The 57086-nt window shown below is 70.5% G+C and carries 52 protein-coding genes (2 of these 52 running past the window's edge); 29 read left to right on the top strand and 23 right to left on the bottom strand.

Annotated elements, in window-relative coordinates; translation table 11 throughout:
* Positions 1-158, bottom strand: the start of a protein-coding gene (locus tag ACZ7J0_RS20105; RefSeq protein WP_470889298.1) for a hypothetical protein. It extends 385 nt beyond the left edge of the window; 158 of the gene's 543 nt are visible here — the first part of the coding sequence; it begins with the start codon at positions 156-158; its stop codon lies beyond the left edge, outside the window.
* 237 nt (positions 159-395) lie between these two features.
* On the opposite strand from ACZ7J0_RS20105, the gene ACZ7J0_RS20100 reads away from it, so the two are divergent.
* Positions 396-932, top strand: coding sequence for a CbrC family protein (locus ACZ7J0_RS20100; RefSeq protein ID WP_470889098.1), 537 nt, complete (start codon positions 396-398; stop codon positions 930-932).
* Between the two features lie 20 nt (positions 933-952).
* Here the strand turns inward: ACZ7J0_RS20100 and ACZ7J0_RS20095 are convergent, their stop codons facing one another.
* From ACZ7J0_RS20095 to ACZ7J0_RS20075, 5 genes are all read right to left on the bottom strand, one after another.
* Positions 953-1585 (bottom strand): DUF6000 family protein, encoded by a 633-nt coding sequence (locus ACZ7J0_RS20095; protein ID WP_470889096.1) that lies wholly within the window; start codon positions 1583-1585, stop codon positions 953-955.
* 3 nt (positions 1586-1588) lie between these two features.
* Positions 1589-2383, bottom strand: coding sequence for a HEAT repeat domain-containing protein (locus ACZ7J0_RS20090; RefSeq protein ID WP_470889094.1), 795 nt, complete (start codon positions 2381-2383; stop codon positions 1589-1591).
* A 601-nt stretch (positions 2384-2984) separates the two neighbouring features.
* Positions 2985-3248, bottom strand: a complete 264-nt coding sequence (locus tag ACZ7J0_RS20085) for a type II toxin-antitoxin system RelE family toxin (RefSeq protein WP_470889092.1) — start codon at positions 3246-3248, stop codon at positions 2985-2987.
* Positions 3241-3510, bottom strand: coding sequence for a type II toxin-antitoxin system Phd/YefM family antitoxin (locus tag ACZ7J0_RS20080; RefSeq protein ID WP_060180502.1), 270 nt, complete (start codon positions 3508-3510; stop codon positions 3241-3243). Before ACZ7J0_RS20080 ends, ACZ7J0_RS20085 begins: the two co-directional genes overlap by 8 nt.
* 524 nt (positions 3511-4034) lie before the next feature.
* On the bottom strand, positions 4035-4649 hold the full coding sequence (locus ACZ7J0_RS20075) for an antibiotic biosynthesis monooxygenase (RefSeq protein WP_470889090.1): 615 nt from the start codon (positions 4647-4649) through the stop codon (positions 4035-4037).
* Between the two features lie 494 nt (positions 4650-5143).
* Between ACZ7J0_RS20075 and ACZ7J0_RS20070 the strand changes: the two genes are divergently transcribed.
* Entirely contained in the window at positions 5144-7789 is a 2646-nt protein-coding gene (locus ACZ7J0_RS20070) for an AfsR/SARP family transcriptional regulator (RefSeq protein ID WP_470889088.1), read from the top strand.
* Positions 7790-7879: 90 nt separating this feature from the next.
* Positions 7880-8575: a DUF4232 domain-containing protein gene (locus ACZ7J0_RS20065; protein ID WP_470889086.1), complete on the top strand. Its 696-nt coding sequence runs from the start codon at positions 7880-7882 to the stop codon at positions 8573-8575.
* A 128-nt stretch (positions 8576-8703) separates the two neighbouring features.
* On the opposite strand, the gene ACZ7J0_RS20060 is transcribed toward ACZ7J0_RS20065, so the two are convergent.
* Positions 8704-9066, bottom strand: coding sequence for a hypothetical protein (locus ACZ7J0_RS20060; protein ID WP_470889084.1), 363 nt, complete (start codon positions 9064-9066; stop codon positions 8704-8706).
* A gap of 87 nt (positions 9067-9153) precedes the next feature.
* Positions 9154-10251, bottom strand: coding sequence for a threonine synthase (locus tag ACZ7J0_RS20055; RefSeq protein ID WP_470889082.1), 1098 nt, complete (start codon positions 10249-10251; stop codon positions 9154-9156).
* A 190-nt stretch (positions 10252-10441) separates the two neighbouring features.
* Between ACZ7J0_RS20055 and ACZ7J0_RS20050 the strand changes: the two genes are divergently transcribed.
* Positions 10442-12010 (top strand): S8 family peptidase, encoded by a 1569-nt coding sequence (locus ACZ7J0_RS20050; RefSeq protein WP_470889080.1) that lies wholly within the window; start codon positions 10442-10444, stop codon positions 12008-12010.
* A gap of 133 nt (positions 12011-12143) precedes the next feature.
* Here ACZ7J0_RS20050 and ACZ7J0_RS20045 read toward each other — a convergent pair whose 3' ends face one another.
* Positions 12144-13499: a glycoside hydrolase family 18 protein gene (locus ACZ7J0_RS20045; RefSeq protein WP_470889078.1), complete on the bottom strand. Its 1356-nt coding sequence runs from the start codon at positions 13497-13499 to the stop codon at positions 12144-12146.
* A gap of 238 nt (positions 13500-13737) precedes the next feature.
* On the opposite strand from ACZ7J0_RS20045, the gene ACZ7J0_RS20040 reads away from it, so the two are divergent.
* The 5 genes from ACZ7J0_RS20040 (at position 13738) to ACZ7J0_RS20020 (ending at position 18935) form a co-directional block, all read left to right on the top strand.
* Positions 13738-14490 carry a GntR family transcriptional regulator gene (locus ACZ7J0_RS20040; protein ID WP_470889076.1) on the top strand — a complete coding sequence of 251 codons (753 nt, stop codon included), beginning with the start codon at positions 13738-13740 and terminating at the stop codon, positions 14488-14490.
* Between the two features lie 482 nt (positions 14491-14972).
* On the top strand, positions 14973-15152 hold the full coding sequence (locus ACZ7J0_RS20035; protein WP_470889284.1) for an SPOR domain-containing protein: 180 nt from the start codon (positions 14973-14975) through the stop codon (positions 15150-15152).
* 61 nt (positions 15153-15213) lie between these two features.
* On the top strand, positions 15214-15633 hold the full coding sequence (locus tag ACZ7J0_RS20030) for a (deoxy)nucleoside triphosphate pyrophosphohydrolase (protein ID WP_470889074.1): 420 nt from the start codon (positions 15214-15216) through the stop codon (positions 15631-15633).
* 168 nt (positions 15634-15801) lie between these two features.
* Positions 15802-16230: an ATP-binding protein gene (locus ACZ7J0_RS20025; protein ID WP_470889072.1), complete on the top strand. Its 429-nt coding sequence runs from the start codon at positions 15802-15804 to the stop codon at positions 16228-16230.
* 149 nt (positions 16231-16379) lie between these two features.
* Complete coding sequence (locus tag ACZ7J0_RS20020; protein WP_470889070.1) at positions 16380-18935, top strand: SpoIIE family protein phosphatase; 2556 nt, start codon at positions 16380-16382, stop codon at positions 18933-18935.
* Positions 18936-19086: 151 nt separating this feature from the next.
* Here the strand turns inward: ACZ7J0_RS20020 and ACZ7J0_RS20015 are convergent, their stop codons facing one another.
* Both ACZ7J0_RS20015 and ACZ7J0_RS20010 read right to left on the bottom strand, forming a co-directional pair.
* Positions 19087-19797: a PspA/IM30 family protein gene (locus tag ACZ7J0_RS20015; RefSeq protein ID WP_470889068.1), complete on the bottom strand. Its 711-nt coding sequence runs from the start codon at positions 19795-19797 to the stop codon at positions 19087-19089.
* Between the two features lie 38 nt (positions 19798-19835).
* A complete protein-coding gene (locus ACZ7J0_RS20010) occupies positions 19836-21938 on the bottom strand; it encodes a TPM domain-containing protein (RefSeq protein WP_470889066.1) in 2103 nt (700 codons plus the stop codon).
* A gap of 127 nt (positions 21939-22065) precedes the next feature.
* Between ACZ7J0_RS20010 and ACZ7J0_RS20005 the strand changes: the two genes are divergently transcribed.
* A complete protein-coding gene (locus tag ACZ7J0_RS20005) occupies positions 22066-23121 on the top strand; it encodes a glycoside hydrolase family 18 protein (RefSeq protein WP_470889064.1) in 1056 nt (351 codons plus the stop codon).
* A gap of 90 nt (positions 23122-23211) precedes the next feature.
* Here the strand turns inward: ACZ7J0_RS20005 and ACZ7J0_RS20000 are convergent, their stop codons facing one another.
* From ACZ7J0_RS20000 to ACZ7J0_RS19985, 4 genes are all read right to left on the bottom strand, one after another.
* Positions 23212-23988, bottom strand: coding sequence for a succinate dehydrogenase/fumarate reductase iron-sulfur subunit (locus ACZ7J0_RS20000; protein WP_470889062.1), 777 nt, complete (start codon positions 23986-23988; stop codon positions 23212-23214).
* Positions 23985-25997 carry a fumarate reductase/succinate dehydrogenase flavoprotein subunit gene (locus tag ACZ7J0_RS19995; protein WP_470889060.1) on the bottom strand — a complete coding sequence of 671 codons (2013 nt, stop codon included), beginning with the start codon at positions 25995-25997 and terminating at the stop codon, positions 23985-23987. Before ACZ7J0_RS19995 ends, ACZ7J0_RS20000 begins: the two co-directional genes overlap by 4 nt.
* Before the next feature lies 1 nt (position 25998).
* Positions 25999-26829, bottom strand: a complete 831-nt coding sequence (locus ACZ7J0_RS19990) for a hypothetical protein (protein WP_470889058.1) — start codon at positions 26827-26829, stop codon at positions 25999-26001.
* 118 nt (positions 26830-26947) lie between these two features.
* Entirely contained in the window at positions 26948-27199 is a 252-nt protein-coding gene (locus tag ACZ7J0_RS19985; RefSeq protein ID WP_470889056.1) for a hypothetical protein, read from the bottom strand.
* 305 nt (positions 27200-27504) lie between these two features.
* On the opposite strand from ACZ7J0_RS19985, the gene ACZ7J0_RS19980 reads away from it, so the two are divergent.
* The 12 genes from ACZ7J0_RS19980 (at position 27505) to ACZ7J0_RS19925 (ending at position 44303) form a co-directional block, all read left to right on the top strand.
* Complete coding sequence (locus ACZ7J0_RS19980) at positions 27505-29871, top strand: ABC transporter family substrate-binding protein (protein WP_470889054.1); 2367 nt, start codon at positions 27505-27507, stop codon at positions 29869-29871.
* 313 nt (positions 29872-30184) lie between these two features.
* Positions 30185-32059, top strand: coding sequence for a translational GTPase TypA (gene typA, locus ACZ7J0_RS19975; RefSeq protein WP_470889052.1), 1875 nt, complete (start codon positions 30185-30187; stop codon positions 32057-32059).
* 446 nt (positions 32060-32505) lie between these two features.
* Positions 32506-34143: a peptide ABC transporter substrate-binding protein gene (locus ACZ7J0_RS19970; protein ID WP_470889050.1), complete on the top strand. Its 1638-nt coding sequence runs from the start codon at positions 32506-32508 to the stop codon at positions 34141-34143.
* Positions 34144-34316: 173 nt separating this feature from the next.
* Complete coding sequence (locus ACZ7J0_RS19965) at positions 34317-35231, top strand: ABC transporter permease (protein ID WP_470889282.1); 915 nt, start codon at positions 34317-34319, stop codon at positions 35229-35231.
* Positions 35224-36177, top strand: a complete 954-nt coding sequence (locus ACZ7J0_RS19960; RefSeq protein WP_470889048.1) for an ABC transporter permease — start codon at positions 35224-35226, stop codon at positions 36175-36177. Before ACZ7J0_RS19965 ends, ACZ7J0_RS19960 begins: the two co-directional genes overlap by 8 nt.
* A gap of 23 nt (positions 36178-36200) precedes the next feature.
* Positions 36201-37259, top strand: a complete 1059-nt coding sequence (locus ACZ7J0_RS19955) for an ABC transporter ATP-binding protein (protein WP_470889280.1) — start codon at positions 36201-36203, stop codon at positions 37257-37259.
* Positions 37252-38400 (top strand): ABC transporter ATP-binding protein, encoded by a 1149-nt coding sequence (locus ACZ7J0_RS19950; protein WP_468711848.1) that lies wholly within the window; start codon positions 37252-37254, stop codon positions 38398-38400. Before ACZ7J0_RS19955 ends, ACZ7J0_RS19950 begins: the two co-directional genes overlap by 8 nt.
* Positions 38401-38562: 162 nt before the next feature.
* Positions 38563-40191, top strand: coding sequence for a peptide ABC transporter substrate-binding protein (locus ACZ7J0_RS19945; protein WP_470889045.1), 1629 nt, complete (start codon positions 38563-38565; stop codon positions 40189-40191).
* 78 nt (positions 40192-40269) lie between these two features.
* On the top strand, positions 40270-41193 hold the full coding sequence (locus ACZ7J0_RS19940; RefSeq protein ID WP_470889043.1) for an ABC transporter permease: 924 nt from the start codon (positions 40270-40272) through the stop codon (positions 41191-41193).
* On the top strand, positions 41186-42166 hold the full coding sequence (locus ACZ7J0_RS19935; RefSeq protein WP_470889041.1) for an ABC transporter permease: 981 nt from the start codon (positions 41186-41188) through the stop codon (positions 42164-42166). The genes ACZ7J0_RS19940 and ACZ7J0_RS19935 overlap by 8 nt, the downstream gene beginning before the upstream one ends.
* A 6-nt stretch (positions 42167-42172) precedes the next feature.
* Positions 42173-43147, top strand: coding sequence for an ABC transporter ATP-binding protein (locus tag ACZ7J0_RS19930; protein ID WP_470889039.1), 975 nt, complete (start codon positions 42173-42175; stop codon positions 43145-43147).
* Positions 43140-44303 (top strand): ABC transporter ATP-binding protein, encoded by a 1164-nt coding sequence (locus ACZ7J0_RS19925; RefSeq protein WP_470889037.1) that lies wholly within the window; start codon positions 43140-43142, stop codon positions 44301-44303. The genes ACZ7J0_RS19930 and ACZ7J0_RS19925 overlap by 8 nt, the downstream gene beginning before the upstream one ends.
* A gap of 161 nt (positions 44304-44464) precedes the next feature.
* Here the strand turns inward: ACZ7J0_RS19925 and ACZ7J0_RS19920 are convergent, their stop codons facing one another.
* On the bottom strand, positions 44465-46627 hold the full coding sequence (locus ACZ7J0_RS19920) for a S9 family peptidase (RefSeq protein ID WP_470889035.1): 2163 nt from the start codon (positions 46625-46627) through the stop codon (positions 44465-44467).
* 180 nt (positions 46628-46807) lie between these two features.
* On the opposite strand from ACZ7J0_RS19920, the gene ACZ7J0_RS19915 reads away from it, so the two are divergent.
* From ACZ7J0_RS19915 to ACZ7J0_RS19900, 4 genes are all read left to right on the top strand, one after another.
* Positions 46808-47002, top strand: coding sequence for a hypothetical protein (locus ACZ7J0_RS19915; protein WP_266382581.1), 195 nt, complete (start codon positions 46808-46810; stop codon positions 47000-47002).
* 51 nt (positions 47003-47053) lie between these two features.
* Positions 47054-47941 carry an N-acetyl-1-D-myo-inositol-2-amino-2-deoxy-alpha-D-glucopyranoside deacetylase gene (mshB, locus tag ACZ7J0_RS19910; protein WP_470889032.1) on the top strand — a complete coding sequence of 296 codons (888 nt, stop codon included), beginning with the start codon at positions 47054-47056 and terminating at the stop codon, positions 47939-47941.
* Positions 47938-48345: a DUF6113 family protein gene (locus ACZ7J0_RS19905; RefSeq protein ID WP_470889030.1), complete on the top strand. Its 408-nt coding sequence runs from the start codon at positions 47938-47940 to the stop codon at positions 48343-48345. The genes mshB and ACZ7J0_RS19905 overlap by 4 nt, the downstream gene beginning before the upstream one ends.
* 154 nt (positions 48346-48499) lie before the next feature.
* Positions 48500-50632 carry a peptidoglycan binding domain-containing protein gene (locus tag ACZ7J0_RS19900; RefSeq protein WP_470889028.1) on the top strand — a complete coding sequence of 711 codons (2133 nt, stop codon included), beginning with the start codon at positions 48500-48502 and terminating at the stop codon, positions 50630-50632.
* A 153-nt stretch (positions 50633-50785) separates the two neighbouring features.
* Here ACZ7J0_RS19900 and ACZ7J0_RS19895 read toward each other — a convergent pair whose 3' ends face one another.
* The 3 genes from ACZ7J0_RS19895 to ACZ7J0_RS19885 all read right to left on the bottom strand — a co-directional run bounded on the left by ACZ7J0_RS19895 (position 50786) and on the right by ACZ7J0_RS19885 (position 52279).
* Positions 50786-51235, bottom strand: coding sequence for a hypothetical protein (locus ACZ7J0_RS19895; RefSeq protein WP_470889026.1), 450 nt, complete (start codon positions 51233-51235; stop codon positions 50786-50788).
* Positions 51232-51549: a type II toxin -antitoxin system TacA 1-like antitoxin gene (locus ACZ7J0_RS19890; protein WP_470889024.1), complete on the bottom strand. Its 318-nt coding sequence runs from the start codon at positions 51547-51549 to the stop codon at positions 51232-51234. Before ACZ7J0_RS19890 ends, ACZ7J0_RS19895 begins: the two co-directional genes overlap by 4 nt.
* 91 nt (positions 51550-51640) lie before the next feature.
* A complete protein-coding gene (locus ACZ7J0_RS19885) occupies positions 51641-52279 on the bottom strand; it encodes a TetR/AcrR family transcriptional regulator (RefSeq protein ID WP_470889022.1) in 639 nt (212 codons plus the stop codon).
* Between the two features lie 37 nt (positions 52280-52316).
* On the opposite strand from ACZ7J0_RS19885, the gene ACZ7J0_RS19880 reads away from it, so the two are divergent.
* Positions 52317-52643, top strand: a complete 327-nt coding sequence (locus ACZ7J0_RS19880; RefSeq protein ID WP_470889020.1) for a rhodanese-like domain-containing protein — start codon at positions 52317-52319, stop codon at positions 52641-52643.
* A 28-nt stretch (positions 52644-52671) separates the two neighbouring features.
* On the opposite strand, the gene ACZ7J0_RS19875 is transcribed toward ACZ7J0_RS19880, so the two are convergent.
* Both ACZ7J0_RS19875 and ACZ7J0_RS19870 read right to left on the bottom strand, forming a co-directional pair.
* The gene (locus ACZ7J0_RS19875) at positions 52672-53547 is read right to left on the bottom strand and encodes a transglutaminase family protein (RefSeq protein WP_470889018.1); all 876 of its coding nucleotides are present in this window, start codon (positions 53545-53547) and stop codon (positions 52672-52674) included.
* Entirely contained in the window at positions 53544-54536 is a 993-nt protein-coding gene (locus ACZ7J0_RS19870) for a GNAT family N-acetyltransferase (RefSeq protein WP_470889016.1), read from the bottom strand. The genes ACZ7J0_RS19875 and ACZ7J0_RS19870 overlap by 4 nt, the downstream gene beginning before the upstream one ends.
* Positions 54537-54650: 114 nt before the next feature.
* Here ACZ7J0_RS19870 and fdxA point away from each other — a divergent pair, with 114 nt between their 5' ends.
* Together fdxA and ACZ7J0_RS19860 are read left to right on the top strand one after the other, a co-directional pair.
* Positions 54651-54971, top strand: coding sequence for a ferredoxin (gene fdxA / locus ACZ7J0_RS19865; RefSeq protein WP_019889199.1), 321 nt, complete (start codon positions 54651-54653; stop codon positions 54969-54971).
* Between the two features lie 81 nt (positions 54972-55052).
* The gene (locus ACZ7J0_RS19860; RefSeq protein WP_470889014.1) at positions 55053-56147 is read left to right on the top strand and encodes a bifunctional succinyldiaminopimelate transaminase/glutamate-prephenate aminotransferase; all 1095 of its coding nucleotides are present in this window, start codon (positions 55053-55055) and stop codon (positions 56145-56147) included.
* Positions 56148-56244: 97 nt separating this feature from the next.
* Here ACZ7J0_RS19860 and ACZ7J0_RS19855 read toward each other — a convergent pair whose 3' ends face one another.
* Together ACZ7J0_RS19855 and ACZ7J0_RS19850 are read right to left on the bottom strand one after the other, a co-directional pair.
* Positions 56245-56682 (bottom strand): ATP-binding protein, encoded by a 438-nt coding sequence (locus ACZ7J0_RS19855; protein WP_470889012.1) that lies wholly within the window; start codon positions 56680-56682, stop codon positions 56245-56247.
* A 308-nt stretch (positions 56683-56990) separates the two neighbouring features.
* A protein-coding gene (locus ACZ7J0_RS19850) for a VldE C-terminal domain-containing protein (protein ID WP_470889278.1) crosses the window boundary here: on the bottom strand, positions 56991-57086 show its 3' end. Its footprint extends 852 nt past the window's final position; 96 of the gene's 948 nt are visible here — the last part of the coding sequence; the start codon falls outside the window, past its right edge — the gene reads right to left on this strand; it ends in the stop codon at positions 56991-56993.

Raw genomic sequence — 57086 nt, 5'->3', positions numbered from 1 at the left:
CCGCAGCCGGCTATCGGGTGTAGTGGGATCCCGGTGGGAAGGGCGAAATCCTCAATGGGGTCCCGGCGCTCGACGTCGAAATCGCCAGGCCAGGCGAGCGCGGCAGCAAGGGAAGGCTCCTGCTCGATCCGAAGGAGTAGATCGTCTGGTGCGGTCATGGGCGGAACGTAACAGCGCCCTCGGACATCTGCTGCGACTGGCATGCTGATCGACGCTGAAGGGGCGCTGTCAGTGGGGCATGGCACAGTTCGGCCATGAGCTACGACCTGGCGGTGTGGGAAGGCAGAAGGCCCGCTGACGATGTGATCGCGGGCGAGGTCCTCACTCAGCTCTACGACCGCTACGAGGGCGCTTTCAGTCCGGCACGATAACTGTGCGTGGGTAGCGTGACCGGCATGTCCGAGGAGTTGCCCGGCTTTCCGTACCACCCCGATCCCTTGGCGACCGGGGCGGTCATTGCGTCCAGCACGACGTGCGTCTGCTGCGGGCGGGTGCGGGGGTACGTCTACACGGGTCCGGTGTACGCGGTCGAGGAGCTTTCCCATCTGCTGTGCCCATGGTGCATTGCGGACGGCAGCGCGGCTGCGAAGTACGATGCGCACTTCATCGGTGACCCGGTCGGGGACGATGCCCCGCTCGAGGTCGTGATGTATGTCGACGCGCGTACGCCGGGTTTCTCGTCCTGGCAGGACCCGCGGTGGTTCTTCCACTGCGGTGATGGGGCGGCGTTCCTGGGGGTCGTCGGGGCCGCCGAGCTGGCCTCGTTCCCCGATGCCCTGGAGGCGCTGCGCAGTGAGGCCGTCGCGTGGGGGTGGTCTGCCGAGGCGGTGGAGAGCCATCTCGGGGCCCTGGACAAGGACGGCCAGCCCACCGGTTACCTCTTCATGTGCCGCACCTGTGGGCGGTACATGGCGTACTCGGACTTCACGTAGCCGCAGTTGGGTGGTTGTGGCTACGGCTGGGTCCAGCCGTTGGCGAAGTCGCACTGGTGGTCCGTCCAGCGGCGCTGCTCGTCGGGCACGTAGCCCGGGTGGCCGCGGAGGTGGGCCAGGGCGTTGACCCACTGGTCCCAGAGGCCGTCGGGCTCCGTGAAGCGGTCGGCGTGGTGGGTGCCGAGGTGGGCATCGAGGTGGAGGAGGGCGCCGAGGGCTGCGGGCTGGTCGTAGCGAAGGTCGGTGCGGGGGAGATAGCGGTCCAGGTAGGCAGTGAGGATCTCGGAGTCCGCGTGCGTGCCGAAACGGGCCAGGGCGAAGCAGTAGGCCCCGCCGGAGAAGCAGACATCGCTGGCCAGAAGCAGGTCGCCGACGCGTTCGCGGAACGTGGCGCGTCGGCCTACGCCGATCAGCCAGGCGGCGGTGAGGCGTGAGCGCCACTCGTAGCCGAGGAGGGCCTCCAGCTCGGCGTCGGTGATCGTGGCTGCGTCGTCGATGAGGTGACGGGTGAAGCGTTCGGCGTGTGGCCACCCGGGCCGCAGGGCCCGACCGCTTTTCAGTACAAGGTAGCGCGGGCGCTCCGAGTCCTTCCTCGTCACGTAGCGCTCGATCACGTGGCCGTAGCCCATTTCCTCGGGGTGCTGGAACAGCATCGGTCACTTCTCCGGGTGCAGGTCGGTGCGGTCGATCCAGGCGGGGGCGACGAAGACGTTGTCGCCGATGGGGGCTTCGGCGGCTTCCAGTAAAGACCAGGCGCGGGCCTCTTCGACCAGGTGCTCCCAGGGCGCATTCCAGTCGAGCTGCCAGTCGAGGACCGGGCCGGAGTCGCCGTACGTGCGGCCGGCGTCCACTCGCCAGAACTGGGAGTAGAGGATCACCTGGGCGTGGTCGGCCAGGTCGTTGATGATCTCGGTGAAGTGGGCTGAAGGCCAGCCGGGGGCGTCCTCCGCAGCGGTGGCTCGTAGGCGCGCGGTGAGCGGTGGGATGACAGGGGAGCGGGCGCCGAGTTCGGTCAGGGCCCAGCGCATGCCTTCCGGCTCGCTCCAGTCGGGTGGCGTCGCCCGTTCTAGGCAGGCGCGATAGGCGCGGCGCACGGGCTTGACCGCGCCGTCGATCTTCAGGCTCGCCAGGGCCATTGCCGCCCATTCCCGGACGGTGGAGTCGTCGCTGCGCAGGAGGGCGATCAGAGCGGGGCCGCAGCGTGGGTCCGCCACCTCTTCGAAGACCTCGATGGCGGTCAACTGCCCGAAGCCGCCGTGGGAGGGCAGTCCCTCGATGATGGCGGGGATGGCGTCGGAGCCGATGCCGATCAGTTCCGCGCGGGCGTCGTACGACGGGCCGGTCGAGTCGTCGAGCTGCTGGATCAGTCTCTCGATGTGGGTGGTCATGGGTGGTCTCGGCGCCAGAAGGAGGGCAGCCACCAGCAGAGCACCGAGTGGTCGTCGGGCCACGGGGCGCGGTCCTCGGCTTCCCAGTCCTCGAAAGAGTCGCGCGCCAGGTCGATGGGGCGCCAGGCCGGGTCGAGCGGCTCGTCCTCGGCCGGAGGGCGGACGTACTGCCGGCCGTGTTGGTCGCAGGCACGAAGTCCTGGTAGTTGCGCTGGGCCTCGATCAGGGAGACCTTGTTCGCGCCGCCGCCCATGGCCGGCCAGCGGAACTGGACCCCGTCGTCCTCCCACAGAAGCAGACGGGGCAGATCTCGTACGAGCCGGGCATGTCGTCGAGCACGCGGTGCCCGCAGCAGGGACAGGGGTAGCGGTCGCTCACCTGCGCAGTCTCGTTGCAGGTCCGGCCGGTGCGCCACGGATTTCTCGGCCTCCGCACGCCCGGCCAGTCCGCAGCGAGTCCGCAGGACACCCGTACGCGGCCAACAGGAGCCAACACAAGCCAACGAGGAAAGGTCAGAGCCCTGGATGGGGCTCCGCCGCAGGTCAGGATCGGGCCGCAGACGTTTCGCTTCAACGTCTGATCGGACGTGGACAAACGGCCTGACCTGCGAGAAAGCAGGTCAGGCCCTTGTGCTGTCCGCAGCAGTCCGCAGAACCTGGAGCGGCTACGTGTCGTAGACCGTGGAGCGGTGTCCGATGTGTACGACCCACACCACCAGTTCCCCGTTGTCGATCGTGTAGACGACGCGGTAGTCGCCAACCCGTAGGCGGCGGCGCTCAGGCTGGGACACGAGTGCAGTGGTGTTGAAGCCGAAGGGGTCGCTCTCCAGCTCTGTCAGTTTGGCCAGGACACGAAGCGCCATGTCGCGAGGGATCTTGCGAAGCTCGGCCTGGGCCTCAGGCCGGAACACCGTGCGGTAGTCACTCACTGCGTGCCAGCGTCTCCCTCATCACGTCCTCGATCGGGACGCCGGCGGCCGGGCTTGCCATGCGCTCATCGATGATGCGGTTGATCTCGCGCTCTTCCCACTCCTGGTACTTGCGCAGCACCTCGATCGAGACGACGGCGGCGACCTGCTTGCCGCGCCGGGTGATGACAGTGGGCACGTCGTCGCGGTCGGCCCGTTCGACGACTTCGGCCAAGTGCGCGCGTACGTCGCGGATGGACTCTATGGGCAGCGGCTGAGTCATGCTTCAAGAGTACCGAGTGTGCCATGTGTACACAATCGGGGTTGCCCGCACTCGTTGGGGATAGGTCACCGGCCCGTTTCCGGGACGGAGATCCGGGAGAAGTTCCTTCTGTTACCTCGCTACCGGCGGTCGTAACCCTTCGGGTGTGAACGGTCGCGGCTGTGCAGACTGCGCAGATCGGCGCCTGGCCCCCTTCCTGCAGGACGCCCGCCCGGTCCGTAGGCAGTCCGCAGGACACCCGTAAGCGCCCGTCGGGATTCAACGCATGCCGACCAGGAAATACCAGGTCAGGGCCCTGGACGGGGCTCCGGCGCAGGTCAGGATCGGGCCGCAGATATTCCGCTTCAACGTGTGATCAGTTAGTTGCCGCATGTGAGGTGATCCTCAGCGCGCAGGTCAGAAGGGGTCAGGCTCTACCGAGCCCGACCCCTTCCGCGTTCCCCGCGCCGACGTGTCGCCGACGCCTGCGATCCGGTCGGCTCGCCGAGCTGAACGCGCTCGACCTGCTCGAGGAGTTGTCCGGCTCAGGCGTGGGGGACCGCCGTGGCGAGGACCGCGTCGAATTCCTCGAGGCTGGTGGTGGTCATGTGGGCCTTCGTCGTGGCCTCTCCGCGGACCGCCGCGACGGCGCTGCGGGATGCCACAAGTGACTCGCGGTCGGTGTAGAGCGCGCCGACAGCGGCTCTGCCCCGGTCGCGGTCGATGAGCAGGGAGATGCCGGCCAGGCCGGGGATCTTCTCGATCTTGGGCAGTGAGGTGTTGCGGAACGTGTCCACCAGAAGGTCGATGTCGGCCGGCTCGATGTCCATGCGGACCAGCCGGAACCCCGCGCCTGGCCCTAGGGTCTCCGCGCGCCGGGCGACCGCCGCTTGCCAGTTGTCGACCGTCATGGTCTGTGCGAAGGGTGCCATCATCTCGGCCCGTCGCTTGCTCAGCGCCTCGTAGCTGGCCTGCCGGGAGGCTTCGTCGTCCCACCACGATCCCACCAGGAGCTTGCCGAGCTCTCGGTCGGCGAACAGCCCCATCCCGCGAAAGCCCGGCTGCGCCGACAGCAGCTCGTGCCCCTCGGTCCGGAGCGCCTCGGCGACCCCGTCGAGCGCGGCCGGATCACCTGTCGCATAGATGCTGCGAACGTACATAGCGCACTTTCCTGCCTTCCGGTGGCCCCGTGCGGGCTCGCTTCCCCACTCCATGCGATGGCCGGGGCGGACGGGGGGCAACGTGGCAGGGGCATTCAGGTGAAGCGACCGCGGCCGACTTCTCCGGGAGTCGGCGGCTCCAGGCACGCCCATGCCGTGCTCGTCCCGGCCGTGCTGGGACGGTGCCGGTAGGGGCCCCGCGGAGCGCGTGTTCCCGAAGGGGGCGTCCCGACCACGCTGGGACGGTGTCAGGAAGGCCCCGGCGGAACGCGTGGTTCCGAAAAGCGCGGCCCTGCGGAACGCGTGATTCCGAAGGCCGCGGCTCCGCGTTCGACCCTCCGCCTCGACGTCCGACCGGGCCGGCAAAGATGGCCTGATCTGCGCGAAAGCCGGTCAGGCCGTTGTGCTGTCCGCAACAGGAGGCGGACGACCTCCCGCGTATCCTCGGGTCTCGGCGGGGGTACGGCTCCGGAGGCGGATCGGGAAGGTGTGAGGTGGAGTTCCGGCTGCTCGGTTCCGTGGCCCTCGTGACGGAGAACGGAGACGTGGCGCTCGGGCCGGCCAAGCGCTCCAGCCTGCTGGCCATGCTGCTGCTGCGGCCCAACACCGCCGTGAGCGTCGCCCAGTTGACCGCCGCCCTCTGGGAGGACGAGCCGCCCACCCATTCCAAGACGGTCCTGCAGGGCCATGTCTCGCGGATGCGCGCCCTGCTCGCCGAGCACGGAGCGCAGGCGTACGGGATCGAACTCGCCACTCAGGGATCGGCGTACGTCCTTCAGATGCCGGAATCCCTGGTGGACGCCCACCGCTTCGAGGAGCTCGTCGCGCTCGCCGGGGTGCAGCGGAGTCCCGCCGACACCGTGCGGATGCTGCGCGAGGCGCTGTCCTACTGGCAGGGGCCCGCGCTCACCGGGACCGTGCAGAGCCGGCCTCTGGAGGCGGCGGCCGGCGGTCTCGAGGAGCTGAGGCTCGCCTCGGTGGAGGCGCTGGCCGACGCGTACGGGCGGCTGGGCGAGCACGACCGGGCCGCCGCCGTGCTCCGCACCGAGGCCGTCGCCCATCCGCTGCGCGAATCCCTGGCGGCCTCGCTGATGCTGGCCCTGGGCCGCTCGGGGCGGCAGTCGGACGCGATCAATTGGTACCACCGCACCCGGCGGCTGCTCGCCGACGAGCTCGGCGTGGACCCCGGCGAGACGCTCGGCGAGGCGTACGCGACGCTCCTGCGCGCCGCCGAACCCGCCCCGGCGCGGTTCCCCGCGCTCCCCGTCGAGGTGCCGGTCCCCGAGCTGCTGCCCCGGCCGCCGCGGGGATTCACCGGACGGGACGCCGAACTGGCCGCTCTCTCCGGGGTCGTCGGCGGCGCGGAGGCGCCCGTCTGCCTGATCACGGGCCCCGCCGGGGTCGGCAAGACCGCGTTCGCCCTGCACTGGGCCCACCGCCGGCGCGCTGACTTCCCCGACGGACGGCTCTTCGCCGACCTGCGCGGCTTCAGCGACACGCCCGCACCCGAAGCCGGCTCCGTGCTGAGGGAGTTCCTGCTCGCGCTCGGTACGCCGCCGCAGCGGATCCCCGAGACCGCCGCCGCGAGGGGAGCGCTGTTCCGTTCGCTCACCGCGGGGTGCCGGCTCCTCGTCGTCCTCGACAACGCACGCTCCTCCGAGCAGGTCCGACCCCTGCTGCCCGGCGGCGACCACTGCGCGACGCTGGTCACCAGCCGAGACCGGCTCGGCGGACTCATCGCCTCCGACGCCGCCCGGCCCGTACCGCTCGGGCACCTTCCGCCCGCCGACGCGGCGGCGCTGCTCGCCAGCGTCCTGGGCGACGAGCGGGTCGCCGCCGAGCCCGACGCCGTCGCGCAACTGGCCGGGCTCTGCGACGGGCTGCCGCTCGCGCTGCGCGTGACAGCGGCGCGCCTTGCCGAGCGACCCCAGTGGACGCTGGACGCGATGGTCGGTGAACTCGCCGACGAACAGGGCCGGCTGGCCCTGCTCAACGTCGAGGACACCGGGGTGTCGGCCGCGTTGCGCCTGACCGTGCAGCAACTGCCCGAGCCCGCCGCCCGGATGTTCCGCGCGCTCGGCCTGCACACCGGATCGGACCTGGACCGTTTCGCGGCGGGGGCGCTCGCCGGGACGTCCCCCGCGCAGGCCTCGGCCGACCTGGACCGTCTCGCCGCCGCCCATCTGCTCACCGAGTCCGTCCCCGGTCGCTGGACGCCGCACGATCTGGTACGCCTCTACGCCCGCCACCTCGCCCCGCATGCGGACCCCGAGGGCCTGCGCCGCCTCCTCGACCACTACCTCTACACCGGGCTCGCGGCCGACGCCGCCGCCGAACCGGGTTCCCAGCCCTGTTACTCCCTGCCCGGCGACGCCCGGCGGCCGGCGGCGACCAGGGAGTTCGAGGACCGTGCGGCGGCGATGGCCTGGTACGAGGCGGAGCGTCCGGCGCTGGAGGGAGCGGTCGCGGCCGCCGCCCGCCTCGGTCTGCACGACCGGGCCTGGCGGCTCGCCCTGGTGCAGTGGCCGCTGATGCTGTGGCGGATCAGGGACGGCTGGACTCCGCTGCTCCGGGCTGGGCTCGACGCGGCCGAACGCGAGGGCGACCTCGATGCCCAGTCGCGGACGCGGGCGCTGCTCGGCTGGATCCTGCACGAGGAGGGCCGTGACGCGGAGGCCCTCGTCCACCTGGAGAAGGCGCCCGGACTGGCCGCGCTGGCCGGCGACCGGATCAGCGAGGCGATCGCCTACGTCAATCTCGGGGCGGTCGTCGACGCCACGGGCGATTCCGGGCGGGCGGGGGAGCTGATGTCCCGGGCGGTCGCGCTCGCCACGCGGACCGGTCACCCCTCCACGCAGGTGCTGACCCTCCAGCATCTGGCCAGGCACTGCCTGAAGACCGGGGCGTACGAGGAGGCACTCGCGCACACCCTTTGCGCGGCGGAACTCGTCTCGCCCGACGCCGCGGTCGGCAGGGCGCAGCTGCGGATACTCCGCGGTGAGGCGCTGACCGGGCTCGGCCGCGTCGAAGAGGCCGCCGAACAGCTGAAACAGGCCACGGTGGAAGCCGACGCGGCTGGTTTCACGGAGGGGTCGGCGAGGGCCGCGGAGCTGCTGTCGCGGCTGCCAGCGGATCGTTAGCGGGACGCAAGCGGGACGGCAGCGCGGGCCCGGAAGCTGTAGTCGGCACCGAATGTGTGCGCCGACCAACCGCTACGGGGGAGAACCACCATGCGTCACCACCACAAGAGCACCGTCCTGGCCGCTGCCGCCATCGCCGCCCTCTCGCTCGGGCTGACCGCCTGCGGCGGCGGCGGCACCGGCGCCAAGGACGCGGGGAGCGCGGCGCCCTCGCAGACCACCGCGACGCCGGCGCCCGGCGCTGCCGAGACCGGCACGGCGGACCAGGTCGCGTCCAAGGGCAAGGCGAGCTCCACCTCCGGCGGCGGCACGGCCGGGACCGGCTCGAAGAACACCGCGAAGACCACCGGCCGGACCGCGGCCTGTACCTACGCCGACGTGAAGATCACGATGGCGAAGGCGGACGAGACGCCCACCGAGCACATCGTCCTGACCGCCACCAACACCTCCGGCAGCGCCTGCCGTCTGTACGAGTACCCGCTGGTCGCCTTCGGCGACATCCAGACGGCCAAGGACATCCCCGCCGTCGCGAAGAGCAAGCCGGTCGCCCCGGTCGTCCTGAAGCCCGGCATGCCGGCGCACGCGAACGTACGCGTCGCCGCCGGCGGCGCCCACGAGGACAACAAGGTCGTCACCCGCTTCAACGTGAACCTCTTCGCGGCCGACGGCCCGGCCGAGGGAAGCGTCGTCGTCACCACGCCGTCGGGCGGCCTGGCGGTCAACGAGGTAGCCGCGAAGACCGGCTACTGGACGTACGAGCTGCGCAACGGCGCCGACGAGTTCTGAGCGGCCTGAAGGCGGTTCGGGAAGGGGCCCGGTCTCGGATGAGACCGGCCCCTTTCGCGTGTGCGCGGGACGAGGGCGTCCAGGTCGAGGTTGTTCCGGCACCGGCGCCGCAGCAGGCCCCGCGGCCCTCACGCCCCCAGCGCGACCAGTGCCGCGACCGCGGAGCCGAACGCTCCGCCCAGCTGGTAGCAGAGGTTGAACAGGCCGATCGCCGTCGGACGTTGGGACGCTTCGACCGGCTGGGTGGCGTAGACCGCGAGGGTTGCCTGGCCCGCCGTCGTCGCGAAGACGGCCAGGGTGGCGACCAGCAGGAGCAGCGGGGCCAACGGGGTGAGCAGGGCGGCCGACCCCAGCGTCGCCAGTACCGCCGGGAGCGGGAAGCGGGGGATCCGTACGGCCGAGGGTGTGAGCGCACCGCTGAAGGGCTGCGCGAACTGCTGGAGGGGCTGGGGGACACCTCGCTGACCTGACGGCGGGGCCGGGACGCTCATCCACCGACGGCGGCGCGGGGCGCCTCGTCGACCTGACGGCGGTCCGGGACGCTCCTTCGCCTGCGGCGGGGCGGGCCTTCCGGCCCCTCAGGGTCCCGCCGCCGGCCCCGTCTTCAGGCCCGCCCCGCACAGCGGTACCACCGTCGTCCCCTGTGTCGGCCGCGCGCCGACCGCCGCCCAGCACGCCACCCCCGTCGACTCCACGAACAGTCCGCGCGCCGCCAGATCCCGCTGCGCCGCGCGGATCTGGTCCTCCGTCACCGTCAGGAACGTCCCGCCCGTCTCGCGTACGGCCCGCAGGATCTGCCGTGCGCGGGGTGGGTTCGGGATCGCGATGCCCTCCGCGAGCGTGGCCCGTACGGGAGCCGGACCCCGTAGTTCGTCCTCCCCCGCGTGGAACGCCTGGGCGAGCGGGGAGACCGCCTCGGCCTGGACCGCGACCAGCGCCGGGCGCCTGTCGATCAGCCCGTGCCCGTACAACTCGGAGATGGCCAGGGACGCGCCGAGCAGCAGCGTGCCGTTGCCGACGGGGACGACGACGGTGTCGGGGAGCCGGCCGCCGAGGTCCTCCCAGATCTCGTAGACGTAGGTCTTCGTGCCGTGCAGGAAGAACGGGTTGTAGACGTGCGAGGCGTAGAACGTGCCGGGCTCGTCGGCCGCCGCGCGGGCGGCGCGCGCGGTCGCCTCGCGGTCGCCGGGAACGACCGTCAGCCGCGCTCCGTGCGCCCGGATCTGCTCCAGCTTCTTCGCGGACGTGCCCTCGGGGACGTACACCACGCAGTCGAGGCCGGCCCGCGCGCAGTACGCGGCGACGGCCGTGCCCGCGTTGCCGCTGCTGTCGGCGACGACCCGGCGGGGCGCCAGGCGGCGTGCCAGCTCGGCCAGTTGGACGGCCCCACGGTCCTTGAAGGAGAGCGTCGGCATCAGGAAGTCGAGTTTGGCCGAAACCGTGTCCGTGAGCGGGACGAGCGGGGTGCGGCCCTCGCCGAGCGTCGCGAGCGGGTCGGAGAGCGGCAGCGCCTCCGCGTAGCGCCACAGTGAATTGACCCTCCCCGCAAGGGAGGTGAGCTGCACGGGCGCGGCCTTGAAGTCGAGATCCCACGGACCTCCGCAGCGCGGACAGCACCAGGCGAGCGACTCGACGGGGGCCTGCACGTCACATCGGGGACACACGTACGCCGTCATGCGAACCAGCATGACAGTTGTGTGGCACACGTGTTGCGTGGTGTCCGGTCCTCTTGTGGGTTTCCTATGGATCCGTCAATCTTTCGCTCGGCAGCCGGGCAAGGCGGACGCCGTGGACACTCCACGCTGATTTGTCATGTCCCTGCTGAACCCCCACAGCAGCGCACCACCAATGAGGAGGATCCCTCACATGTCAGTGATGCGTGACTCGCGGCGCAGATACGCCGCCAGCGCCATAGCCGTCGCCGCCCTCGCCCTCGGCACCCTGTCCGCCGTTCCGGCGACCGCCGCCCAGGCCGCCCCGGAAGGCGTCATCCAGAACGCGGGCGTCCCCGACGCGGTCGCGGGCAGCTACATCGTCACCCTCGACCCCTCCGCCGACTCGGAGTCGAAGGCGGGCAAGGCGGTCGCGGCGAAGTACGGCGCGAAGATCAGGAAGACGTACACCTCGGCCATCAACGGATACTCCGTCGAGCTGTCCGAGAAGCAGGCGAAGAAGCTCGCCGCCGACCCCGCCGTCGAGTCGGTCGTGCAGAACCGTGTCTTCAAGATCTCCGGAACGCAGCCCTCCCCGCCGTCCTGGGGCCTGGACCGGATCGACCAGAAGGCCCTTCCGCTCAACCAGAGCTACACCTACCCGGACACCGCGGGTGAGGGCGTCACGGCTTACATCATCGACACCGGTGTACGGATCACCCACAGCACCTTCGGCGGCCGCGCCTCCTACGGCTACGACGCCATCGACAACGACAACACCGCCCAGGACGGCCACGGCCACGGCACACATGTCGCCGGTACCGTCGCGGGTGCCACCTACGGTGTCGCCAAGAAGGCCAAGATCGTCGGCGTCCGTGTCCTCGACAACTCCGGCTCCGGTACGACCGAGCAGGTCGTCGCCGGAATCGACTGGGTGACCCAGAACGCGGTCAAGCCGGCCGTCGCCAACATGAGCCTCGGTGGCGGTGTGGACACGGTCCTCGACCAGGCCGTACGCAACTCCATCGCCTCCGGCGTCACCTATGCCGTCGCCGCGGGCAACGACAGCTCCAACGCCTCGAACTACTCCCCGGCCCGTGTGGCCGAGGCCATCACGGTCGGTTCGACGACCAACACCGACGCCCGCTCCAGCTTCTCCAACTACGGCAGCGTGCTCGACATCTTCGCCCCGGGTTCCTCGATCACCTCTTCGTGGAACTCCAGCGACACCGCGACCAACACCATCTCCGGTACGTCGATGGCCACTCCGCACGTCGTGGGCGCGGCCGCGCTGTACCTCTCCGAGAACCGGACGGCGACCCCGGCCCAGGTGGCCTCGGCCCTGACCACAGCCGCCACACCGAACGTCGTCGGCAGCCCGGGCACCGGCTCGCCGAACCGTCTGCTGTACGTCGGCGGCGGCACCACCCAGCCGCCCGGCAAGAAGTTCGAGAACACCGCGGACTACGCGATCGCCGACAACGCGACGGTCGAGTCCCCGGTCACCGTGAGTGGCATCACAGGCAACGCTCCGTCGGCCCTTCAGGTGCCGGTGAACATCGTGCACACCTACATCGGCGACCTGCAGGTGCAGTTGATCGCGCCCGACGGCACCGCCTACACGCTGAAGGGCTACGGCACCGGCGGCAGCTCGGACAACATCAACACCACGTACACGGTCAACGCCTCCTCGGAGGTCGCGAACGGCACGTGGAAGCTGCGGGTCAGCGACAACGCGAACTACGACACCGGGAAGATCGACTCCTGGGCGCTGCAGTTCTGACGCCTGACCGTACGGACAGCTGAACCCCGGGGGGCGGCCGCCGCGAGCGGCCGCCCCTTCTCGGACGTCCTCCGGGAGCACGTCGAAGCCGGCTTCGACGGCGTAGAGCCCCGTCCCCGTACGACCGGAGTGGTCAGCGCCGGCCCAGGCCCCGGTCCACCGCCGTGATCAGCTCACCGTCGGCCGTGTCCCCGTCGAGCGACCAGAACATCGCCCCGCCCAGACCCAGCGCCCGTACGTACGCCGACTTGGCGCGCAGCACCCGCGGATCGTCGTACGTCCACAGGGTCGTGCCGTCGAAGAGCCAGGCGTGTCCGCCCGCGCGGTCCCGGTGCACGGTGTACGTCCCCGAGTCGGCGAGCGTTTTGAGGGCCTCGTAGTCCTCGTATCCGGCCGCCCAGGTCGCCGGCGCGGGCCCGGCCGCCGGCTGCCCGAGTCCGTCGCCGCCGCCCGTGACGCCGGTCCAGCCCTGGCCGTAGAAGGGCATGCCGACCACCAGCTTGCGGGCGGGCGCGCCGCGCCGCAGCCAGTCGCGGACGGTCTGGTGGACACTGAAGTCGTTCCTGGCGAAGAGGGCCGACTGCTGGGCCGTCGTCGCCTCCCCGGAGACGTGGAAGTCGTAGCCCTGGAGGTTCACGAAGTCGAAGTCCCGCATGATCCTGGGGACGTCGAACCCGGCGTCGATCTTCGCCGGCGCGGTGGGCACGAAGGCCGACAGCTCGTAGTGCCTGGGCTGCTCGAGCGTCCGGCCGTAGGCGTCGAGCTGGGTCCGGAACTCATGCACCAGCGCGGTGAAGTTCCGCTTGTCCTCGGGGCGGTACACGGTGTCCGTGTCGCCCGCCGAGCCCGGCCACTCCCAGTCGAGGTCGACACCGTCGAAGAGTCCGGCGGCCGCGCCCGCGCCCCCACGTGCACCGTCGACCGGGAGATTGCCCTTGATGTAGAGGTCGATGCAGGAGGCGACGAACGCCTTGCGGGACGCGGGGGTCCGGGCGGCGTCCGAGAAGTGGGTCGACCAGCTCCAGCCGCCGAGCGAGATGAGGACCTTGAGGCCGGGGTGTTCGGCCTTGAGCTCCTTCAACTGGTTGAAGTTGCCCGCCAGCGGCTGCTCGGCGGTGTCGGCGACGCCGTCCACGGAACCCGAGGCGTCCAGCGGGCGCACGTAGTCGGCCCAGGCGTCGGCCTCGCCGGGGATGTTGCCGGTGAAGCACTTCCCGTCGGAACCGACGTTGCCGAAGGCGTAGTTGACATGGCTGAGCTTGGCCGCCGTACCGCTTGTGTCCAGGTCCTTGACCTGGAAGTTCCGGCCGTAGACGCCCCATTGTGTGAAGTAGCCGACGCGCTTGTACGAGGTGGGGGCCGTCGCCGCGGCGGCTGTGCCGGTCGCGGTGGTCGCCGACACGGTCGCGGTCGCGGAGGGGGCGAGGCCGGCGAGGAGGGCGAGCGAGCTGACACCAACAGCCAGTGCGGAGAGTGTTCTTCGACGCATGGGGCTCATTCCTGTGCGTGTGCCGGAAGGTTCCATGAGTGGTACGCCAGGAAGGTATTGGTCTGGACCATTGCGGTCAAGGGGTGGCGTGAAGTGGACGGCGGCCCCCCGTGTGGGTGCCGATAAACCCCTGAACAACCGCGGCTCATCACTTCGAGTGAATCTTTGGCCCATGCTTGCGGCGTACAACCGAGGGTTGCCACGCTGTAGCTGTCTGTCAACCTGATGGGAGTGTCCAGTGACATTCGGTGAGCAGCCCGCCTATCTGCGCGTTGCAAGCGATCTCCGCAAGAAGATCGTCAACGGCTCGCTGCCGCCGCACACCCGCCTCCCCTCGCAGGCCCGCATCCGCGAGGAGTACGGCGTCTCGGACACTGTCGCGCTCGAGGCCCGCAAGGTGCTGATGGCCGAAGGGCTGGTCGAGGGCCGCTCGGGCTCGGGGACGTATGTGCGGGAGCGCCCCGTGCCGCGCCGGATCGCGCGCTCCGGCTACCGCCCGCCCGCCGGCGCCAACCCCTTCCGACAGGAGCAGGCGGAGGAAGGCACCCGGGGGACGTGGGAGTCCCGCAGCGAGCAGGAGGGCGCGAGCGCGGAGATCGCCGCCAGGCTGGGCATCGAACCGGGCGAGCGCGTGATGCGCACGCGGTACGTCTTCCGGGACGGCGGCGAGGCCATGATGCTCTCCACCTCCTGGGAGCCCCTGGCGGTCACCGGCCGAACACCCGTGATGCTCCCCGAGGAGGGGCCGTTGGGTGGATGCGGGGTCGTCGAGCGGATGGCGGCCATCGACGTCGTCGTGGACAACGTCCTGGAGGAGGTCGGCGCGCGCCCGGGGCTGGCGGAGGAGCTCCTGGCGCTCGGTGGCGTGCCGGGCCATGTGGTGATGGTGGTGGAGCGCACGTACTACGCGTCCGGGCGAGCGGTGGAGACGGCGGACGTGGTCGTGCCGGCCGACCGCTTCCGGATCGCGTACCACTTGCCGGTGCGGTGAAGGCGGTCTCTCGCCAGGGGCTTCCGGGGGCGTGATCGCGAGGCAATGCGCGCAATCCTGGAAGGGCCCATTTCCATGCGCTGAATTCGGCGGGTCCGGCCACTGTCCGACCCTCGCCGAGTGCAGTGCACGGTGCGTTCCGGCCCGATCTGCTCACTGCGCTGCTTCCCCTGACGTCGAATGCGAAGCCGTCCTGCCACGAGAATCCGCAGAGGGCACTCGCGTTGCCGATGCCCGCGATGCCCCCGGTGAACGGCGTTTCTCCGCCGTCGCGTTGACGGGAAATCCCGGTGGACGAGGGGGCGCGATCGGTCGGTTGCGCCCCCACACGTAGCTGCTTCTTGGCCAGATGCGTATCTCTTTGTGAAAACACGTATCCGCTGTGTAAAGGTCAGGCGTAAGCTCGGGCATATGCGGAGTGCGGTTTCCTGGACATCGTTGGGATCGTCGAAGGCATGCGGACCGTCGAAGGGTGGGGCGTGATGAACGACAGTGGCGCTGTCCTCCCTTGGCTGGTCATACGGCAGGACGACAACGGCAACCGCTATCGCGTCGGCAGATACGCCAGTGAGGACGAGGCGCAGGAGATCGCCGACAGCCTCGACTCGCGCGGCCACAAGCAGCTCTACTGGGTCGAGCGCATCGGTCAGGCCGCGGTCTAGGTGAGCCGGCCCGCCCGGCATCATCCCGGCAGCGCCCCGGCCCCGGGTTACGCTCCGGCGCATGACAGATCGCGTGGTGGTGGCCGGAGCCGTGTACGACCAGGGGCGGCTGCTGGCCGCGCGGCGCAGCGCGCCCCCCGAGCTGGCCGGCCGCTGGGAGCTGCCCGGCGGCAAGGTGGAGCCGGGGGAGAGTCCCGAGTCGGCCCTGGTGCGCGAGCTGCGCGAGGAGCTGGGCGTCGAGACCGAGCCGGGGGAGCGCATCCCCGGCGAATGGCCGCTCAAGCCCGGCTATGTGCTCCAGGTCTGGACGGCCCGCGTGCTCTCCGGCGAGCCGCAGCCGCTGGAGGACCATGACGAGCTGCGCTGGCTGTCCCGTCATGAGCTGGAGTCGGTGGACTGGCTGGACCAGGACCGCCCGGCGGTGGCGGAGGCCGCGCTGCGGCTCCCCTCCGCGCCGCACCTGACCACCCCTCCCTCGTAGCCCCCACCGTCCGTGGCCCTCCGTTCCGTGTCCCCACGGAGCGCGCGTCGGCGCCGTACGCCGTTCGTGCCACAGTGCGCCAACTGGTGCGATACTTCGCTGCGAATATCGGGTATGTGCTGATTAACCCCCCGAAAAAGGACGTGGGTCTCCTGCTGGTCTGGGGATGTGATCGGCGTGGTCGACACCGCAGGCGAATGCGCCGAGTGGACCTTTCCGGCTGAACCCAACGCCGTGCGCGCCGCCCGCCACGTGGTCCGCGACACCCTCCGGGGCTGGCATCTGGACGCGACCGTCGTCGATGTGACGGTCCTCCTGGTCAGCGAGCTCGTGACCAACTCCCTGCGCCATGCCTCCGGCCCCATCGGGGTCCGCCTCGTCCGCCCCCAGGCCGGCGCCGACTCCGTCCCGCCGCACGCGGCCCTTCTGGTCGAGGTGTCCGATCCGCTTCCGGATCCGCCCGCCGAGCGCGTCGCCGGGCCCGACGACGAGGGTGGCCGCGGCCTGCAGCTGGTGGCTGGATCCGCACGGCGCTGGGGCACCCGCAAGGGAAGAACGGGCAAGACAGTGTGGTTCGAGCTCACGCTTCCTGGTTAGGAGTGTCAGGGGACAACGATCACCACGTGCACTCGGCTCAAAATGAACGAGACCAGCCTGTGATCGTGAACGTCGTGCCGACGGGGGCCGTAGTGCTGAATACTGCGGGCATGGCCGGTCCGGTGCGGTGAGCTGGAGGGGACGGTCGCGTGAGCGAGATACCTGAGACGGCGAGCGGCGTCGTGTGGCAGAGCAGCCCGCCTGGCTCGATCTATGACTACATTCGAGTCGCCTCCTTCTCGATCGGGCCCGACGGCCTGGTCGATCAGTGGAGCCGACGCGCCGTCGAGCTGTTCGGCATCCCCGCGTCCGAGGTCAGGGGCAAGGACCCGGTCGAGGCCTTCATGCCCGGCGAGCTCCGCTCCCGCGGCCACCGCAAGATCGCCGAGATCCTCGACGGCAAGGAGTGGACGGGCCTCGTCCCGTTCCGTATCCCGGGGCAGCGGCGGAAGCACGGCATCGCGGAGATGTATGTGATGCCCAGCGAGACCGAGGACGGCGAGCGGGCCGCGCTCTGCATCGTCGTGGATGTCCGGACACTGCGCCGGATCGAGACGGACCTTGCCGCTTCGCAGGCGATATTCGGCCAATCACCCTTCGGCTTTCTGCTCTTCGACCTGGACCTCACGGTGAAGCGGACCAACGAGCGCTTCGCCACCGTCTTCGGCGGCTCCGCCGAAGACCACCGCGGCCGGACCGTCCACGACTATCTCTCCCGGCCCGAGGCCGACCGGATGACCGCGGCCCTGCGCAAGGTCCTGGAGACGGGCGAGTCCGTCACCGACCTCCAGATCGTCGGCGCCGTACCGGGCAGCACGGAGCGCCGCCACTGGTCGATCAACCTCTACCGCGTGCACAGCGGCGCCGGCCGGCCCATCGGAGTCGCCGGCCTCGGCACCGATGTCACCCGCCGTGACAACGCCGCCCGCGAGGCGGCCAGCGCCCGCCGCAATCTCGCCCTCCTCAATGAGGCCAGCGCCCGCATCGGGAACTCCCTCGACCTGGAGACCACCGCCCGCGAACTCCTCGATGTCGCCGTGCCGGGCTTCTGCGACCTCGCCTCCGTCGACCTCTACCAGGGACTGCTCACCGGCGAGGAGGCCCCGCCCGGGCGCGGGGGCTCGCCGCAGGCCGGCGGCTACGGCGGAGGCAGCGCCGACCTGCGCCGTGTCGCCTGCGCCAGCGCCGTCTCCGACACCCCGCTGGCCAACCCAGGAGCCGCGGCGGGCTGCTGCGAGTCCGAGCCGGTCGACGTCGGCGCCGTCCACCACTATCCGTTCAACTCGCCGTGCGCGAGCGCACTGCGCACCGGCCGGGTGCAGACCCTGCCCGGCGCCGAGGGCGGCCTCGTGCAGTCCACGCTCGCGGTGCCGATGGTCGCCCACGACATCGTCGTCGGCCTCGTCCTCTTCTCCCGCACGAAGGGCAGCGAGCCCTTCGGGGAGCGGGACCGGGCGCTCGCCGTCGAGCTCGCCGCCCGCGCCGCGGTCTGCATCGACAACGCGCGCCTCTACCGCCGCGAGCACGAACGGGCCCTGATACTGCAGCGCAGCCTGCTGCCGCCCGGCGACCCCGAGGCCGCCGGCCTCGACATCGCCTGCCGCTATCTGCCCGGCAACACGGCCACCGAGGTCGGCGGCGACTGGTTCGACGTCATCGAACTGCCCGGCCACCGCACCGCGCTCGTCATCGGCGACGTCATGGGCCGCGGACTGCGCGCCGCCGTCGCCATGGGGGAACTGCGCACCGCCGTACGCACCCTGGCCCAGCTCGACCTGGAGCCCGCCGAGGTCCTCTCCCACCTCGACGAGATCGCCCGCGGCCTCGGCACGCCCGGCGGTCCCCAGACGGCCCGGGTCGCCCACCGGGGCCCCGAGCTGTCCGAGGTCTACCTCGCGACCTGCGTGTACGCCGTCTACGACCCGGTCACCCGGCGCTGTACGTTCGCCAACGCCGGCCACCTCCCGCCGGTCCTCGTCGAGCCGGGTGAGCCGGCGCTGCTGCTCGACGTGCCTCCGGGGATGCCGCTGGGCGTAGGCGGCGAACCCTTCGAGGAGGTGGAGGTCGAGCTGCCGGAAGGGGCGCTGCTCGCGCTGTACACCGACGGGCTCGTGGAGTCCCGGGACCACCCCCTGGACGAGGGCCTCGCCGCGTTCCGCAGCGCCCTCGCCGATCATGGCCGTCCGCTGGAGGACGTCTGCGACGGCGTACTGAACACCCTCGACACCGGCCACGGCGAGGACGACATCGCGCTGCTCATGGCCCGGGTCGAGGGCCTGCCGGTCGAGGCGGTCGGCGACTGGCGGCTGCCCCGCGAACCCCGCTCGGTGGGCCGCGCCCGCGAGCTGGCCCGTGCCCAGCTCACCGCCTGGGGCCTGGAGCCGCTGATCGACACCGTCGAACTGCTGGTCAGCGAGCTGGTCACCAACGCCCTGCGGTACGGAGAGGGCGAGATCCGGCTGCGGCTGCTGCGCGATCGCACCCTGGTCTGCGAGGTCTGGGACGCCGGGCTCGTGCAGCCGAGGCGGCGCCGGGCCCGCGACACGGACGAGGGGGGCCGCGGCCTGCAGCTCGTCGGCCTGCTCAGCGCGGCGTGGGGCTCGCGCCGCACGCCCAGGGGGAAGACGGTCTGGTTCGACCTCGCCCTGCCCGATGGCGACGCGTCGTCCGAACCCTCCGTGGAGCAGCTTCTGAGCATGTTCTGACGCCCACGCCCACGCCACGACCAGCGCCATGCCCACGCCACGACCAGCGCCACGCCCGGCCCCATGCCCAGCGTCACGCCCACGCCCACGCCACGCCCGGCGCCGCGCCTCGGCCGGACCCCCCGGCGCCCGGTCTGCCGCCCGCCGGGGGCTACGCAGCCTTCAGCGCGGCCAGCCGGGCCTCGATCTCCGCACTGTCGCCGAGGCTGTCGAGCTCCTCGAACTGGGCGTCCAGCGACGAGGCCGCGAGCTCCTGCTTGCCCATCGCCTTGGCCTCCTCGCGCCGCACCTTGTCCTCGAAGCGGCTCAGCTCGCTCGTCGGGTCGAGGACATCGATGCTCTTCACGGCGTCCATCATCCGGTTCTGCGCCTGCGCGGACCGGGCACGGGCCACCAGCTCGTCGCGCTTCGACCGGAGCTCCGTCAGCTTGGTCTTCATCTGGTCCAGGCCGCTCTTGAGCTTGTCGACGACCTCCGTCTGCGAGGCGATGGTGGGCTCGGAGGTCCTCGCCTCCTTCTCCGACTGGAGCTGGCGGCCCAGGGCGACCTTCGCCAGATTGTCGAGCCTGTCGGCGTCCGCCGTCTGCCCCGCGGAGCGCAGCTCGTCCGCCTTTCTGCTGGCGGCGAGGGCCTTCTCGCCCCACTCCCTCGCCGCCTCCACGTCCTCCTGGTGGTCCTGCTCCAGCAGCCGCAGATTGCCGATCGTCGACGCCACGGCCTGCTCGGCCTCGCTGATGTTGTCGGTGTAGTCGCGGATCAGCTGGTCGAGCATCTTCTGCGGATCCTCCGCCTGGTCCAGCAGTGCGTTGATGTTGGCCTTCGCCAGCTGGGCCACGCGGCCGAGGACGGTCTGCTTGGTCATGACTTCTCTCCTTGGTGTCAGAAAGGGCGGGCGCCTTGTCAGAAGCGGCCGCCGCCGCCCAGCCGGCCACGGGTCCCGCCGCCCCCGAAACTGCCCGGGCCGCCACCGGAGCCGCCACCCCCGAAACCCCCTCCGAAACCGCCACCGCCGAATCCCCCGCCATAGCCGCCTCCCCTTCCTCCGCCGAACAGTCCGCCGAGGATGATGCCGCCGAGCACCGCTCCGCCGAGCCCGCCGCCACCTCCCACCCCTGTTACACCGCCCGGCGCGTTCGGGTTCCCATAGGTGCGCACATCCTGCTCGGCGAGGCTCTGCGCCTGTCTGGCCAGCGCGTCCGCCTGCTGCGCCTCGGCCAGCGCGGTCCGCGCGTCCTCGGTGCCGGCCGACGCGCCGGCCCGCTCCAGCCGCCGCTGGGCCTCCGCCAGCCGCGTACGGGCCTCGCTGCCCACCGCGCCGCGATGGGTCGTGATGTAGTCACCGGCCGCGCCGACCGCCGAGCGGGCGGTCAACATCGCCTGATCGAGGAGCCCGCGCGCACGCCGCGAGCCCGATTCGCGCTCCCGCGCGCCGGCCAGCGCCTCGTCCAGCGCCGCATCGGCCTCCTCCACCCGGCGCAGCGCGTCGATCGGGTCGTACCTTCCGGCCTCCACCAGCCGACGCACGTCCGCGACGACCGACTCGGCCCGGGCCGCCCGGCCCTGAAGATCCGCCGTCGACGTCCCCTCCGGCGTGCCCTGGAGCAGTCCGTGGGCATCGGCGAGGTCGGCCTCGGTCTCGGTGAGCGCGCCGGGGAGCCTGCCGACCGCCTCGGCCAGCTCCCGCGCCCGCCGGTCGACGGCGTCGACGAGCCGCGCCGCCTGGTCGAGCGCCCCTTCTCCGGCCCGTACGTGCACCGCCGCCACGCCGTTGTCGCCGTCGTCGACGGCGCGGCGCGCCCGGCTCAGGTTGTCGGTCGCGAACACCAGCCGGCCCTTGGCCTGTTCGGCATGGCTCGCCACGGGCGAGGCCGCCGACTCGGCATACCGCTCCCGCATCGCGGCGAGCATCGCGGAGGCCGTGCCCGCCCGGCCGGTCAGCTCCCGCAGCGTGTTCTCGGCGGCGCCGAGGGCCTGCGGGGCGTTGCGCTCCAGCGCCCGCAGACGGTCGAAGTCCTCGGACTCGGCGTCCAGCCGTTCGTTCGCCCCGGCGCAGCGCGTGATGATCTCCTCGAGCATGGACCGCCGGGTCGCGTCGTCCTCCGGGTAGGCGTCGTCGAGCTGCTGTCGCAGCCGGAACGCTGCCGTCAGCTCCGCCTTCGCGAACCCGACGGCCTCGGTGAAGGGCTTCACCGCCTCGTCACCGAACTGAGCGGCCGCGAAACCCAGTTCCTCCTGGCTGGTGCGCAGAGCGTCGTCGGTGCCGACGAGCAGATGCCGGGCCTCCTCGTCGAGCTCGGAAAGGGATTTCGGCGCCGGTTCCCTCGGCGCGCCCCAGCCCTGTCCGCTCTGTGGGGTCGTACGGGTCGCGCTGCGGCGGCGCCGCTTGACGAAGGCGTACGCGGCGACCGCGCCCGCCCCGGCGACCACCACCACCGGCATGACCAGGTCCGACGCGGAGGCCCCGCCCCCGCTGCCCGGGTCGGCGGCGCCGGGTGTGAGGGTCGGCGTGGGCACCGGCCGCCCCGCGAGCACCGCCCCGAATCCGTCGGCGGCGCCGATCGCCGCGCCCGCCCAGTCGTTCTCCCGGAGCGCCGGCTCGATCGCGGTACGCGCCACGTCGTCGAGCTGCCCCTGGGTGAAGCGCGCGTCGGGGTCGGCGGAGTAGGCGTACTGCCGGTCGTGCGTGGCGACGGCGAGCAGCACATCGTCGACGCCGAACCCGTTGCGCGTCGCGGTCTCATCGGCCCAGCTCTGCGCCGAGCGCCCGGAGAAGTCCCGCACGTACACGACGAAGAGCTGCACGCGCCGGTCGTCGTAGAGCCGGTCCAGGGCCTGGGTGACGGCGGTCCTCCGGTCGCCGAGCGCGTCGACCATGTCCGTGACCTGCCCCTGGCCGGACAGCGTGACCGGGTCGTCGGCACGGGCATCGGACCCGGCGGGCGCGACCAGCCACCACGCCGCCACCAGCACGCAGAGCAGGATTCGGGTGGCTATTCGCGTCACATTTCGGAGGTTATGCCGGTAGATGGGCCTCCGCACCCGGGAAGTCACCGCCGATTCCGGAACCGGGTCACTGTCAGTAGCGACCTCTACGGTGGAGATCACTACGAGACAACTTCCGGGGGCCCCGATGACCGTACGACCGAGCGACGTCCTGCGACGCGCCCGCGCCGGGCTCGCGGGCCCGCGGCTGAGATGGCCGAGGCGGATCGCTCTGGCCCTCGTCCTGCTGCTGGTCGTACCCCCGCTCGCCGCGGCGGTCGCCCTGCGCGTGAACTACGCGGGCGAGCCGCGGGAGGGCACCAAGAGCCGGGGCAAGGACGCCGTCTGGCTCGGTCACGCCTGGGTCGACGGACGGAAGAAGGACGCCGACCTCGACGCTTTCGCCCGGCGGATCCGGGGGACCGGGATACGCGACCTGTACGTCCACGCCGGGCCGCTGGAGCACGACGGGACGCTCCCCGCCGCCCGCTACCCCCGCGCGCGGTGGCTGATCGGCGCCGTGCACCGCTCGATGCCCGGCATACGGGTCCATGCCTGGCTCGGTGACGTGCTGGCCACCGAACAGCCCGACGGGCTGCGGCTGGAGAAGACGGAGTCCAGGGCCGCCGTCGTGCGCTCGGCGCGCCAGGTCCTCGACGCGGGCTTCGACGGCGTCCACTTCGACCTGGAGCCGCTGGAGTCGGGCGACGCCCACTATCTGACGCTCCTCGACGACCTCGGCGAGCTGACCCGCGCCCGCAGGGCGCCGCTGTCGGTCGCGGCCCACCAGATCGACCCGCTGCCGGCGGCCCACGCGGTGAACGGCGCGCTCAGCGGCAGTGAGAAGTGGTGGTCGCAGCGGTTCTTCGGCGAGGTGGCCCGCCGGGTCGACCAGATCGCGGTCATGTCGTACGACACCTGGATGCCGCTGGAGGGCATGTACGGCGGTTACGTCGCCCAGCAGACGAGCCTCGCCCTCGAAGTGACGCCCGAGAACACCGACCTGCTGATGGGGTTGCCCTTCTTCCACGAGGACGACCTCGGCCACCACGAGTCCGCGGAGACGGTCGCCGCCGCGGTCCGCGGCACCCGGCTGGGCCTGGGGCGCACGGACCGCGACCGCGAGCGGTTCGGGGTCGCGCTCTACGTCGACTTCGCCGCGACGGACGCGGACTGGGAGGCGTACCGCAAGGGATGGCACTGACGTCGTCCACCGCCGCGCCGAGCCGGATCCCCGCCCGACCGCCCGCCCAACCACCCGATCGATCGCACGCCCCCCGACCGCCGGCGGCCGTCAGTCCGCCGGATCGCGTCGCCGGATCTTGTTGCCCAGCCAGACCAGCGGGTCGTACTTGCGGTCCACGGCCCGCTCCTTCAGCGGGATCAGCGCATTGTCGGTGATCTTGATGCCCTCGGGGCACACCTCCGTACAGCACTTGGTGATGTTGCAGTAGCCGAGCCCGTGCTCCTCCTGGGCCGATGCCTTGCGGTCGAGGCCCGCCTCGGCCGCCGCGTCCAGGGGATGCATGTCCAGCTCCGCGATCCGCATCAGGAAGCGCGGCCCGGCGAAGGCCGTCTTGTTCTCCTCGTGGTCACGCACCACATGGCAGGTGTCCTGGCACAGGAAGCACTCGATGCACTTGCGGAACTCCTGGGAGCGGTCCACATCGACCTGCCGCATCCGGTAGTCGCCCGGCTTCACCCCCTCCGGCGGGACGAACGCGGGCACCTCCCGCGCCTTCCGGTAGTTGAAGGACACGTCCGTCACCAGGTCACGCACCACGGGAAAGGTCCGCATCGGCGTCACCGTGATCGTCTCCTCGCGGGTGAAGACCGACATCCGCGTCATGCACATCAGCCGTGGCCGGCCGTTGATCTCAGCGCTGCACGAACCGCACTTGCCCGCCTTGCAGTTCCAGCGGACCGCCAGATCCGGGGTCTGTGTCGCCTGAAGGCGGTGGATGATGTCGAGGACGACCTCTCCGTCATGGACCTCGACGGAGAAGTCCTCCAGGCCGCCTCCGTCCGCGTCGCCCCTCCACACCTTGAACCGGGCCTCGTACGTGCTCACTCGTAGAGCTCCTCTTCGGCGAGGTACTTGACCAGCTCCTCCTTCTCGAAGAGGGAGAGCAGGTCGGGACGGATGGGCTCGGTGCGCTGCCGGACGAGTTCGATGTGGGCCGAGGCCGGGTCCTCGGGGGCGGGCTGGACCGGGCGGCACAGCAGGTTCACCGGGCGCCACTCGCGTTCCATCGCCGGGTAGTCCTCACGGGTGTGGCCGCCCCGGCTCTCGGTGCGCTCCAGCGCGGCCAGCGCCACGCATTCACTGACCAGCAGCATGTTGCGCAGGTCGAGGGCCAGGTGCCAGCCGGGGTTGAACTGGCGGTGCCCCTCGACGCCGGCCCGCCGGGCCCGTGCCCGCAGCTCGCCCAGCTTCTCCAGGGCGTGCTCCATCTCGGCCTCGCGGCGAATGATGCCGACCAGGTCGTTCATCGTCTGCTGGAGCTCCTGGTGCAGGGTGTACGGGTTCTCCGCGCGGGAGCCGGCGCCCACCCCCGCGCCGCTGCCGACACCGGCCTCCGAGCCGCTCGCCGCGCTCCCCGCCGCGCTCTCCTCCGCGCGGAACGGGGCCAGTGCCTCGGCCGCCGCCGCGTCGATCTCGGCCCCGGACACCGCCGGGCGCACCCCGAGGGCCGCGTGCTCGGCGGCGTGCAGGCCTGCCCGGCGCCCGAAGACCAGCAGGTCGGACAGCGAATTGCCACCGAGCCGGTTGGAGCCGTGCATCCCGCCCGCGACCTCACCGGCGGCGAAGAGCCCGGGGACCCCGATCGTGGCGGCGGTGTCCGACTCGACGGCGACGCCGCCCATCACGTAGTGGCAGGTGGGTCCGACCTCCATGGCCTCCGCCGTGATGTCCACGTCCGCCAGTTCCTTGAACTGGTGGTACATCGACGGCAGCCGGCGCCGGATCGTCTCGGCGGGCATCCGGGTCGACACATCGAGGAACACCCCGCCGTGTGGCGATCCGCGCCCCGCCTTCACCTCCGAGTTGATCGCGCGGGCGACCTCGTCGCGCGGCAGCAGCTCGGGCGGACGCCGGTTGTTGTCCGGGTCCTCGTACCAGCGGTCGCCCTCCTCCTCGGACTGCGCGTACTTCTCCTTGAAGACGTCCGGGATGTAGTCGAACATGAACCGCTTGCCCTCGGAGTTGCGGAGCACCCCGCCGTCACCGCGCACCGACTCGGTGACGAGGATGCCCTTCACCGACGGCGGCCAGACCATCCCGGTGGGGTGGAACTGCACGAACTCCATGTTCAGCAGCGGCGCCCCGGCGAGCAGCGCCAGCGCGTGCCCGTCGCCCGTGTACTCCCACGAGTTGGACGTCACCTTGAACGACTTGCCGATCCCGCCGGTCGCCAGGACCACCGAGGGCGCCTCGAGGACGAAGAACCGCCCCGACTCCCGCTCGTAGCAGAAGGTCCCCGCGACGCTCCCCCCGAGCCTGCGGCCGGAGGGGACCCCCCTCTCGCTTCGCTCGCCGTCCTTCAGCACCCGGGTGACCGTGCACTCCTGGAAGACCTTGAGCCGGGACTCGTAGTCGCCGGTCTCCTTGAAGTCCTCCTGCTGGAGCGAGACGATCTTCTGCTGGAGCGTACGGATCAGCTCCAGCCCGGTCCGGTCGCCCACGTGCGCGAGGCGGGGGTACTCGTGTCCGCCGAAGTTGCGCTGGGAGATCCGCCCGTCGGCGGTACGGTCGAAGAGCGCGCCCCAGGTCTCCAGCTCCCACACGCGGTCCGGCGCCTCACGGGCGTGCAGTTCCGCCATCCGCCACTGGTTGAGGAACTTGCCGCCCCGCATGGTGTCGCGGAAGTGCACCTGCCAGTTGTCCCCGGCGTTCGCGTTGCCCATGGAGGCGGCGATCCCGCCCTCGGCCATCACGGTGTGCGCCTTGCCGAAGAGGGACTTGCAGATGATGGCGGTACGGGCGCCCCGCTCGCGCGCCTCGATGGCGGCCCGCAGCCCCGCCCCGCCCGCGCCGACCACCACCACGTCCCACTGCTGCCGCTCGACTTGAGCCATGTCAGAAGATCCTCGGGTCGTCGAAGGTGCCGGTCGCGAGCAGGTACACGTAGAAATCGCACAGCGCCACGCTGATCAGCGACGCCCAGGCGAGCAGCATGTGATGCGCGTTCAGCCGGCCGACCCAGCCCCACAGCCGGTACCGCACAGGGTGTTTGGAGAAGTGCTTGAGCCGCCCGCCGACGATGTGCCGACAGGAGTGGCAGGAGAAGGTGTACGCCCAGATCAGCACGATGTTGATCAGGAAGACGACCGTCCCGAGCCCCATGTGCCCCCAGGCGTACGAGGAGTCGCGGAAGGCGAGCACGGTGTCGTAGGTCAGGATCCCGGCGACCGGCACGGCGGCGTAGAAGAAGTACCGGTGGACGTTCTGCAGGATCAGCGGGAAGCGCGTCTCGCCGGTGTACTTCTTGTGCGGCTCGGCGACCGCGCAGGCCGGGGGAGAGGCCCAGAAACCCCGGTAGTAGGCCTTGCGGTAGTAGTAGCAGGTCAGCCGGAAACCGAGCGGGAAGATCAGGATCAGCAGGGCGGGGGAGAGGCCCCACCAGCTGCCGAAGATCTCCCAGTTGGGCCCCCCGCGCATCGGGGCGCAGTTCTCCGCCAGACAGGGCGAGTAGAACGGGGAGACGTACGGGGCGGCGTAATAGTCGCTGTTCGCGAAGGCCCGCCAGGTCGAGTACACGACGAAGGCGAGGAGTCCGGCGGCGGTTACGGCGGGCGCGAGCCACCAGCGGTCGGTGCGGAGGTGGCGGGCGGCGATGGCGGCGCGAGAGGCGCCGTGCACACCGCCGCGGCCCGGAGCGAGGTCGGGTGGTTCGGTGCCTGTGGCCAACGAGGTCTCCCGTTTGATTTTGTGAGGCTCGGTTCGCCGCCGTGCCGGCGGCTCGGTTCGCCTCCGGGGCGCTGTGCGCGCCCCTTCGGCTCACTCGCCGTCGCTCGCTCGTCCGGGGTCAGGGCGCGTGGCGGTCCCGGGCGCCGAGGCCCTCGTCGTCCGTGTCCGTCCACAGCGCGCTGTTGTACGGGGCGTCCGGGATGGTCACCAGCGGTTCGGGGCGGCCCCCCGACGGCGGTGCCGACGGTGGCGACGGCGGGGACAGGGGGGTGCCCCGCTCCTCCGCGATGCTGCGCTCCAGCTGTCCGACCGTGCGGACCAGGTCTTCGAGGCAGCGCTTGACCGCCGTCAAATCGTCCTGCAGGGACATGAGTTGCCCTCACTTCCGCGATGGCGGGTGGCAAACACGCGCCTGAGAGTGTTGCGCTTCACATCCCCCGTTGTGAAGCCATGTGCACGGATTCCACTCGTCTGGGGGCGCGGTTCCGGCTCGTTCGCCTCCGGCGCGTTCAAGGGTCCGGCGGCGGCTGCCCGGCCCCGTTGGGCCGCACGGGTGGCATTTGTGGGCCGTGTCGCCGTGTCGCCGTCACCGGGCCCGATCTGTCCTTTTCAGTGTATGAGCAATAGGTGTGATCATCTCTAAATTCCACAAACCAGGACGAAGAGGTACAAGTCATGTACCAGGCCGGCGCCCCTCGCGGGAGGACATGCTCCCGGACCCCCCGCTTCCGCACACTCCGCTCCGTCGCGCTGCTCACCAGCGGGGTCCTCGGCGTCTCCGTACTGGCCGGCTGCAGCTCCGGCGAGGACGAGGGCGGCGCCGTGGCCGCCCCCCAGGACATCGCACCGGCCGCCCGCGAGCGGGTCGCGGACGGCGGCACCCTGCGCTGGGCCGTCGACACGACGCCCACCACGCTCAACGCCTTCCAGGCCGACGCCGACACCACGACCTCCCGGGTCACCGGCGCCGTGCTGCCCGCCCTCTTCACGCTGGACGCGCGCGGCCGCCCGCAGCGCAATCCCGACTACCTCGAATCGGCCGCGATCATCGAGCGCGAGCCCAAGCAGGTCGTCCTCTACAAGCTCAACCAGCAGGCCGTGTGGAGCGACGGCCGGGAGATCGGCGCCCCCGACTTCGTCGCCCAGTGGCGGGCGCTGAGCGGCCGGGACACCGCGTACTGGACCGCGCGCAACGCCGGCTACGAGCGGATCCAGAAGATCGAGCGCGGCGCGAACGACCTGGAGGTCCGGGTCACGTTCAACAAGCCGTACGCCGACTGGCAGTCCCTCTTCACCCCGCTCTACCCCAAGGACGTCATGGGGACGCCGGCCGCCTTCAACGACCGCGCCCGGACGAAGCTCACCTCCACCGCAGGACCGTTTCAGCTGAAGGCCCTGGACATGAAGACCGGCACGACGACGCTGGTGCGCAACCCGCGCTGGTGGGGGCAGCCCGCCAAGCTCGACTCGCTGGTCCTGAAGACCGTCCCCCGCACCGGCCGCGCCACCGAGCTCGCCAAGGGAACGGTGGATCTGGCCGAGATCGACCGCGACACGGCGGAACGTATCGCCCTCGCGGCACGGGACAAGGGCGCCGGCGGACAGGCGCTGACCCATGGGCCCGGCGCCGCCATCGCCCCCTCGGCCGCTCTGCGGTCCTGGGCGCTGGCCCACGGCTCCAACCAGGCGCAGGCGGAGATCGTCAAGGCGGCCCGGCAGAAGAACCAGGAGGCCATCGCCCAGTACGCCACGGAACAGCGGGCCCTGCACGGCTATGTGGTCCGCAAGTCGCTGGAGCCCGCGTACACGCAGCTCGCGCTGAACGGGGAGTCCGGCCCGCTCGCCGACGAGCGGGTGCGCCGGGCCGTCGCCCGCGCGCTGGACCGCAAGGAGCTCGCGGAGGCGGTACTGGCCCCGCTCGGACTGCCCGCGCAGCCGCCCGGCAGCCACCTGGCCCTCGCCGGGCAGGCCGCGTACGCCGACAGCAGTGACGCGCTCGGCGAGCAGGACACCAAGGAGGCGCGGGCGCTGTTGGCCGACGCGGGCTGGACGAAGGGCGGTGCCGGCGAGCGGGCCGGCACGAAGGCAGGCGGCGAGGCCGGGGCCAAGAAGACGGGCAAGGGCGCCGGGTCCACCGGTGAGGCCACCACGCAGGACAAGGCGAAGAAGAAGGAGAGCGACACCCCCTCCGACGAGGGTCTCTACATCGTCGGTGACGACAAGCCGGGCGAGGGAGTCGAACCGCTGATCGGTGGCCAGGAGCCGGGCACCACCGTTCTGGCGCCGGCCGCCGGCGCCGCGCTGCAGAGCGTCGCGCTGCTGCGCCAGGCCCAGGAGATGGAGGCCGAGGCCGACGGGGCGCCGGGTGCGGGGGCCAAGGTCGCCGCCGGTTCCGACAAGGGCGTCGCCGGCGCGTACGCCCCGCGCGGCACCGCCGCCCCGGCACCCGGAGCCGCGGCTGCCGCCACGGGCCCGCTCGGCAAGGGCGGCAAGCCGCTCACGCTCCGCTTCGTCCTGCCGTCCGGCCCTGGCTCCGAGGCGCTGCGCACCGTCGGCGACAAGATCGTCGGGATGCTCGACCAGGTCGGCATCCGCACCACGATCAGCAAGGTGCCCGACGACAGCTTCTTCAAGGACCACATCGCCGCGGGCGAGTACGACCTGGCCCTCTACTCCTGGCCCGCGACCGCCTTCCCGGCGACCGACGCCCGGCCGATCTACGCCAAGCCCGAGCCGGCCAGTGACGGCTCGCTCCTGGTCGAGCAGAACTACTCGCGCGTCGGCACCGACCGCATCGACCAGTTGTTCGACCAAGCGGTCGGTGAGCTGGACGAGAAGACGGCCAGGGACCTGGTCCGGCAGGCCGACGCCCGGATCTGGGCCGCGGCCGGCTCCATTCCCCTCTATCAGCGGCCCCAGCTGGTGGCGGCGAAGCCGTCGCTCGCGAACGCCGGCGCCTTCGGCTTCGCGACCCCGCGTTACCAGGACATCGGGTTCAAGAAGCCCGAACCCGCCAAGGGTGCGCAGAACCAGAAGAAGTAACCGGTCCCTTCCTCCGGGGACCTCTGCCGGACCCTGTCGGAAGCGACGAACCTGCAGGTCAGAACCTCAAGAGCAGCTCAATTCCCTTGCCCGCCGGCGACCCCGGCGGGCAAGATCGCGACTGCCCTTGACCCGGGCGCTCGACGCACCCCCAGTGCACCCCTGAACACCTCACGGATCGGGCCGGGAAGCCTCTCGCACGAAGGCCCCGTACCATAGGAGGTAGCCGTGGCGCGTCCGCCCGGCGGGCGACGGAGGACCGAGACTCTCTGCGACGCCTGATCCCACGATCCGAGAGAAGCGCAAGCCACTCATGCCCACGCGCCACGACATCCGTAACGTCGCCATCGTCGCCCACGTCGACCACGGCAAGACCACCCTGGTCGACGCCATGCTCAAGCAGGCCGGCGCCTTCGCCGCGCACGCTGCCGAGTCCCTCGACGACCGCATGATGGACTCGAACGACCTGGAGCGTGAGAAGGGCATCACGATCCTGGCGAAGAACACCGCCGTCAAGTACCACCCGAAGGATGGCGGCGACGTCATCACGATCAACATCATCGACACCCCCGGCCACGCCGACTTCGGTGGTGAGGTCGAGCGCGGCCTGTCGATGGTGGACGCGGTCGTCCTCCTCGTCGACGCCTCCGAGGGCCCGCTGCCGCAGACCCGCTTCGTGCTCCGCAAGGCGCTGCAGGCCCGGATGCCCGTCATCCTCTGCATCAACAAGACGGACCGCCCGGACTCCCGGATCGACGAGGTCGTCAACGAGACGTACGACCTGTTCCTGGACCTGGACGCGGACGAGGACCAGATCGAGTTCCCGATCGTCTACGCCTGCGCCCGTGACGGCGTCGCCTCGCTGACCAAGCCGGAGGACGGCACCGTCCCGGCCGACAGCGAGAACCTGGAGCCGTTCTTCTCCACGATCCTGGCCCACGTCCCGGCCCCGGAGTACGACGAGTCCGCGCCGCTGCAGGCCCACGTCACCAACCTCGACGCCGACAACTTCCTCGGCCGTATCGCGCTGTGCCGCGTCGAGCAGGGCGAGCTGCGCAAGGGCCAGACGGTCACCTGGATCAAGCGTGACGGCACGCAGCAGAACGTTCGCATCACCGAGCTGCTGATGACCGAGGCGCTCACCCGCAAGCCGGCCGAGAAGGCGGGCCCGGGCGACATCTGCGCCATCGCCGGTATCGGGGACATCATGATCGGCGAGACCCTGGCCGACCCGGAGAACCCGATCGCGCTGCCGCTGATCACGGTCGACGAGCCGGCGATCTCCATGACCATCGGTACGAACACCTCGCCGCTCGTCGGCAAGGGCGGCAAGGGCCACAAGGTCACCGCCCGCCAGGTGAAGGACCGCCTGGACAAGGAGCTGGTCGGTAACGTCTCGCTCCGCGTCCTGGACACCGAGCGCCCCGACGCCTGGGAGGTCCAGGGCCGTGGTGAGCTCGCGCTCGCCATCCTGGTCGAGCAGATGCGCCGCGAGGGCTTCGAGCTGACCGTGGGCAAGCCCGAGGTCGTCACCAAGCAGGTCGACGGCAAGACGTACGAGCCGATCGAGCGCATGACGATCGACTCGCCCGAGGAGCACCTCGGCGCCATCACCCAGCTGATGGCGACCCGCAAGGGCCGCATGGAGACGATGACCAACCACGGCTCCGGCTGGATCCGCATGGAGTGGATCGTGCCGTCGCGCGGCCTCATCGGGTTCCGTACGGAGTTCCTGACCCAGACGCGCGGCACGGGTATCGCCCACTCCATCTTCGAGGGCCACGAGCCGTGGTTCGGCGAGCTGCGCACCCGTAACAACGGTTCGCTCGTCGCCGACCGCTCCGGTTCGGTGACCCCGTTCGCGATGATCAACCTGCAGGAGCGGGGTGTCATCTTCGTCGAGGCCGGCACCGAGGTCTACGAGGGCATGATCATCGGTGAGAACTCGCGCTCCGACGACATGGACGTGAACATCACCAAGGAGAAGAAGCTCACCAACATGCGTGCGGCTTCCGCGGACAACACCGAGAACGTGGTGCCGCCGCGCAAGCTCTCCCTGGAGCAGTCGCTGGAGTTCTGCCGCGACGACGAGTGCATCGAGGTGACCCCGGAGACGGTCCGTATCCGTAAGGTCGTCCTGGACCAGAAGGAGCGCGGCCGCACGGCCTCGCGCGCCAAGCGCAACTAGTTCCCACCCGTCGCACCCCCGCTCAGCAGGGGCTGACGTCACGTCAGCGCGACACCTAGCACAGGGCCCGGGCCCCCGCAGACACTGTGGGGGCCCGGGCCTTTCGTCAACTCTTTTTCGCGTCCCCACTGTCCGGATATCGGGCGTCGCTCTCCGGAACGTGTGTTAACGGTCCGTTTCGGGGGTGTCTGTCTGTGATCAGTTTGTCCGGATTTCGGGCTCACGCCCCTTACTGATGTTGCCAAAACGAGACCCTTTAAGTGTGGTTTACCGCCCGGGCGTACTTAATAGTTGGCTCCATTGAGCTCGGGTCAATGGGTCACGCGCTGTGGGGAGCGCCGACTCACGAGCACACTCAGGGCACTTGAGTCATCGCCGTCAGGGGTGTCGGCGACATCTCGAAGTGTCCTTCTTGTAGTGACAAGTGGACTCATGAGGAGGAACCCATGCGCGGTGCCAAGAGCGCCAAGTGGGTAGCGGGCGCGATAGTCGTCGCCCTGGCAGCGACCGCCTGTGGCGGAGGCGACGGTAAGGGCAGCGACGCCAAGGGGGAAGTTGACCCGAACGGCATTTTCTCGATCGAGGTGGGCGAGCCCGAGAAGGCGCTCCACCCGGCCGACACGATGGAGTCCAACGGCTCCATCGTCCTGAGTGGTCTGTTCGCGCAGCTCGTGGACTACACGCCCGACGGCAAGCTCACCATGGTGAACGCCGAGTCGGTCGAGTCCAAGGACAGCAAGCTCTGGACCGTCAAGCTCAAGAAGGGCTGGACGTTCCACGACGGCACTCCGGTCACCGCCAAGTCCTACGTCGACGCGTGGAACTGGGCCGGAAACGTCAACAACAAGCAGGGCAACGCGTCCTGGTACTCCGACATCAAGGGCTCCGAGGCCCTGCTGCCGGAGAAGGAGGGCGCCAAGCCCACCGCCGACAAGATGACCGGCCTGAAGATCGTGGACGACAACACGTTCACCATCGAGCTGAAGGCCCCGGTCCCGTACTTCGCGTACAAGCTCGGCTACGAGGTCTTCTCGCCGCTGCCGGAGTCCTTCTACAAGGACCCCAAGGCCGCCGGTGAGAAGCCGATCGGCAACGGTCCCTACAAGTTCGAGAGCTGGGACCACAAGAAGGAAATCAAGATCGTCCGGTACGACGGGTACAAGGGCGACGACAAGGCCAAGAACGGTGGTGTGATCTTCAAGAACTACACCACCCTCGAGGCCGCGTACGAGGACCTGAAGGCCGGCAACGTCGACGTCCTGCGTCAGATCGCGCCGAAGGACCTCCCGGTCTTCCGCCAGGACCTCGGCGACCGCGCCGTGGACAAGCCGTACTCCTCGATCCAGACCCTGGCCATCGCGTTCTACGCGGACCAGTGGAAGAAGCCCAAGAAGATCGACCCGAAGGTCATCCAGGGTCTCTCCATGGCGATCGACCGCGCCACCATCACCAAGACGGTGCTGCAGGGTACGCGTGACCCCGCGACGGGCTGGGTCGCCAAGGGCGTCCTGGGCTACCAGGAGAACGCCGCCGGTGACGTCACCAAGTTCGACCCGGCGAAGGCCAAGGAACTGATCAAGGCCGGTGGCGGCGTCCCGAACAACGCCATCTCCATTCAGTTCAACGCGGACGGCGGCCACAAGGAGTGGGTCGACGCGGTCTGCAACAGCATCACGCAGTCCACCGGCGTCAAGTGCGTCGGCGACGGCAAGCCGGACTTCCAGGCCGACCTCCAGGCCCGGAAGACCAAGCAGGTCAAGTCGATCTACCGCTCCGGCTGGGTGCTCGACTACCCGGTGAACTCCAACTTCCTCCGCGACCTGTTCCAGACGGGCGCCTCCGGAAACCAGGGTGACTTCAGCGACGCGACCCTGGACGCCAAGATCAAGAAGGCGGACAGCGCTGCGAACCTCGACGAGTCGGTGAAGGCCTACCAGGCGATCGAGAAGGACCTGGTCAACTACATGCCTTCGATCCCGCTCTGGTACTACAAGGTCAACGCGGGCTTCTCCGAGAAGGTCACCGGCGTGGAGTACGCGCAGGACGGCGACCCGATCCTCGAGAACGTTCAGGTCAAGAAGTAATCACCCAAGCGTAGTCCGCACGCCGGACGCGGGGCTGACGCACCGTCAGCCCCGCGTAGCGGCGCCTTACGCAGCGGCCGGGGGGCCCTTCCACGACATTCGCGTACCCACTGGGGCGCGGTTGCCGAGGGAGGGCCCGTCGGCTGCGGCAGTCACATCTCAACGGAGGCATGATGGGGCGCTATGTCGCACGACGACTGCTCCAGATGATCCCGGTTTTCTTCGGGACCACCCTGCTGATCTTCCTCATGGTCTACTCCCTGCCCGGCGACCCCGTGGCCGGACTGTTCGGGGACAAGGCCGCGAACCCCTCGACGGTGGCGAAGATCAGACACGATCTTGGGCTTGACCAGAACATCTTCAAGCAGTACTGGGACTACATCACCGGCATCCTGTTCCACTTCGACTTCGGGAACCAGATCCGCAACGACCGGCCGGTCACGGACGTGCTGGCCAGCGCGTTCCCGGTCACGCTGCAGCTCGCCACCCTGGCGTTCGTCATCGAGCTCGTCTTCGGTATCGGCCTCGGCATCGTCGCCGGTCTGCGGGCCGGCCGCCTGGCCGACAACGCGATCCTGATCTTCACGCTGCTGATCATCTCGATCCCGGTCTTCGTCCTCGGTCACATCCTCAAGACGACGCTCGGCTTCGAGAACGTCAGTACCTATCCGACCTGGGGCGAACTGATGGCGCCGGCCATCGTCCTCGCGGGTCTCTCCCTCGCCTACGTGGCCCGGCTCACCCGTACCTCCATGGCGGAGAACCTGCGCGCCGACTACATGCGCACCGCGGTCGCCAAGGGCCTGCCGCGTCGCCGGATCATCGGCGTGCACCTGATGCGGAACTCGATGATCCCCGTGATCACCTTCCTCGGCACCGACATCGGCGCCCTGATGGGTGGCGCGGTCGTCACCGAGTCCGTGTTCAACGTCAAGGGCATCGGCGGCACGATCTACGAGTCGATCGTCCGGCGTGAGGGCGTCACCCTCGTCGGTCTGGTCACCATCCTGGTGCTGGTCTACCTCGTCACCAGCCTGCTCATCGACCTGCTGTACGCGGTCCTGGACCCGAGGATCCGTTATGCCTGACGTGACCAAGACCGCGCTCGCGACCGAGGACGCCATCGCGCCCCCGTCGGCCGCGGAGCCGGCACCCAAGAAGAACGACGAGAAGGCGCGCAGCCTCTGGGGCGACGCGTGGCGCGACCTGCGGCGCAACCCGTACTTCATCGTGTCCTCGGTGCTGATCTTCTTCCTGCTGCTCATCACCGCCTTCCCGACGCTGTTCACCAGTGCCTCGCCGATCACCGGCGACCTGGTGCACCACTTCCTCGGCAAGCCGGAGCTCGGCAAGGTCGGCACAGAGGGATGGCTCGGCTACGACGGGCAGGGCCGCAGCGTGTACGCCCGACTGATCCACGGCACCCGTGCCTCGGTCATCGTCGGTATCACCGTCACGCTGATCGTGACCGTCATCGGTGGCGTGCTCGGCATGATCTCCGGCTACTTCGGCGGTCTCACCGACGCGATCATCTCCCGTATCACCGACGTGTTCTTCGGTGTGCCCTTCCTGCTCGGCGCGATGGTGGTGCTCAACTCCTTCGTCGACCGTTCCGTCTGGGTCGTGGTCTTCGCGCTGGCGTTCCTCGGCTGGACGCAGATCACCCGCGTCATGCGCGGTGCGGTGATCACCGTCAAGCAGGCCGACTACGTCCACGCCGCCAAGGCGCTCGGCGCGAGCACCACCCGCATCCTGTTCCGGCACATCCTGCCGAACTCGATGGCTCCGGTGATCGTCGTCGCGACCATCAGCCTCGGTGGCTACATCGGCGCCGAGGCGACGCTGTCGTACCTGGGCCTCGGCCTCTCGTCCCCCACCATCTCGTGGGGTGTCGACATCTCCGGCGGTGTCGCGCAGATCCGGGTGGCGCAGCACATCCTGCTGTACCCCTCGATCATGCTCAGCATCACCGTTCTGGCGTTCATCATGCTCGGCGAAGCCGTCCGCAACGCCCTCGACCCCAAGCTGCGCTGAGGAGGGCGTAAAACGTGACGACCATCGACAACCTCGACAAGACCGCGACCGTCCCCTCGCCGCGCGACGGAGACGACCACAACGGTCCCCTGCTCGAAGTCCGTGACCTGCACGTGGAGTTCCACACCCGCGACGGTGTGGCCAAGGCGGTCAACGGAGTCAACTACTCGGTGAACGCCGGCGAGACCCTCGCCGTCCTCGGCGAGTCCGGCTCCGGCAAGTCCGTGACCGCCCAGGCGATCATGGGCATCCTCGACATGCCGCCCGGCAAGATCCCGCAGGGCGAGATCTTCTTCCGCGGCGAGGACATGCTCAAGATGTCCTACGAGGAGCGCCGGCAGATCCGCGGCCGGAAGATCGCCATGATCTTCCAGGACGCACTGTCCTCGCTGAACCCGGTCCTCACCGTCGGCTACCAGCTCGGCGAGATGTTCCGGGTCCACCACGGCCTGTCCAAGAAGGACGCCAAGGCCAGGGCCATCGAGCTGATGGACAAGGTCAAGATCCCGGCCGCCGCGGCCCGGGTGAGCGACTATCCCCACCAGTTCTCGGGCGGTATGCGCCAGCGCATCATGATCGCCATGGCGCTGGCCCTCGAGCCCGACCTGATCATCGCGGACGAGCCCACCACCGCGCTCGACGTGACCGTCCAGGCCCAGGTCATGGACCTGCTCGCGGAGCTGCAGCGCGAGTACAACATGGGTCTGATCCTGATCACCCACGACCTCGGCGTCGTCGCCGATGTCGCGGACAAGATCGCGGTCATGTACGCGGGCCGGATCGTCGAGCAGGCTCCGGTGCGCGAGCTGTACAAGCGCCCCGCGCACCCGTACACCCGTGGCCTCCTCGACTCCATCCCGCGCCTGGACCAGAAGGGCCAGGAGCTGTACGCGATCAAGGGTCTGCCGCCCAACCTGCTCCACGTCCCGACCGGTTGCGCCTTCAACCCGCGCTGCCCCAAGGCCGAGGACATCTGCCGTACGGAGATCCCGGCGCTCGCGCCGGTCACCGAGCAGGACGGCACGGAGCTGCCGGGCCGCGGCAGCGCCTGCCACTTCTGGAAGGAGACGATCCATGGCTGAGCTCAGCAAGAAGGATGAGGCTGTGGACGCGACCCCGAACGTCACCGAGGTCGAGACGGTCGACGCGGCCTCCGAGGCGGAGGCCGTAGCCGCCATCGAGGCGCCGGTCGAACGCGGTGAGCCGATCCTGCAGGTGCGCAACCTGGTCAAGCACTTCCCGCTCACCCAGGGCATCCTGTTCAAGAAGCAGGTCGGCGCGGTCAAGGCCGTCGACGGGATCTCCTTCGACCTCTACCAGGGCGAGACCCTCGGCATCGTCGGCGAGTCCGGCTGTGGCAAGTCCACCGTCGCCAAGCTGCTGATGAACCTGGAGCGGGCGACCGCGGGCGAGGTCTTCTACAAGGGCCAGGACATCACCCGGCTGTCGGGGCGCGCCCTCAAGGCCGTCCGCCGCAATATCCAGATGGTGTTCCAGGACCCGTACACCTCGCTCAACCCCCGCATGACGGTGGGCGACATCATCGGCGAGCCCTTCGACATCCACCCCGAGGTGGCCCCGAAGGGCGACCGGCGCCGCAAGGTGCAGGAGCTGCTCGATGTGGTCGGTCTCAACCCCGAGTACATCAACCGCTATCCGCACCAGTTCTCCGGCGGTCAGCGTCAGCGCATCGGCATCGCCCGCGGTCTGGCGCTCAACCCGGAGATCATCATCTGCGACGAGCCGGTCTCGGCCCTGGACGTGTCCGTCCAGGCGCAGGTCATCAACCTGATGGAGAAGCTCCAGGACGAGTTCAACCTGTCCTATGTCTTCATCGCCCACGACCTGTCGATCGTCCGGCACATCTCGGACCGGGTCGGCGTCATGTACCTCGGCAAGATGGCCGAGATCGGTACGGACACGCAGATCTACGACCACCCGACGCACCCCTACACCCAGGCGCTGCTGTCGGCGGTCCCCGTGCCCGACCCGGAGGCCCGCGAGGGCCGCGAGCGGATCATCCTCACCGGGGACGTCCCCTCGCCGGCCAATCCGCCGTCGGGCTGCCGCTTCCGCACCCGCTGCTGGAAGGCGGAGGAGAAGTGCACCACCGAGGTTCCGCTGCTGGCGATCCCGGAGCGTTTCCAGGGGCAGGACACCCCGGCCGCGCACGAGTCGGCGTGCCACTTCGCCGAGGAGAAGGACGTCGTCCACGCGGTGTGACGCACTGACAGGTGTGAAGGGCGCCCGGGCCATTGCGGTCCGGGCGCCCTTCGTCGTTCCGCAGGTCGGATCGGCGCCAGCCCGGTGTCGCTCCGGCGCGCCTGTGTCTTTTGGGGGGATATTTGGGCCTACGTAAGCTCAGGGACCTTCAGGAGGCACTCCATGCGCGGAGCCACGCACGCCAAGTGGGCCGCTGGTGCGGCGGCCGTCGTCCTCGCGGCGACCGCCTGCGGCGGCGGGAGCGACAGCGGCGGTGGTGGTGCGGACGGGATCGTGAGCTCCTCCTGGGCGGACCCGCAGAACCCCCTGGAACCGGCGAACACCAATGAGGTGCAGGGCGGCAAGGTCCTCGACATGATCTTCCGGGGTCTCAAGCGGTACGACCCCAAGACCGGCGAGGCGAAGGACATGCTCGCCGAGAAGATCGAGACCGGCGACTCCACCACCTTCACGATCACCCTCAAGGACGGCTGGACCTTCTCCAACGGCGAGAAGGTCACCTCGAAGTCCTTCGTGGACGCCTGGAACTACGGGGCCCACCTCAAGAACAACCAGCGCAACGCCTACTTCTTCGGCTACATCGAGGGGTACGCGGACGTGCACCCCGACTCCGGCGAACCCAAGGCCGAGAGAATGAGCGGGCTCAAGGTCGTCAACGACAAGACCTTCACCGTCAAGCTCACCCAGAAGTTCTCCACCTGGCCCGAGACCCTCGGCTACGCCGCGTTCTCCCCGCTGCCCAGGGCGTTCTTCACCAGTCACGACGCCTGGCTCTCCAAGCCCGTCGGGAACGGCCCGTACACCGTCGACTCCTACGCCAAGGGCTCCCAGATGGCCCTGAAGCGGTGGGACGACTACCCCGGCGCCGACAAGGCGCAGAACGGCGGAGTGACCCTCAAGGTCTACACCGACAACAACACCGCCTACACCGACCTGACCGCCGGCAACCTCGACCTGGTCGACGACGTCCCCGCCTCCCAGCTCAAGAACGCGCAGGCCGACCTCGGCGACCGGTACGTCAACACCCCCGCCGGCATCATCCAGACGCTCGCCATCCCCTTCTACGACAAGGCGTGGGACACCCCGGACGGCGCCAAGGTCCGCAAGGGCATCTCCATGGCGATCAACCGCGAGCAGATCACCTCGACCATCTTCCAGAAGACCCGTACGCCCGCCAAGGACTGGACGTCCCCCGTCCTCGGCGCGGACGGCGGATACAAGGGCGACCTCTGCGGCGACGCCTGCACTTACAACCCCGCCGAGGCGAAGAAGCTGATCACCGAGGGCGGCGGCATCCCCGGCGGCACGATGAAGATCTCGTTCAACGCGGACACCGGCTCCCACAAGGAGTGGGTCGACGCCGTCTGCAACTCCATCAACAACGCGATGGGCGACAACAAGGCCTGCGTCGGCAACCCGGTCGGCACCTTCGCCGACTACCGCAACCAGATCACCACACACAAGATGACGGGCCCCTTCCGGGCCGGCTGGCAGATGGACTACCCGCTCATCCAGAACTTCCTGCAGCCGCTGTACTACACCAACGCCTCGTCCAACGACGGAAAGTGGACCAACAAGGAGTTCGACAAACTCGTCGACGAGGCCAACGCCGAGACCGACACCAAGAAGGCCGTCGAGCTGTTCCAGCGGGCCGAGGGGGTCCTGCGGGACGACATGGGCGCCATCCCCCTCTGGTACCAGAACGGCAGCGCCGGCTACTCCGAGCGGATCTCCAACGTCGCCCTGAACCCGTTCAGCGTCCCCGTCTACAACGAGATCAAGGTCAGCTGACGCCGGACGGCGTACGGCCCGGCGTGCCCGATCGCCGGGCCGTCCCGCTTCACACGACCACGACCCCCGGAGCCCTCCATGGGACGCTATGTGATCCGGCGTCTGCTGCAGATGATCCCGGTCTTCTTCGGCGCCACGCTGCTGATCTTCCTGATGGTCAACGTGATGGGCGACCCCATCGCGGGGCTGTGCGGCGACCGCCAGTGCGATCCGGCGACCGCCGCCCAGCTGAAGAAGGAGTTCGGGCTCGATAAGCCGGTGTGGCAGCAGTACCTGACGTACATGGGCAATGTCTTCACCGGCGACTTCGGTACGGCCTTCAACGGCCAGAAGGTCACCGAGCTGATGTCCACGGCCTTCCCGGTCACCATCCGGCTCACTCTCGTCGCGATCGTCTTCGAGATCGTCATCGGGATCAGCCTCGGGGTCGTCACCGGCCTGCGGCGCGGGCGCCCCGTCGACACCACCGTGCTGCTGCTGACGCTGGTGGTCATCTCGGTCCCGACGTTCGTCACCGGCCTGCTGCTCCAGCTGCTGCTCGGCGTGAAGTGGGGATGGATCAAGCCCGCCGTCTCACCCGAGGCGACCGTCGACGAACTGATCGTCCCCGGCCTGGTCCTCGCCTCCGTCTCGCTCGCCTACGTCACCCGGCTCACCCGGACCTCGATCGCCGAGAACAAGCGCGCCGACTACGTCCGTACCGCCGTCGCGAAGGGCCTCCCGCGCCGCCGGGTCATCACCCGCCATCTGCTGCGCAACTCGCTGATCCCCGTCGTCACCTTCATCGGCACCGACATCGGAGCCCTGATGGGCGGAGCCATCGTGACCGAACGGATCTTCAACATCCACGGTGTCGGCTACCAGCTCTTCCAGGGCATCCTCCGCCAGAACACCCAGACCGTCGTCGGCTTCGTGACCGTTCTGGTGCTGGTGTTCCTCGTCGCCAATCTGCTGGTCGACCTCCTGTACGCCGTACTCGACCCGAGGATCCGCTATGCCTGAGCCGCAGTACGACGACGGCGGAGCGATCGCCCCGACCGGGGCCGGTGGCGCGATGGACCTCGCCATGAGCGAGGGTGCGACGCTGGAGAAGGTTCCCGGCGGGCCCGAGGGCACCGGCCCCACGGGCAAGCCGCGCAGCCTCTGGTCGGACGCCTGGCACGACCTGCGCCGCAACCCCGTCTTCATCGTCTCGGGACTGGTCATCGTCTTCCTGGTGATCATCGCGATCTGGCCCCAGCTGATCGCCGACGGCGACCCGCTCCAGTGCGATCTCGCCAAGGCCCAGGAGGGCTCCCAGCCGGGACACCCCTTCGGCTTCAACGGCCAGGGCTGCGACGTCTACACCCGTACGGTCTACGGCGCCCGGGCCTCCGTCCAGGTGGGTGTCTTCGCCACGCTCGGAGTCGCGCTGCTCGGCAGTGTGCTCGGCGGGCTCGCCGGCTTCTTCGGCGGCGCGTGGGACGCGTTCCTCTCCCGGATCACCGATGTGTTCTTCGCGGTCCCCGTCGTCCTCGGCGGTCTCGTCCTGCTCTCCGTCATCACCAGCACCACCGTCTGGCCGGTCATCGGCTTCATCGTGCTGCTCGGCTGGCCCCAGATCTCCCGCATCGCCCGCGGCTCGGTCATCACCGCCAAGCAGAACGACTACGTCCAGGCCGCGCGGGCGCTCGGCGCCTCCCACACCCGGATGCTGCTGCGCCACATCGCGCCCAACGCCGTCGCCCCGGTCATCGTCGTGGCGACCATCGCGCTCGGGACGTACATCGCCCTGGAGGCGACCCTGTCCTTCCTCGGTGTCGGCCTCAAGCCGCCCACGGTGTCGTGGGGCATCGACATCTCCTCGGCGGCGGCCTACATCCGCAACGCCCCGCACATGCTGCTTTGGCCGGCGGGCGCGCTGGCGATCACGGTGCTCGCGTTCATCATGCTCGGCGACGCGGTGCGCGACGCCCTCGACCCGAAGCTCAGGTAGGCACTCATGCTGCTCGAAGTGCGGGACCTTCACGTGGAGTTCCATACCAGGGACGGGGTCGCCAAGGCCGTCAACGGGGTGACCTACTCGGTCGACTCCGGCCGGACGCTCGCCGTGCTCGGCGAGTCCGGCTCCGGGAAGTCCGTCACCGCCCAGGCGATCATGGGCATCCTCGACGTCCCGCCGGGCAGGATCTCCGGCGGCGAGATCCTCTTCCAGGGGCAGGACCTGCTCACCCTCAAGGAGGAGGAGCGGCGGAAGGTCCGCGGGGCGCGGATGGCGATGATCTTCCAGGACGCGCTGTCGTCGCTCAACCCCGTGATGAGCGTCGGAGCCCAGCTGGGCGAGATGTTCGTCGTCCACCAGGGAGCGTCGAAGAAGGACGCCCGCGCGAAGGCCGTCGAGCTGATGGACCGGGTCCGGATCCCCGCGGCGAAGGAGCGGGTCGGGGACTATCCGCACCAGTTCTCGGGCGGGATGCGCCAGCGCATCATGATCGCCATGGCGCTGGCCCTCGAGCCCGACCTGATCATCGCGGACGAGCCGACCACCGCGCTCGACGTGACCGTCCAGGCCCAGGTCATGGACCTGCTCGCCGAGCTCCAGCGCGAGCTCGACATGGGACTCGTCCTGATCACCCACGACCTCGGCGTCGTCGCCGACGTCGCCGACCACATCGCCGTCATGTACGCGGGCCGGATCGTCGAGTCGGCGCCGGTCCATGAGATCTACAAGGCACCCGCCCATCCCTACACGCGCGGCCTGCTGGACTCGATCCCGCGCCTGGACCAGAAGGGACGGGAGCTGTACGCGATCAAGGGACTGCCGCCGAACCTGATGAACATCCCGCCCGGCTGCGCCTTCAACCCCCGCTGCCCGCTGGCCCGGGACGTGTGCAGAACCGATGTCCCGCCGCTGTACGAGGTCTCCGCGGACCGCACCAGCGCGTGCCACTTCTGGCAGGAGGCCCTCCATGGCTGAGGTGCTCCTCCAGGTCCGTGACCTGCACAAGCACTACCCCCTCACCCGGGGCGTCCTCTTCAAGAAGCAGATCGGCTCGGTCAAGGCCGTCGACGGCGTCGACCTGGAACTGATGGCGGGCGAGACGCTCGGCATCGTGGGCGAGTCCGGCTGCGGCAAGTCCACGCTCGCGAAGATGCTGGTCCATCTGGAACGGCCGACGTCCGGGTCGATCCGCTACCGGGGCGAGGACATCACCACGCTCTCCGGGAAGGCCCTCAAGGCCGTCCGCCGCAACATCCAGATGGTGTTCCAGGACCCGTACACCTCCCTGAACCCCCGGATGACCGTCGGCGACATCATCGGAGAGCCGTACGAGATCCACCCCGAGGTGGCCCCGAAGGGCTCACGCCGTCAGAAGGTCCAGGACCTGCTGGACGTGGTCGGTCTCAACCCGGAGTACATCAACCGCTATCCGCACCAGTTCTCCGGCGGCCAGCGCCAGCGCATCGGCATCGCGCGCGGGCTCGCGCTCCGCCCCGAGATCATCGTGGCCGACGAGCCCGTCTCCGCGCTCGACGTCTCGGTCCAGGCGCAGGTCATCAATCTGCTGGACCGCCTGCAGGGCGAGTTCTCCCTGTCGTACGTCTTCATCGCCCACGACCTGTCGATCGTCCGGCACATCTCGGACCGGGTCGGCGTGATGTACCTGGGCCGGATCGTCGAGATGGGCAGGGACGCCGAGATCTACGACCATCCGACGCACCCCTACACCCAGGCGCTGCTGTCGGCGGTCCCGGTCCCCGACCCGGAGGCCCGTGAGCGCCGGGAGCGGATCATCCTCACCGGCGACGTCCCGTCGCCCGCGAACATTCCCTCCGGCTGCCGCTTCCGGACCCGCTGCTGGAAGGCCCGCGAACGCTGCGCCCTCGAAGTCCCGCTGCTGGCGGTCCCCGCCGTCTTCCGTGAGGCGGACAGCCCGGCGAGACACGACTCCGCCTGCCATTTCGCCGAGGAGAAGCAGGTGGTTCCGCCGGAGCCCCTCGCGCCTCCCGGGCCCCTGGCCCCCGCCCCACCGGAACCCGGCCCGCTGAACACCCCCTGGGGCACGGCGACCCCTGAATCCCCGAAGACCCCGGAACCCCCGGAGGGACACGGGCCGGACGCGTCGAGCTGAGCGCCCGCCAGTTTCTTTAACGCGCAGGCAACTTCACCGACCCCGCACCGATATCCGAACGCCTCACCCTGAACAACGTACGGCCGTGCGGGTGCCGTAGACCGGCCGGGCGCGCCATGCCGTCCCGGCCGGTCGCCATGCGGTCCCGCCGACACCGGCTGTCAGCCGGCCGCCTCCACCCCCAAGGAGCGCTTCAGGAAGTCCACTTGGAGCAGGAGCAGGTTCTCCGCGATCTGCTCCTGCGGAGTGATGTGGGTCACGCCCGACAGGGGGAGCACCTCATGGGGGCGCCCCGCTGCCAGCAGCGCCGAGGACAGCCGCAGGCTGTGTGCCACGACCACATTGTCGTCCGCCATCCCATGGATGATCATCATCGGTCTGGCGGGATTCTCCGGCGCCGACAGACCGTCGTCCGTGAGCAGCGAGTTGGCCGCGTACACCTCCGGGTTCTCCTGCGGAGTGCCGAGATAGCGCTCGGTGTAATGGGTGTCGTAGAGCCGGAAGTCGGTCACCGGCGCCCCCACCACCGCCGCGTGGAAGACGTCCGGCCGCCGCAGTACCGCCAGCGCCGCCAGATACCCGCCGTACGACCAGCCGCGGATCCCCACCCGGTCCAGGTCCAGCGGGAACCGCTCGGCCAGTGCCCGCAGTGCCTCGATCTGGTCGTCGAGGGTGAGCATCAGATTGTCCTTGATCGCCTTCTCCCAGCCGGGGGAGCGGCCCGGGGTGCCCCGCCCGTCCGCCACGACCACCGCGAACCCCTGGTCGGCGAACCACTGGGACGTGAGATGAGCGTTGTGCGCCGCGACCACGCGCTGGCCGTGCGGACCGCCGTACGGGTCGAGCAGGACCGGCAGCGGCCCGTCGCCCTCCTCGTACCCCGCCGGAAGCAGGACGGCGCATGGAATCCGATGTGCGCCCCCTTCGACAAGCCGCACGCCCGCCGAGAGGACCGGTTCCTCCGCCGACGAACCGATCACCGCGATCTGCTTGCCGTCCCTGAGCACCCGCGTCACCGCGCCTGCGGTGTCCGGCCGCGCCGAGGACAGGACCGTCACCGCGCCGCAGCGCACCGCCGAGTGAATCCCGGGCCCCTCCGAGATCCGTTCCGTCCCCAGCTCATTGACCCGGTAGACATGGATCTCGCCGATCTCCGGACCCATCCCGGCCGCGGCCACGGCCTCCTCGCCCGCCGACGCCGACACCAGGACGTCGTTCCCGCCGATGTCCAGTACCGCCCGCACGTGCAGCGACGCACTGGTCAGCGCCCGGTCGCCCATGGCGAGCACACGCGCGCCGCCCTCGTCCGCGATCCGCACCAGCCGGCCGTCCGGGGCCCACGCCGGCGCCCCCGGGTGCAGCTCCAGCCACACCGGGTCCTCGTCGACATGCACCTTCCGGGTCGCCCCCGACTCCGCGTCCACCACCAGATACAGCTGCGTGCGCTGGTCACGGCTCTGCACGAGCAGCAGCGGCGGCCCCTCGCCCGACCAGTGGACCCGCGCCAGATACGGATGGCGCGTCCGGTCCCACTCGACCTCCGTACGCGATCCGTCGAGGCCGACGAGGTACAGCCGCACCTCCGCGTTGGCCGTCCCCGCCGCCGGATAGAGGACCGGCTCCGGCTCCCTGTCCGGATGCGCCGGGTCGGCGATCCACCAGCGCCGCACGGGCTCCTCGTCGACCCGGGCCACCAGGAGCCGCTCCGAGTCCGGCGACCACCAGAAGCCGCGCGAGCGCCCCATCTCCTCGGCCGCGACGAACTCCGCCAGACCGTACGTCGTCCGCGCCCCCTCCGGCTCGGCCAGCGCCCTGTCCCCCTCGCCCTCCGCTCCGGTCACCCGCAGCGCGCCCCGCGCCACGTACGCGATGTGCCGCCCGTCGGGCGAGGGGCGCGGGTCGATCACCGGCCCGGGGACCCGCAGTTCGCTCGCCGTCCCGGCCCGCAGTTCCGCCGTGAACAGCCGCCCCGAGAGCGTGAAGGCGGCCAATTCCACTGCCTCGTCCACCGCGTAACCGACGATCCCCGCGGACCCCTCGCGGCTGCGCTCGCGCCGCGCCTTCTCCTCGGCCGACAGCTCCTCCTCCGCGCCGCCCAGCAGCGCCTCGGGATCGGCGGCCACCCTCTCCTGAACGTCCCCCTCCAAATCCATCACCCAGAGCTGGTGGGACCGCTGAGTACCGGACGGTGAGCGGAGGAAGACCACACGCGCACCGTCGGGCGAGAGAGTGAACGCGCGGGGGGCGCCGAGCGTGAAGCGCTGCGTCCGGGCGTACTGACGAGGAAAGGAGAGCGGGAAGTGGAGCTGCTGCCTCGAGGTCATGCGACCGAACCTAGCGTTCGTGCGCCCCCGTGTGCTGCTGTGCACCGATCGATGCGTAGGTACGGATAGTTATGATCCGTAGCGCTAGGTGGGTATGGACCTACTGGCACATGCGTGCTGCCTGGACCGACCGAATATGTTCCGACCGTGCTCCGACCGACTCTGTGGAGGTGAACCGCCGTGGCACTCTCGATTTCGGCGGTGGTGCTGCTGGCGATCGTCGTCTTCCTGCTGGTCCGGAAATCCGGACTGAAGGCCGGACATGCGGCGGTCTGCATGCTCCTCGGCTTCTACCTGGCGAGCTCCTCCATCGCCCCCACGATCAGTCAGCTGACCACCAATGTGGCGGGCATGATCGGCGGACTCAAGTTCTGAGGGGTCCAGGGGTACGAGGGCCGGCCCGCCCCGCCTCGTAGGCTGTGCCCTATGACGGACCTTCCCGCCCGTCGTCTGCTCCTGGTGCACGCGCACCCCGACGACGAGTCGATCAACAACGGCGCCACCATGGCCAAGTACGCGGCCGAGGGCGCCCGGGTCACCCTGGTGACCTGCACGCTGGGCGAGGAGGGCGAGGTCATCCCGCCCGCTCTCGCCCATCTCGCACCCGACCGGGAGGACCGGCTCGGGCCGCACCGCGTCGGCGAACTGGCCGACGCCATGCGGGAGCTGGGCGTGACCGACCACCGCTTCCTCGGCGGCCCCGGCCGGTTCCGCGACTCCGGGATGATGGGCGCGCCGCAGAACGACCGCGAGGGCGCCTTCTGGGGCACCGACGTGGACGAGGCCGCGCCGCATCTCGTCGAGGTGATCCGGTCCGTGCGCCCGCAGGTCCTGGTGACCTACGACCCCGACGGCGGGTACGGCCATCCCGACCACATCCAGGCCCACCGCGTCGCCATGCGCGCCGCCGAACTGGCCGCCGAGCCCGCCTTCCGCCGCGATCTGGGTCCTGCCCACGAGATCGCCAAGATCTACTGGAACCGGGTCCCCCGGTCGGTCGCCGAGGAGGGCTTCGCCCGGCTGAGAGCCGCCGGCGCCGGCTTCCCCGGCATCGCCGAGATCGGGGACGTACCGGGCGTGGTGGACGACAAGGACATCACCACCGAGATCGACGGTTCGGTCTTCGCGGAGCGGAAGGCCGCCGCGATGGCCGCCCACGTCACCCAAGTCGCCGTCGAGGGGCCGTTCTTCGCGCTCTCCAACGATCTGGGCCAGCCGATCTTCACCACGGAGTACTACCAGTTGGTCCAGGGGCTCTCCGGGGCGCCCGCCGGTGAACGCGAGCACGACCTCTTCGCGGGGGTGACGGCATGAGCGCGTCCGGGAGGACGGCCTCCGGGCCGGGAACGGGCAGGGCGGGCCGGATCGCCGCGTATGTCGGGCTTGCCGTGCTCGGCGCGCTGGTCGGCACCGCCGGGGCCCTGATCCAAGCCGCCTGGTTCCCGGGCGGGTTGCTCCTGGCACTGTTCGCCACCGCCGCCACCTTCTACGGCGGGCGGCGCGCCACCGGCACCCAGGCCGGTGTCGCCGCACCGGCCGCGGGATGGCTCATCGCGATCGTGCTGCTCAACGTGGGCCGCCCGGAAGGTGACGGGGTCTTCCCCGGGGGCATCGGCGATCTGGTCTATCTCCTGGGCGGAATGGTCGTGGCTGTGATGTGTGCCACCATGTCGCGGTCGTCGCAACCGGGCCGCCCCGATGGTCGACTTGGCGTGTGACGTGCCCGGACTTCGGCCGGAATGCCCGTCCCCTTTCCCATAGTCGTCAGATACGTGTCGGCGGCGGCCAGTATGGTGGTGCGCGCCGCCGAGCCGCCCGGGTCCAACGAGCACCAGCAAGAGCGGGCGGCGGAGCCAACCGGGAGAACCTGCTTTGAGTCGTGAAACTGACAGTTCGTCCTCCGGCGCCAAGGGGCGCGGTGGAGCCGCGTACCCCTCGGGTACACCGCCGTACGGATCCCGCCAGTATCCGTCGCTGCACCCCGCGGACGCTCCGGACGATGCCGCCGGAGAGGCCGGGCGCGCGCCCGTGCCCGCGCCGGACGAGCCGAAGACCGAGACGACGCTGACCACCCGCATCCGGATCAACATCCCGGGTTCGCGGCCGATCCCGCCGGTTGTCGTGCGCACCCCGATGGGTGACACGGACGGTGCGGGGGCCAAGCGGGAGAGTGACAGCGACAGTTCGGGCATTTCGCCGTGGCCGGACGGCTCCGAGGGCGCGCGGGCCGAGGCCGGCGAGGAGCCGGCGGCGGAGCCGGCCGAGGAGAAGACCAGCGACTGGTTCGCGCCACGGAAGCCCGCCACTCCGGCGGGCGGTACGAACACGGGCGCGGCGGTTGCCGGTGGCCCGGGTGCGGGTGGTCCGGGACCGGGCAGGCCGGCGCTCGGCAGCGGCGCTCCGGCGGGCCCCGGAGGCGGTCCCCGCGGGCCCGTGCAGGGTGGCCCCGCGCAAGGCGGCGGCCCGTTCCCTCCGCGCGCCCCCCAGGGCTCCGGCCAGACCCCCGCCAACGGCTTCGCCCCCGGCGCGACGCCTCCGCCGGGTCCGCGTCCGCCAGGCGGCGGCCCTTCGGGCCCGACCGTGGGCGCCACCGGCAGCAGCACCATGGGCTCCGGTGTTCCTATGGGTACGCCACCCATGGGTGGCCCCTCCGTGGGCCCCGGACCCATGGGCGTGGGCCCCATGAGCGGCCCCCCGCACGCATCGGACGACACCGCCGTGCTGACGCCGCAGAGCGCCGGCCCTGGTGGTGGCCCGGTTGGCGGCCCCGGTGGCGGTCATGTCTCGGGTGACACGCTGACGAGCGGCATTCCCGTGGTGCCGCCGGAGTACCGGTCCTCGTCGCCGTTCCCGCCCGCGGGCCCCGACCTCGCGCCCCGGCTTCCCGACGGCCCGGGTGGCCCCGTTGGCATGGGTGGTCCCGGCGGCCCGGGTGGTCCGGGCGCTCCTGGTGGCCCGGGTGACGGATTCTCCTCGCCCGACTTCCTCGGATCGGCGGGCCCCGCCCGTACGGCGCCCGCCCCGACCGCGAAGAGGCCGACCCCGCAGGCTCCGGTGAAGAAGCGTTCCAAGGCCGTCCTCGCCATCGTCGGCGTGGCCGGGCTCCTCGGTGTCGCGTACGGCGCCGGGCTGCTGCTCAACCACTCCGACGTGCCGAAGGGCACCACGGTGCTCGGTGTGGACATCGGCGGCGGCACGAAGGAAGAGGCGGTCATCAAGCTCGACGCCGCCCTCGGCGAGCGCGCCACCACCCCGCTGGAGCTCTCCGTCGGCGGCAAGAAGCAGCAGCTCCCGCCGGAGAAGGCCGGTCTCGCCCTGGACAGCCAGGCGACCGTCCGCTCCGCCGCGGGCAGCGACTACAACCCCATGTCCGTGATCGGCTCCCTCTTCGGCGGCGAGCGCGTCGCCCAGCCGGTGATCCCGGTGGACGAGGAGAAGCTGCGGGTCATCCTCACCGACCTGGCCGGGGCCTCCGGCTCGGCCACGGAGGGAACGATCCGGTTCGAGCCCGGCAAGGCCGTCGCCGTCCCGGGCAAGCCGGGCAAGGCGCTGGACGTCCAGCTCTCCCTGATCTCGGTGAAGAACGCGTACCGCACCCAGGTCGAGACGGGCGAGTCGGCCACCGTCGAGCTGCCCGTCACCACCCGCGAGCCGAGCATCAACCAGGCCGAACTGGACCGGGCGATGAAGGAGTTCGCGAAGCCGGCGATGTCCGGGCTGATCACGATCAAGGCGGGCAACAAGGAGATCAAGTTCGGCCCGGCCAAGTCGCTGCCGAAGATCCTCTCGATGAAGCCGATCGACGGCCGCCTGGTCGAGGTGTACGACAAGAAGGCGATCGACGAGCTCCTCGACGGCGTCTTCGACGGCATCATGATCACCAAGGGCGACGGCAAGAAGCACCAGGTCTCGGCGGACGACGTCGCGGCGGCCATGCGCGACGCCCTCCTCGGCAAGACCGCGGCGGAACGCACGAAGGTCATCGCGCTGGACCCGAAGGGCTGAGACACCGGGCCGACGCCCGGGTCGACGGGGGCGGCAGCCCCGGGGAGCGCCCCCGGGACTGCCGCCCCCGGCCGTTGGTGCCTTTGGCCCGCGGGGAACGTGACCCGACGGCCGTTGGTGCCTCCGGCCCGCGGGGAACGCGACCCGAGGAGTTCAGACGCGCAGAGGGATGACCGACTGCGCGCCCGGCAGTTGGTCCAGGTACGCCTGCATGCTCTCGGGGTCCGCCGTCGCGATCAGGGCCGCGCCGACCTCCAGCGCGGTGAGCGCCGCCAGCCCCTCGAGGGGCCCGGGGAGCCTGTCACCCGGCAGGGCGACGCGCGCCACGAGCTCCCCGGCGCGGCGCCAGTCGGTGGGTGTGTAGCAGCACACCACCGCGCACTCCCGCAGCGCCCGGGTCAGATGCGCGCGGACCGCTCCGTCCCGCCACGCCTGGGCGACGGCCGGGCCGGGCACGACGGGCAGCCCCTCCCGGGCGAACTCCTGGTGCAGGACCCAGGCCGCACCGGGCCGCTCGCCGGACAGGGCGAGCAGCATGCCCACGTCGTAGACGACATCGCCGAGGGTGCCGGGATCGGGGCAGGTGGGGCAGCCGAGGTTCACGTGTTCGCTCCACCGTGCCGCCGCGCCGCCGAGCGGGCGCGGGCCGTCGCGACGTCCGCGTGGATGCGGGCGGCCTCCTTCGGGTCCACGGAGGGATCCGGCGGCCAGGGCAGGGCGTCCACCTCCGCCTCCGCCTCTTCGATCGCCGCGTCGAGGTCCGAGAAGGTGGCCGCGAGCCGTGCGAGCCGCGTGGCTTCCTTGCGGGCGGCCATGACGAGGAAGGCGGAGACGTCGAGCCCGTTGTCGGCGGCGACCTGCCGGATCAGCTCCGCATCGTCAGGATCAAGGCTGAGGGAGACGCGCGTCTTGGCCATACCGCGAGCGTAACGCCGCGTGTTGTGCGGTGCCCTGAAGCGGGCAGGCGCCCGGTGTGTCCGGAGGCGCCCGGTGCGTCCTTGGGGCCCGTCACCCCTGCCCGGTCCGGCCCAGGGCTCCCGACGCCGCCCGCCGCACCTCCGCCCGGATGCGCTGTTCGCCCAGTTCCGGGAGCAGCGCCGTGATGTGTTCCGCCGCCAGGCCCGCCAGGAGCGTGTGGGCCGTCGCGTCGGCGTCCTCCGTGCCCGCCTCCCTCAGCAGGTTCGCCGTATGGCGGTGCCAGAAGCGGTACGCCCCGATGCGGTAGCGGGCCCCGGGCGCGGCCGTCTCCGACATGCGGACGAGGTCGAGGTGTTCCAGGAGGTAGTCGACGTAGGCGTCGAGAAACGGGGCGAGCCGCTCGGCGGCCGGGGCGCCCGGGCCGAGCGGCGCCGGCCCCTGCAGTACGGCTTCCTGGAGGACGCGTTCGCGGGCGTCGAGGAGGGCGACCGCGAGCCCCGACTTGTCGCCGAAGCGGCGGAACAGGGTGCCCTTGCCGACCCCGGCGGCCGCGGCGACCTGGTCCATGGAGACCCCTTCGACGCCGTGCTCGGCGAAGAGCCGGGCGGCTGCCTCCAGGACGGCGGCGCGGTTGCGGGCCGCGTCCGAGCGCTCCTTGGGCGGGGGCGTGCGCAGCAGTTCCAGAGGGATTGCGGAATCGGACTGTGGTCCGTTACTGTCATGAGACACAAGCGGACTATAGTCCAATTCCCTTGGAGGATGTGTCATGACCGCTCTCATCACCCGCGACGAACTCAAGGCAGCGATCGACGCGGGCACGGTGACCGTCGTCGACGCCCTGGGCGGGGCGTACTACGCGAAGCAGCATCTGCCCGGCGCCGTCGAGCTGGTCGCGGCGGACGTCGCCGACCGGGCGGCCGCCCTGCTGCCCGACCGGGCCGCCGCCATCGTGACGTACTGCTCCAACCCGTCCTGCCCCAACAGCGGCCAGGTCGCCGACCGTCTCACCGCCCTCGGGTACGCGAACGTCCGCAAGTACCGCGAGGGCATCGAGGACTGGACGGAAGCCGGCCTCCCGACCGAATCCGTCTGACCGGCGCCCCTCCACCGTCCGGCGGCGGTCAGTTCAGCATCGCCCGCGCCGCCTGGGCCCTTCGTCGGATCGACTCCGCCGCCGCCGGGTCCACCGCGTCCACGATCCGCGCGTAGGCCTCCATCTCCGCCGCTCCCGCCAGGAACTCGCCCCGCTGCACCAGCAACTGGGCGCGCTCGTAGCGCAGCCGCGCCGGGTGGGAGGGGAGGAGCAGGGAGAGCTCGACCGCCCACAGCCCCACGGCCGACTCCTCCGGCCGGGAGGCCGCCCAGGCGCGGATGTTGTTGAGGACGCGCAGCACGATGTCCAGCGGATCGGCCGGAAGGAGCATCGACGGTTCGAGGGCCGCGCCCGTCGCGCCCGCGACCAGGAGCTCCGCGTCCGGGCCCGTCAGCAGTCGGCCGCCCGCGAAGGGGTCCGCCAGGACCTGCTCGGGGACCGGGGCGTGCGGGTCGCCGAAACCCACCACGAAGTGGCCCGGCAGGGCGACGCCGTACACCGGCGCGCCCGCGCGCCGGGCCACCTCGATCCACACCACGGACAGCAGGATCGGCAGCCCCCGGCGCCGCCGCAGCACCTGGTGGAGCAGCGAGGACTCAAGACGTTCGTAGTCGCCGGGGGTGCCGTGGAAGCCCTCGCGGGCACCCAGGAGTTCGCCGAGGGCGGCCGCCCACGCGTGTGCGCCGTTCACGCCGTACGGAAGCAGCCCGGCCAGCCGGTCCAGCTCGATGTCCGCCGCGTCGAGGCCCGCCTGGTCCAGGGAGGGGTCCGCCTGCGTGCCCAGCAGCAGGCACAGCCGTGCGAGGTCGGGCCGCTCGGAGCGGGCCTCCTCGGCGAACTCCCACCGCCAGTCCACCGGCTCGTGCCCGGGCTCGTACTCCGGCCCCTGTCCCGCGCCGGTCACGACCGGAAGTGGTGGTAGCTGTGATGGGTCTCGAAGCCCATCCCGTCGTACAGCGCCCGCGCGCCGCCGTTGTCCGCCTCCACCTGCAGCCAGGCCGCCGACGCGCCCTCGTCGAGGGCCCGCCGGGCCAGCGCCGCCATCACCGCGGTGGCCAGGCCCTGACGCCGGTACGCCGGGTCGACCTCGACCGCCAGGAAGCCGGCCCAGCGACCGTCGACGACACAGCGCCCGATCGCGGCCGGCACGTCACCCTCGCCGGGCACGGAGGCGAACCACACGCTGGGGCCGCTGGTGAGTACCTTCACCACATGGGGCCCCGCCACGTCGAACCGCTGGTAGCGCCGCAGCCAGGCCTCGTCGCACGATCTCGCCAGGCGCACCGAGGCGGTCTCCGCCTCCAGGTCGCCCAGAGGTGCCAGCGCCGCGATCCGCAGCTCGGCCGTCACCTCGCGGCGCCACCCCCGCTCCTCCAGCGCGGCGGACAGCCGCTCCTGGGTGCCCTCCGCGCCGGTCGCGGTCTGGATGTACGCGGGCAGCCCCCGCTCCCCGTACCAGCCGGCCACCCGTGCCAGCGCGTCGTCGAGCGGCAGCCCGGGATCGCCCAGCGGAAGGACCGAGTTGGCGCGCCGGGTGAACCCGCCGGCCGCGCGCAGGGTCCACTCGCCCAGCTGCTCGCTCTCCACCGGTTGCCAGGCCCGCGCGGAGACCCGAGCGAGCTCCTGGAACGAGGCCGCGGGACTCCTGCGCCGCGCCGGCGCGGACGGCACCACCTTGCCCGCCACCAGCGAGGATTCCGGGATGTGGACGCTCTCCCCGGTCCGCCGTGTGATCACCAGCACACCCTTGTCCCAGGATGTGAGAACACCAACCGTGTCGGTGAACTTCGCCCCCGGCGCACCCGCCTCGCCCGCCCGCCGTACGGAGACCCGTTTTCCCACGTCAGCGGCGGTGATGCGGACTTCGAGTCGCCCTCCCGCGGTGAATTCCACAGCTCTCTGCGCCCCTCCTGTTCGGATCGTCCCCCGGAACGGAGATACTAGGGGCGGGCATCGACGACGCCGCGCTCCCGCGCAGAGCCAGCCCTACCGAGGAGGAACGACAGCGTGACCTACGTCATCGCGCAGCCTTGTGTCGACGTCAAGGACAAGGCGTGCATCGAGGAGTGCCCCGTCGACTGCATCTACGAGGGCTCCCGGTCCTTGTACATCCACCCGGACGAATGCGTCGACTGTGGGGCCTGTGAGCCGGTCTGCCCGGTCGAGGCGATCTTCTACGAGGACGACACTCCGGAGGAGTGGAAGGACTACTACAAGGCGAACGTCGAGTTCTTCGACGACCTCGGTTCGCCCGGTGGTGCCTCCAAGCTCGGTCTGATCGAGCGTGACCACCCCTTCATCGCCGCCCTGCCGCCGCAGAACGGCTGATCGCACATCTGACGGTCCCGTACGGCTTCCCCGCCGTACGGGACCGTGGCGTTTCGTACGTACGAGAAAGTGAGCACCCCCGTGAGCGCAGTCTCTTCGCGCCTTCCCGTCTTCCCCTGGGACAAGCTCGAGCCGTACAAGGCGACGGCGGCGGCCCACCCGGACGGCATCGTGGACCTGTCCGTGGGCACGCCCGTCGACCCGGTCCCGGCACTGATCCAGGACGCCCTGGTCGCGGCGGCCGACTCGCCGGGATATCCCACGGTGTGGGGGACGGTGGCGCTGCGCGACGCGCTCACGGGCTGGTGCGAGCGGCGGCTCGGCGCGGTCGGGTTCACCCACCGCAACGTCCTGCCCGTGGTCGGCTCCAAGGAGCTGGTGGCCTGGCTGCCGACGCAGCTGGGGCTCGGCGCCGGGGACAAGGTCGCGTACCCGCGCCTGGCCTACCCGACCTACGAGGTCGGCGCGCGACTGTGCGGCGCGGAGCCCGTGGTCTACGACGATCCCACGGAGCTCGACCCGACGGGTCTGAAGCTGCTCTGGCTCAACTCGCCCTCGAATCCCACGGGGCGGGTGCTGTCCAAGGACGAGCTGACCCGGACCGTCGCCTGGGCTCGTGAGCACGGTGTGCTGCTCTTCAGCGACGAGTGCTACCTGGAACTGGGCTGGGAGGCGGAGCCCGTCTCCGTCCTGCACCCGGACGTCTGCGGCGGCTCGTACGAGGGCATCGTGGCCGTCCACTCGCTCTCCAAGCGCTCCAACCTGGCGGGCTACCGTGCCGCGTTCATCGCGGGCGACCCGGCCGTCCTGGCCGAGCTGCTGCTGATCCGCAAGCACGGCGGCATGATGACGGCGGCGCCCGTGCAGGCGGCGACGGTCGTGGCGCTCGGCGACGACACGCACGTGGCGGAGCAGCGGGAGCGGTACGCGGCCCGGCGGTCGGCGCTGCGGACGGCCCTGGAGGCCCACGGCTTCCGGATCGAGCACAGCGAGGCGAGCCTCTACCTGTGGGCGACGCGCGACGAGCCGTGCTGGGAGACGGTGGCCCATCTGGCCGAGCGGGGCATCCTCGTGGCGCCCGGCGACTTCTACGGCTCGGCCGGCGAGCGCTTCGTGCGAGTGGCCTTCACGGCCACCGACGAGCGGGTCGAGGCGGCTGTGAAGCGCCTGGGATGACGGGCCGGACATGACGGGCCGGACATGACGAAGGGCCCGGGGAGTGCGCACTCCCCGGGCCCTTCGTCATGTCGGGACGACTGGAAACGCCTGGTGCCTAGCCGAGGGGCAGGCTCTTCAGCGGCAGCTGCTCGGTGGCGCCGCCGCCCAGGCCGCCGACGGGGCCGGTGCCCTCGGCCGCCGTGCCGGCGGTCTCCCCGACGACCTCGCCCGCGTTGCCCGCGGTGTCCCCGGCGGCCTTCTGCGCGGCGGGGGTCGCCGTCTTGGTGGTCTTGCCGACCGTCTTGCCCGCCGTGGGAACGGCCTTCTTGACGGTCTTGCTGCCGGTGTCACCGGCGGAGTCGGTGGCGCTCTGGGTGGCGTGGTCGGCGGTGTCGCCGAGGCCGGCGGTGTCGACGGCGGACAGGCCACCGAGGTTGGAGGCCTGCGGGAGGTCCATGGCGCTCGCGGAGCCGGCCGCACCGACCACGGGAGCTGCTCCCGCCGCGATGAGCAGCGCGGCACGGGCGATCCGACGGGTCAGGGGGAGGGACATGATGCTCCTTCGACGGAGAGGACATTGGCGTCCGGCGTTCGGACGCAGTGACAACCGCTCGGGGGGAGGGAGAGGTTGCGGCGGCACAAGGTAAAGAATTGGTAATGCATCGCATTATCTGCTACGGATAAAAGCGGACGAACGAGTCATCACCAAAAGGGTCGCCGAATCGTCCCTCCCCATATGCCCCAAGGGAATTGCGGATACATGACAGAGCCACTCCGGAGTCCGTGAAGAGGTGCGCGAAAACCTGGCGACCCCGAGAGGGTGAATGCCTCGGCCGAGTGAATTGCCGTACGCGTGAACGGCTATTGTGCGAGACGAATTCGGACGTCGGCGGAGCCCTCCGCGGGCGGCTCCGACATCGTCAGCCAGCCGTCCGCCGCGTCCCGCGCGCGCCACAC

The sequence above is a fragment of the Streptomyces sp. NPDC038280 genome (assembly GCF_055600045.1).
Note: the sequence above shows the minus strand (reverse complement) of the source record. Positions and strands in the feature narration are given on the sequence as shown.

Coding starts and splice junctions, on each gene's coding strand:
- ACZ7J0_RS20100 (WP_470889098.1), top strand. CDS start 396: ATGTCCGAGGAGTTGCCCGGCTTTCCGTACCACCCCGATCCCTTGGCG.
- ACZ7J0_RS20095 (WP_470889096.1), bottom strand. CDS start 1,585: ATGCTGTTCCAGCACCCCGAGGAAATGGGCTACGGCCACGTGATCGAG.
- ACZ7J0_RS20080 (WP_060180502.1), bottom strand. CDS start 3,510: ATGACTCAGCCGCTGCCCATAGAGTCCATCCGCGACGTACGCGCGCAC.
- ACZ7J0_RS20075 (WP_470889090.1), bottom strand. CDS start 4,649: ATGTACGTTCGCAGCATCTATGCGACAGGTGATCCGGCCGCGCTCGAC.
- ACZ7J0_RS20065 (WP_470889086.1), top strand. CDS start 7,880: ATGCGTCACCACCACAAGAGCACCGTCCTGGCCGCTGCCGCCATCGCC.
- ACZ7J0_RS20060 (WP_470889084.1), bottom strand. CDS start 9,066: ATGAGCGTCCCGGCCCCGCCGTCAGGTCAGCGAGGTGTCCCCCAGCCC.
- ACZ7J0_RS20055 (WP_470889082.1), bottom strand. CDS start 10,251: ATGACGGCGTACGTGTGTCCCCGATGTGACGTGCAGGCCCCCGTCGAG.
- ACZ7J0_RS20050 (WP_470889080.1), top strand. CDS start 10,442: ATGTCAGTGATGCGTGACTCGCGGCGCAGATACGCCGCCAGCGCCATA.
- ACZ7J0_RS20045 (WP_470889078.1), bottom strand. CDS start 13,499: ATGCGTCGAAGAACACTCTCCGCACTGGCTGTTGGTGTCAGCTCGCTC.
- ACZ7J0_RS20035 (WP_470889284.1), top strand. CDS start 14,973: ATGAACGACAGTGGCGCTGTCCTCCCTTGGCTGGTCATACGGCAGGAC.
- ACZ7J0_RS20030 (WP_470889074.1), top strand. CDS start 15,214: ATGACAGATCGCGTGGTGGTGGCCGGAGCCGTGTACGACCAGGGGCGG.
- ACZ7J0_RS20015 (WP_470889068.1), bottom strand. CDS start 19,797: ATGACCAAGCAGACCGTCCTCGGCCGCGTGGCCCAGCTGGCGAAGGCC.
- ACZ7J0_RS20005 (WP_470889064.1), top strand. CDS start 22,066: ATGACCGTACGACCGAGCGACGTCCTGCGACGCGCCCGCGCCGGGCTC.
- ACZ7J0_RS19995 (WP_470889060.1), bottom strand. CDS start 25,997: ATGGCTCAAGTCGAGCGGCAGCAGTGGGACGTGGTGGTGGTCGGCGCG.
- ACZ7J0_RS19985 (WP_470889056.1), bottom strand. CDS start 27,199: ATGTCCCTGCAGGACGATTTGACGGCGGTCAAGCGCTGCCTCGAAGAC.
- ACZ7J0_RS19980 (WP_470889054.1), top strand. CDS start 27,505: ATGTACCAGGCCGGCGCCCCTCGCGGGAGGACATGCTCCCGGACCCCC.
- typA (WP_470889052.1), top strand. CDS start 30,185: ATGCCCACGCGCCACGACATCCGTAACGTCGCCATCGTCGCCCACGTC.
- ACZ7J0_RS19970 (WP_470889050.1), top strand. CDS start 32,506: ATGCGCGGTGCCAAGAGCGCCAAGTGGGTAGCGGGCGCGATAGTCGTC.
- ACZ7J0_RS19965 (WP_470889282.1), top strand. CDS start 34,317: ATGGGGCGCTATGTCGCACGACGACTGCTCCAGATGATCCCGGTTTTC.
- ACZ7J0_RS19960 (WP_470889048.1), top strand. CDS start 35,224: ATGCCTGACGTGACCAAGACCGCGCTCGCGACCGAGGACGCCATCGCG.
- ACZ7J0_RS19950 (WP_468711848.1), top strand. CDS start 37,252: ATGGCTGAGCTCAGCAAGAAGGATGAGGCTGTGGACGCGACCCCGAAC.
- ACZ7J0_RS19945 (WP_470889045.1), top strand. CDS start 38,563: ATGCGCGGAGCCACGCACGCCAAGTGGGCCGCTGGTGCGGCGGCCGTC.
- ACZ7J0_RS19940 (WP_470889043.1), top strand. CDS start 40,270: ATGGGACGCTATGTGATCCGGCGTCTGCTGCAGATGATCCCGGTCTTC.
- ACZ7J0_RS19935 (WP_470889041.1), top strand. CDS start 41,186: ATGCCTGAGCCGCAGTACGACGACGGCGGAGCGATCGCCCCGACCGGG.
- ACZ7J0_RS19930 (WP_470889039.1), top strand. CDS start 42,173: ATGCTGCTCGAAGTGCGGGACCTTCACGTGGAGTTCCATACCAGGGAC.
- ACZ7J0_RS19925 (WP_470889037.1), top strand. CDS start 43,140: ATGGCTGAGGTGCTCCTCCAGGTCCGTGACCTGCACAAGCACTACCCC.
- ACZ7J0_RS19920 (WP_470889035.1), bottom strand. CDS start 46,627: ATGACCTCGAGGCAGCAGCTCCACTTCCCGCTCTCCTTTCCTCGTCAG.
- mshB (WP_470889032.1), top strand. CDS start 47,054: ATGACGGACCTTCCCGCCCGTCGTCTGCTCCTGGTGCACGCGCACCCC.
- ACZ7J0_RS19905 (WP_470889030.1), top strand. CDS start 47,938: ATGAGCGCGTCCGGGAGGACGGCCTCCGGGCCGGGAACGGGCAGGGCG.
- ACZ7J0_RS19890 (WP_470889024.1), bottom strand. CDS start 51,549: ATGGCCAAGACGCGCGTCTCCCTCAGCCTTGATCCTGACGATGCGGAG.
- ACZ7J0_RS19880 (WP_470889020.1), top strand. CDS start 52,317: ATGACCGCTCTCATCACCCGCGACGAACTCAAGGCAGCGATCGACGCG.
- ACZ7J0_RS19855 (WP_470889012.1), bottom strand. CDS start 56,682: ATGTCCCTCCCCCTGACCCGTCGGATCGCCCGTGCCGCGCTGCTCATC.